The sequence below is a fragment of the Marivita sp. S0852 genome, assembly GCF_046591575.1.
Lineage (GTDB): Bacteria > Pseudomonadota > Alphaproteobacteria > Rhodobacterales > Rhodobacteraceae > Marivita.
The window spans coordinates 57,672-115,342 of record NZ_JBIQWA010000008.1 but is presented as its reverse complement, the minus strand read 5'-3'; the positions used below and the strand labels follow the sequence as shown (position 1 = coordinate 115,342).

Below are 57,671 nucleotides of genomic sequence, written 5' to 3'. Positions count from 1 at the left end.
CCGCGCCACCGGTCGCGAATGGCGCACGCCGCCGCTTTGGGGGATTGGACTGACCAAAACCGTCTCGGGGCACACCTATTTCCTGCATGACGGCCGCGCGCGGTCACTGCTTGAAGCTGTGCTCTGGCATGGAGGCGAGGCCGAGACGCACAAACAAGCCGTTGTCGCCATGCCTGCGCCAGACCGCGCCGCCCTTATTCGTTTTCTGGAAAGTCTCTGATCCATGCGCCTTGCCGTCGCCTTTTGCCTGTTGGCATCCCCTGCCCTGTCTGATGTGTCGAACGCACTGGATAAGCATATCCTTCCTGCATACGGCAAACTGGCAGAGGCGACGCAAATGCTTGCCGATGTGGCGCAAGCCGATTGCACGCCATCCGCCGTGATCCCGGCCTATCACACCGCGTATGATGCGTGGATTGCGGCGTCTCATATTCAGGTTGGTCCGATCGAGGATCAGGGTCTTGCAATCGCCCTGGCCTTTTGGCCCGACCCCAAAGACCGAACAGCCAAGGCGCTGGCGCGTCTGACATCCGCACAGGACCCGGTTGTTGACGATGCTTCGGCCTTTGTCGAAGTGTCCGCTGCGGCCCAAGGGTTCACCGCGCTTGAGCGTGTGCTGTTTGATCCGCAACCAAACCGTGACTACGCCTGTCGCCTGACGCGCGCGATCACGGTTGGGCTGGCAAACAAAGCCGTCGCACTTAACACGGCGTGGCCGGAATTTGCCGCGCTGATGCGCCTGGCCGGGGCGGACGGCAACACACGTTTTCAGTCGCCCGAGGAAACACAACGCACCCTCTACACCGCCCTGTCAACCGGTCTGGAATTCCTGCACGACCAACGTCTCGGGCGGCCATTGGGCAGTTACGACCGCCCGCGCCCCACCCGTGCCGAAGCACGTCGGTCTGACCGATCCTTACGCCACATTCAACTGTCGCTTGCCGCCCTTGAAGACCTCGCTGTGACCATGACTGATGGCGATCTGACGCAAACACGCGCTGCCTTTGCAGAAGCCCGGGCACGCGCGGCAGAACTGAACGATCCCGCACTTGCGGGCGTCGCAAATCCGGCCAAACGCATTCGCGTCGAAGCGCTGCAACGCACAGTCCGGGACATCCAGAACGCAATCAATAGCGAGATTGGCACGCCTTTGGGCATCACTGCCGGGTTCAATTCGCTCGACGGGGACTGACATGGCGACGCGTCGGAAATTTCTTGCGGGTGTGGGCGCTTTGGCAACGGTGCCGTCCATATCATGGAGTGCAGTCGGCCACCCCGTTGCCGTGTCAGGTGCGCGGCTGCCCGATGGCACCGACGCATTGGTCGGGATCGACGCGCATGGTTCGCTCACGTTTCAATTACCGCTGACCGCCCGCGCACATGCAGGGGCCGCGCATCCGACAAAAGCCGAAGCGGTGGTCATCGCGCGCCGCCCCGGTACATTCGCAAAGGTGCTTGACTGCGGAACGGGACAAATCCTTCACTCCTTGACTGCCCCAAAAGACCGCCACTTCTACGGACATGCAGCCTTTTCCAGCGATGGCACGCTTTTGTTCACAACGGAAAACGAAATGGCGACCGGCGCAGGGCGCATCGGGGTTTGGGACAGGTCGTCAGGATATTTGCGCATTGACGAAATCGCATCCGGGGGCATCGGCCCCCACGAAATCCTGCGCCTCCCCTCTGGTGACTTGGCCGTCGCAAACGGCGGAATTCGCACGCATCCGGACAGCGGGCGCGAAAAACTGAATCTCGACACAATGCGCCCCAACCTAACCATCCTGTCACCCAGCGGCACGATCGCGGATCAAGCCGAACCACCGACAGATCAGCATCAAAACTCTCTTCGCCACATCGCGGCAGCACCGGACGGGACAGTGATATGCGGCTTTCAGTGGCAAGGCGACCCGTTTGATGCACCTCCGTTGATTTCTCTTTGGCGCGCAGGTCAAGGTCTGGTCGCGGCATCCATCACCCCCGAAACAAACCGTATGCTCAAAGGCTATATCGGAAGCGTCTCAGCACTCGGTGCGACGGGGTTCGCCGCCTCAGCCCCACGCGGCGCAAGAGTGATCACGTTCGACACCGAAGGTTTGGAGACAAACCGTGACTGTGCTGAGGATGTCTGCGGTCTGGCAATGGGCGCTATCCCGATTGTTTCTGATGGCATGGGCAGAATTCACACATTGCGAAACGCGCGACTTCATACGTTGGCGACGCACCAGTTGGCCTTCGACAACCACTTGGTCCCGATCCTTTAAGTCGCAGTTTGGAAATTATGATCCGGGAACAGGCTACGCCGCACACCCGTCTCAGCAAAGCTAAAGATCAGAAGCCAGCAAATAGCCGGACCCCCGGACGGTTCGCAACAGATCGGTCTTGCTAATGACGCGACCGGCATTGGCGGCAAAGCGGCGAAGCAGCGCGAATTCGGTTGCGGTCAGGTTCAGCTCCAGACCTGACCGCTGCGCAGTTTTCAGCGACAGGTCGATACAGATATCACCGACCACGATTTCGTCACTGGCCGGACGGTTGCCAGCGGCGTGAAGGCGCAGCACATCGAGCCGGGCCAGCAATTCCTCGAAGGCGAACGGTTTGGTCATATAGTCGTCCACACCGGCCCGCAGCCCTTCCAGCTTGTCGTCCAGCGCGTCCGGGGCCACACAACTGCGCCGCTGATCGACCATTGCTCCGATCTGTTCCTGAGCCGTCAACATCATCCTGATTATACGGCGTGATGCGACAGCTTCACCCCAATTGGGCAGATTCAAAGGAAAGGCTGACCTGACCATTCCTTCATGCGGGAGCAGTGACAATCAACCGCGCCCGCGTCTCGGGGACGTCGCCGAGCAAAGAGACCCTGAGATACACTGTCTTGCGCCCGAGATGATGAAACCGAAACTCCGCTGCGGTGTCGGCGGCCGTAGCTGGTGCGCGCATTCCGATTGTTTGCAAAGTATGTGTAAAGTTCTCGACAATGTGCTTCGCCTCTCGCCGTCGCCAATCTGCCTGCCGCACGGACCAGATTTGTAAACGCAAGTTCGATCCGCGCCCGCCGGAAAGATGCAAGCGCGGATCGCCGTTCAGCGCCTTAGCCCTCGGTGCCGGGGATTGCGGCAAAATGTGCAGCCATCGTGTCAGCGGCGCGGGTCACGTTTTCCTCGCCGTCGTAGAAGTCGAACTGACCAACGCCCTCCAGCCATTCCACCGTTGCCTCACCGGCATAACCGCTCAGGAAATCGCGCACGCCTTGGGGGATGGCTGCGGCCTCGGAGTGGACGATGGCAAGGGGCTGTGTCAGGCGCGCGCCATTGTCCGCGGGGTGGTAGGTCAGCCAGCCTTCCCAGCTGGCGTTGTTCCACTGGTTGTCATAGGCAGGGATCGCGCCGCGATCTTCCTCGTAGTAATAGCCGCCCAAGGGCATCAGCACGCCTTCGGCACCCACCGGGCCTGCGGCGGGGATGATCTGACCACCGGCAGCCTCGGCTGCGCGGCCCATATCGATCAGGCCCTGCACGCCCTCTTCGCCGCCATAGACCGCGTTCACCAATGCTTCGTTCTGCAACCACGGCGCCACCAGACCAATGCGGTTCACCCTGTCATTGCCAGCCGTGGCGTCGACCATGTAGCCCGCCGAAGCGCAGATGCCGAGGCCATTAATCTGTGTTGGGTCCACTTCTGGTAGGGTCGCGACAAAATCAAAGGCGGCGCGGATGTCAGAGGTTTTGGCCTCGGGGCTTTCCACAAAGCGGACGTTTTGCGGCAGATCGCCAGACTTACCCCACCCTCGGAAATCAAACGTGAACGCCGCATAGCCGCGCGCGACCATGGCTTCGGCGTAGGTGGCTGGCATCTGCTCTTCCACAGAGGTCCATGCGCCAGTCACAACGATGGTGGGCAGCGCCGCACCGTCATGCCCCTCGGGCAGGTAAAGCGTGCCCGACAGCGTGGCACCCTCGTTCTCAAAGGTGACGGTGCGGGTTTCGACCTGCGCGATTGCAGCGGTGGATGCCATCAAAAATGCAGCTGTCGTCAGGGAAAAAGTTTTCATGTGCGTCTCTCCAGTGTTGATGTCGTGGGCGTCTGCCCGATGACACAAGAGATACGGCGTGCAGCGGCGCGTGAATTGAAGCGGCTTACCCGGTTTTTGAAAGATCTGACTATTTGAAGATCTTTGCTCTTCGACGCTCGGAAGACGGTGCTGATCGTAAGCCACGCCAAAGCAAAAACCGCACCCAGTATCTGGATGCGGCTCTGGACTTGCGGGCGTGCGGGGTCAGTCGGCCAAACGCTCCGGGATCGGACCCAGCTGGTATTGCGCCCAAAAAAAAGTGTTCGCGGCATCCTGATCGGCGGACAAGTTCGTGGCCTCGACGATCCGGCCATTTTCGATCCGGTAGACAAGCGCCCAAGTTGTATCGACGTTGGGCAAGCCATCTGCGTTGGACCACCCCCGGTGGATGTCGATCACATAGTTCTCATCAGCGCCGAAGTAGATCGGATCGGCCTGAAAACCCGCGACACCAAGCTGGTTGAAGAAGGCGATGACCTCATCGCGCCCGTTCTTGGTGCCACTCAGCGGGTGACGGCCCGGAATATGCCATTGCACGTTTTCATCCATGACAGCCGCAATGCCCTCCAGATCGCCCGCGCCGTAAGCAGCAAAAAAATCCTGCACGACCTGAATGTTGTCCTCAGGTGTTTGTGCGGTCGCAATGCTGCTTGCGCTCACCAAGGTTGCAAAGGCGGCGGTTTTCAAAAGAGTTTTCATCGTCGTATCTCCGTTTAGGTTGTGTCGTTGGGCGTCTGCCCGATAACACAAGAGATACGGCGAACAGCGACGTATGAATTGAAGCGTCTTGCGCGGTTTTTGAAAAATCTGGTTTTTTGACGCAATGTGCTTAGCCTGTCTGGGCGGCCCGATAGGCGCGCGGCGTTTGCCCTATGAGCTGTTTGAAGCTGCGCGAGAAATGCGCCTGATCAGCAAAACCACAATCCAGTGCGATATCTCCAAGCGCCAATGCCGGATCGCTCATCATCTTCATCGCCTGCTCAATGCGGTAGGCCATCACGTATTGCATGGGCGAGGACCCCAGCGTGTCCTTGAAGACGCGGCTGAAATGCGACGGGCTCATACTGGCCTCGCTGGCCAGATCGTCCAGAGTGATGGTGCGGTCCAGATTGGCACGGATGAAGGCCAGCACGCGATTGTAATGGGCAGTGGTGAAGCGCGCACTCAGCGCCACCTCTTCGGGGCGGCGTTTGCCGTATTTCTGCAAGAGCTTGACTAGCAGAACGCGGCTCATCGCCTCGAACATGACGCCAGAAGTCATGTCGTCACTCTCCAACGCATCGCGCAGCATGACGCCTGCGGCACACAGATCCGCATCTGAAAAGAGCGGCTCGTTCTGGAATTGCTCAGGGTCCAGCAACAGCCCAAGTTCGGATTGCGCAAAGCGTTCAACCTTGGCCGGATCGAGCGTGACAATGATTACGTCTGACTTGCCAAACCACCGCCAGCCGGACCGCACACCCGCAGGGGTGATGATGCAATCATATTTGCGGATTGTGAAATCGCGCAGTTCGTTATTGCGCCGGTTCTGGACGCGGTGCGGCTCATCGCGCAGGTTCAAGAGCACATGGTGTTCCTGAAATACGTCCTCTGGCATCGTATCAGGATCAGCCTGAAAATATCGGACCGACATCAAGGCTGCTGCAGACACATGACTATGTGCGTCGCTGTTGAGCAAGGGCAGAGACGGATAGATTTCTTCGTAGCGTCGCGGCAAGGGACGTCCTTTGAAAAGAGTTTCCGGTCCGGTGGAATACCCGAGATAATAGAAGGCGTTCTATGTGTTTGGCAAATCTGGTAGGTTAGAGACGCACGGGCTGATTTTCATTCCCTCTCGGCAAATTTGCGTTGCAAATCGCCTGTTCCGCTGCCGCCGCCGATCAAGGCTCCCTTTCCTGCACCATACCCCCACATCCTGTGACTGTCTTGTTACGCCCGGTCCGTTCGGCTGCATTGCCGCCTTCCGTAAGGCTGGCATTTTGACCTAGGTTTTCCATGCGGTTGCAAGGGTGTTGGCGCTTTGGTCGTTGAGAGCTTTGACCGTCTGGTCCTTTTCCGCGGCGGGCGCATGAGGACACTGGGGGTGGCGTTTCACGGCTGTCATCGACGTGTCTTATGCCGCAGCACTATTCCGTCACGGCGCTTTTGGCCAAAATATGGTATGATAAGCGCCGCATCTTATCGTTCGCGACTATGTCCAAGACGTTTGCCTTGCCAGACATAAAATGTGCTCAGTGGCATGTCGAAAAACACCGGGAAATTGACTTCAGATCGAGAGGTCGCGCCCTTGAATGACTACGGCAAAGACACGCAGCAGTTTTGAGCCACCGCGATCGACGTTGCGGCGACTGGTTAGGATGACCTTAACCAATTCGGAACGCCTTTAAGTTTATCGGCCACGTCCGAACATAAAACCTTTCGCGACCGGACGGGAGAAACTTGTTGCCTGTGTATAAGTTGCGTGTCATGAATTCAATTGTCGCAATCTGACGCAAATCGCGCCTTTTAGCGACGAAACACAGATGACCCGCCAAGAGGTCGTGAGAGCAGCATGACATCAAACGCAGAAATAAGCTCTATCGCATCGTCTATAGCGTCGAATGCGGCTCGCCTCTCGGACGCGCTTAACAGCCATATGCGCAACAGCTTCCAGCCCGACAGCCGAAAGGCGCTGCGTAAGTTTCACCCAGCGGAAGTTTCAGAGCTGACCGGCATCAGTATGTCGAACCTTCGAACCCGACATCAAGACGGTGATTTCCCTGATGTAGAGACGGATTCCAGAGGTCGCAGGCTCTACACAGCGCAAGAGATTGACCAAATCCGCCATGTGATGGCGAAAACCGGGCGAAATGGTGAAACCTACCTTCCTGGACGTCGCGAGAACGACGCCCTTCAGGTTATTTCCATCGTCAACTTCAAAGGCGGGTCCAGCAAAACAACCAGTGCGATCCACTTGGCGCAACGCTACGCCTTGCGAGGCTATCGGGTTCTTGCAATCGATATGGACCCGCAAGCCAGTCTGACCACAATGTTCGGATACCGCCCTGAAATCGAGTTCGCTGAAAGCGGCACCGTCTATGACGCATTAAGGTACGAAGACCCGGTGCCGTTAAGCCAGGTTGTCCGGAAGACCTATTTTCACAATCTCGATCTGGTTCCGGCAGGCCTTTTATTGTCAGAGTACGAGACCGAAACGGCCTATGCGCTTCAACACAAGATCGACCCGCCATTTACACAACGTCTTGCGATTGCGTTGGACGAGATCGAAGCGAACTACGACCTGGTTATCATCGATTGCCCCCCGCAACTTGGCTTTACAACAATGACAGCTTTGTTGGCGTCGACGGGCCTCTTGATCACAGTTGTTCCCAGCATGCTGGATGTCGCCTCAATGGCACAATTCCTTGAGATGGCTGGGGAAACTGTCCAAACTCTGGAAGACGCTGCAGGGCCTATAGACTGGAATTTCCTTAAGTTCTTGATCGCTCGATATGAGCCGACAGACGTACCCCAGTCACAAATGGCGGGTTTCTTGCGGTCTATTCTCCTCGATCAAGTTTTGACCACGCCGATGCTCAAATCCACAGCGATCTCAGACGCGGGGATGACACAGCAAACCATTTACGAGCTGGAACCCTCGCAAGTTGTAAAGAAGACACTCGCCCGCGTATTAGAGTCTGTGAACGGCGTCGCTGATGAGTTTGAGAAAACAATCCAACAAAGCTGGGGAAGGGAAACTGACTAATGGCGCGTAGAAACCTGTTCAAGCCCCCTCCCCCACCCAATGTGTCAAGCTCCGCGGCACCGGCCGATGAGCAAAAGGCACGGTTCCCAAATACGGGCGCAATGAGTGGCATGAAATCCACTCTAAAGGATGTCGCAAGCAATGCAGTGAGAGAAATCGCTGTTGATGTCATTGAGGAGAATAGCCCCAAGGACCGTCTTTCTTTCACCGATGCTGACGTCGTGACCCTAACTGAGAGCATTAAGGCCCACGGCCAACAAGTGCCTATCATGGTACGTCCTATCGCGGACAAACCCGGACACTACAAGATCGTCTATGGTCGCCGCAGGTTGCGGGCCTTACGATCGCTTGGCATTCCCGCGAAAGCACTTGTCAGATCTCTTTCTGATAAGCAGGCTATTCTTGCCCAGGGACAAGAAAACACGCAGCGCCTAGATCCCAGCTTCATTGAAAAAGCGCTCTTCGCTGCTGAACTTGCCAAAAATGGCTATGAACAGGCCATTATTCTTGATGCCCTCGCAATCGACAAACCAATGCTATCCCGCATGACCAAAGTCGCTCGTTCCCTTCCAACGCCTGTCATCGCGCAAATCGGTCCCGCGCATGGCATTGGGCGCAGACGTTGGGAAGAACTCGCGGATCAGTCGCGCAGCGATGATGTCGATATTGCAGAGATCATTACAACGCTTCGGTTTGATGAGGTCAAAAGCTCCGATGACCGCTTTAGCATGGTCAGTGATGCCCTGGCGCAAGCGCTGAAGTCTAAAGCCCCTAACAAATCGGCCGAATCCCCTACCCTTTCCATCAAGCTCAACGATGGCACGCCGTTGGCGGAGATCAAAGAAACAGCCCGCGCTTTGACATTTAAGCTATCGAAGTCTGAGGTTCCGGAATTTGCACAGTGGATGCGGGACAATGCAGAAGCTGAGCTTACGCGTCTCTATGAGACGTGGCAATCGAAACAAAAGCCTGAGTGATGTCGGCCGAACAGTACGCTGAGAGAAGAACGTGGCCAACGACCCCAAGAAATTTCGCAAGGTTTGCTTAAGAAAACGCAAACTGTTCTTCAAACTTTCCGAACCTTCCGGCGTCTTTTTCCCAGTTCACAACAATCGAGTCCGCAACCGGGAATTTAGGACCGTTTCCTGATTGTCAGAAATATTGTCCGCGGACAATTTTCCCGCGGCACGGTCGGCTTTGGTAATCTGCCGCCCATTCAAAGACAGCACGAGGCACCATACTTGAAAGGAATGCTACTCAGTGCTACTTTTTGAAATAGGAGACACACCATGAGCGTAAAGTCATCAATTTCTTTGTCTGCACAGCAAGATGCCTTTGCCCGACGGTTGGTGGCTCAAGGCCGGTTTTCAAGCGTCAGTGCCGTGGTACAGAATGGGCTCGATCTGCTGCGGCAGAGAACCGAAGCTGAAGAGGCCGAACTCGCAGCTTTGAAGGCCGTACTGACCGAACGGGCGCAGAGCGATTTTGTGTCCGGGACCGAGATGGAAACACGCGTCACTGCGATGATCACCGCAAAACGGCGCAGCACACGTGTGGACGGTTGAATTTGCCGCCGCCGTAGAGCGTGATTTTGAGTTGATTTTCGACCATCTTCTAAGCTCGTATCAAGACCTGGGCGAAGATTTCGACATCGCGTTTGACCGCGCGGAACAGCGAATTCTTGCCATTCAAACGTCCGCGATGGATTTGGCAAAGGCTCCTCATCAGGGCACCTTGCGACCAGACATACTGAATGATTTGCGATTTGTCCGACGCAATAAAGCTGTCTTCTGGTTTATATCGAACGAGGCCCGAAAGACGGTTCAGATATTGGCGATTTTCTATGGTGGACAGGATCACATACGCCATATGTTGACGCGTCTGTTAAGCGATTAGCGGAGCGGGGCAGGGTAGGGCGCTTTGAGCAATCCATCACCGAAAAAGCGCCCCACAATCTGTGACAAGCCGTCAATACAAGCATCTGTATCCGTTCTGCCCCTCTTTTGTTGCCTCATCATCTCTTTGAACCTATGTCCAGACCGGCAGGTGGTGCCAAATCGTCCCGATTTCGCGTTCAAGCTGTTCTGTGACATCAAGCACGAACCAATCATCATGCATCGGACCGACAAGCTGAACGCCAAGCGGAATGCCGTCTTCCAGATGTGTGGGCAGTGCAACAGATGGCAGGCCCAACAAGTTGATCGCATGCAAGGGCAATTGTGCATCAAGGATGTCCGGAACCCGTTCGGGTGATTTGAAATCCAGATCGTTCTCGAACGGCCGCAAAAGGGATGTCGGCAGCAGGAACAGGTCGATATCGTCGAACATCACTGACCACGCGCGCTGAAGCTGGATTTTGCGGGACATGGCGTCAAACAGGCCGACAATATCCAGAAACGGATACCTGTCAAAATACTGTTGCAACAGGCGGTTCATTTCGGGTGAACCGTGCGCCTCAATGGCGGGACGCATCGTATAATTGACTTCTGTCATCAGCATACGCCCCCAAAGCTGCGCTGTTTCATCGGCAAAGGGCGGTGTGACATCCCGCAACACACAGCCAGCAGCGCGAAGCCCATCCAAGGCGACCCCCATGGCGGTCTCGACCGCAGGATCAATTGGCGCGTCGAATGGATTGATGGCGTATCCGATTGTGACGCTTTTGTCCCGCATCCGGCCGCTATTGGCCGCCTGAACCTGTAAGGGATCACGACTGTCCTGCATCGACATGACCTGAAGCGCCGCGCGTATATCTGCAATTGACCGGGCGATGGGGCCTTGCACCGACATGGTTTGCGTCAGCGGAGGGCGTTCGACAGGCTGGTTTGGGTTCACCGCAGGGACACGCCCAAAGGACGGGCGAATGGTGGCGACTCCGCAGCAATATGCAGGATAGCGCAAGGATCCACCCAGATCGTTTCCATGCGCGATTGCGCCAATACCAACCGCGACCGCCGCAGCGGCGGCTCCGCTGGACCCGCCAGGCGTCACTGTGTTGTCCCACGGGTTAAGAGAAGCACCATGCAATGGGTTGGTTGTGCTCCAGCGCATGGAAAATTCGGGGGTGTTGGTCCGGCCAATGATCACCGCACCTCCGGCTTTCAGATTGGAGACAACCGGCGAATCGTCAGGCCCGGCATTGTTTTTGAACGCAGGAACCCCGTTGGAGTTCGGATACCCGGCCTGATCGACGTTGATCTTTGTGGTTACAGGCACGCCATAAAGCGGTCCCGGAGTGTCTGGCAGCCCAGCCGAGTCAAGAGCCTTTGCAGTGTCGAGCGCTTCGACAACCGGAGTGGTGATAACGTTGAGCGCGGGATTCTGCGCCTCGATCCGTGCTATGTGCGCTTGCGTGACCTCTGTGATCGACACGTCTTTGCATTGAATCTTTCGCGCCGTCTCTGTCGCGGACCAGGATACGATATCGTCCATTTCAGGTGTTCTCCTCGGGGGCGGGCAAAAAGAGTATGGCGCGGCCAATTGCGAAAATCTCGTTATTCAGGCACGGCTTATTTATTTTGACTGGGCCAGATCCAAAAACGACGGAATGGGTCAACACGCCCAGAACGGCCTGCATCATGCGATGAATGGCAATCTGCGGATCGAGGATGCCGCGCTGCTTCAGATCGTCGGCCAGTTCGGTCAGCAAGCGGTATTCAAACGCCCTGCGCAATTCACGAAGCGGGGCCCAGATTGCCGGTTGTGACCTGACGCGTTCTGACATGGAGCGGTAAAATTCGGGATTGTCGCGAAACTGGTCGCATGTGAGGCAAAGCAGCCGCCAGAGCCGTTCGTCAAACGAAAGCCCGACAAGATCCAACTTTTCAAGATCAGTCATCGCCTGATCCGTGAACTCGTCTATCATCCGTGTGATGATACCTTCTTTCGATCCGAAGTGGTGATAAAGACTACCGGTCGACACAGATGATTCTGCCGAGATTTGCGCCAGTTGGACCGCGTCAAAGCCGCCCTCAGCCATCAAAACCCGCGCGGCATCCAGAACCTTTCGGACAGTTTTTTCGCCGCGTTTCTGTTGCTTACGGTCGACGACAGCTTTCTCATTCACGATCCGACACTCCCTTTTCATAAATTACTAGAATTAGAATTCTAATTCAAGTATTGATCCACCAAAGCCCTGGAGGAGGGTGACGATTGGAGGAAACTACTATGACAAAAACACCATTCTTTGCAGCCGCGATTGTGTCCTTGATTGCCACAGGCGTAGCGCAGGCAGACACCTTGAAGGTGTCCACTGCCGCCCCAAACGGAACCCCATGGGTGGTCCATCTTGAAAAGACCGCGGCCAATCTTGCAGAAATCTCTGGCGGCGCCACGACGCTGGAGGTTTTTCCAGCAGGCCAATTGGGTGCGGAAACCGACACGATCAAACAGACGGCCCGGGGGCGTCTGGATGCGGGCATCTTTTCAGTCACGGCAGTGGCCACGGTTGTTCCCGAAATCTCCATGTTGGTGACGCCATTTTTCTGGGACAGCTTTGAACAGGCGGATTGTGCGCTTGACGATCACCTTGTCGACACCTTTGATACGTTGTTCCAGGAACGCGGGCTGCGTCTTGTCCAGTGGCAGGAACTTGGCTGGCAGAACCTGTTTACCAACGAACCCGTCAATGGACCGGCCGATGTCGAGGGGCTCAAAATGCGGGTCGGGCCATCGGATAACCATGATATGTATTGGCGTGCCGCGGGGGTCTCTGGCGTGCCGTTGCCTTTTTCTGATGTCGCGACCGGTGTTCAGACCGGCCTGATCGAAGGCGGAGAGCTTCCGACGATTTCCTATGTCGCTGGTGGTATCGGAGAGATATCTCCGCATCTGACCAACACGCGCCACATCTATCAGCCATCCGTGATGCTCATGTCGAAACGGGTCTGGGACGCGATGTCCGAAGAAGAGCAGGCGCAGTTCAATGAAGCGATGGAACCGGCACAGGCCTTGCGCACAGCAGTCCGAAGCGCAATCGATTTCTTCAGCGCCAAGCACGTTGAATCGGGTGGCACAGTCACCGATCTTGACGACGCACAGCGTGCGGAATGGGCCGCGTTGTGGACCGAGGAAAAGACCCAAGACTTGATTGCGGCGACCGGTGGCGAGTCGCAGCGGGTCTATGATGCGGTTCTGGCCGCCCGCGACGCCTGCACAACCAGCTGATCCCGTCATGAAGCGGTTCCTGTCGGCCTTGTTGACGGTCGAAACGCTGGTTGCAGGGGCGTTCTATGCGATCGCGGCTGCAATCTTGTTTGCCGACGTCATATCGCGAGAATTGTTCGCCTCCCCGATATGGGGGGGTCAACGCATGGCAGTCCTGTTGGCCAATGGGTCTGCCCTGATTGGCATAGCTGTTGCTGTCGCGCTGAACCGGCATATACGCCCATCCGTTCTGGATGGGGTGTTTCCGTCCCGATTTGATCCGGTGATCCTACGGCTGGGCCATATTGTCGGTGCCGCCGTCATGTTTGCCGGTGCCTATTTCGGCGCGATGCTTGTGTTGGAAAACAAGGCGATGGGGTTCACAACACCGCCTCTCAAGCTTGAGATCTGGATAGCACAACTTGCCCTGCCATACGGCTTTGCCTCTGCTGGCCTGCGCTACCTCTTTTTTGCGGTCGATCCCGATTTGCAACCCAAGCACGAGGACCGCATCTGATGACTGCCTCAATTCTTCTCTTGCTGATCGTGGTTGCGTTGCTGGCGCTGCGTCAGAACATTGTGATCATCCTTGCGGTCACGGTCGCCTATCTTCATCTGACATGGGGCGACGGTGATCTGCTTTACATGGTCGAAGATGCGTGGATCGCCATCGATAAAGAAGCCCTTCTGTCGATACCGATGTTCATCCTGGTCGGAGCAGTGATGACGCGCGGATCAATTGCAAGTCGCTTGATCGATGTCGCGATTGCATTCACACAGAGCCTGCGTGGTGGTTTGGGTGCCGCAGCCATCCTAAGCTGTGCCGTCTTTTCCGCAATCTCGGGATCGTCTCCGGTTACATTGCTGGCGGTGGGCGCTGTTCTCTATCCAGCATTGCTTAAGGAAAATTATCCAAAGAAATTCGCGCTGGGTGCGTTAACCTCTGGCGGGACGCTTGGGATCATCATTCCGCCGTCCATTCCGTTGATCATTTATGGCATTGCCACGGAAACCTCGATTGTCGATCTGTTTCTGGCCGGTTTGATACCAGGGTTGCTGCTGACCGCGATCATGGTCACGTATTCGCTATATGTGAACCGCGACGTGCCAAAACCAACGGCCCAGACCCGAAAATCCCTGCGTAAGGCCGTTTTGCGGGGCGGGCCGGCATTGTTCATGCCGATTTTGCTGTTGGGCGGCATCTATTCCGGTTTTTTCACACCAACAGAATCCGCCGCTGTCGCTTTGGTCTATGCACTATTGGTCGAAATGTTCATCCACCGCGAGGTAGGCGCGCGGGATCTTTATGTGATTGTGCAAGATACCGTGGCATTGCTCGGCTCGATCATCCCGATTATCGCCATCGCCATGAGCGTAAACGTCTTCCTTGCAACCGAAGGCGTACCGAACGCATTGGGCGCATGGCTTCAGGCCAATATAAGCAATGTAATCCTGTTTATTCTCATGATGAACCTGCTGTTGCTTGTCGTTGGCATGTTCATGGATACGATCTCGGCGCTGCTGATTTTCGGGCCACTTCTGATGCCTGTCGCGGCTACGTTTGGCATTGATCCGGTACACCTTGGGATCATCATGGTGTTGAATTTGGAAATCGGGCTTTTGACTCCGCCGATGGGGTTGAACCTTTTGGTTGCATCAACCGCCTTCAAGGAAAAATTCAGCCTGGTCACCGTTTCGGTGTTGCCGTTTATTGCCTTGATGCTGGTGATGTTGGGGCTGGTCAGTTTTGTACCCTGGCTGTCTCTTGCATTGCTTTGATCAGCGGGAATTATCACAAAACGGTGCCATGATCAGTCCTGTTCGAAGTTTACCACCAAGGGACTGTCTTTGACCGGCCAACGGCCCGTTTTGGGCCGTGCGGTGCGGTCAAAGACAAGATAGCTTTGTGTCCCATAATACCGCAGCGCGGAAAGCGTTTCGGGCAGCGACTGGACATCATGCGCAGATATAAAGAGCCACAGTCGAGAGGTACGATCCGCCTCAACCCAGACGCGGCTGTGGCCCGATGTGGCCATGTCTGGGATGTTGGTGTCAAAATGCGCTTTGCGTCGGGCCTGTATCTGCTCTGCTGTTCCAACCACGATGATCACGGATGTGTCAGACACGGTCTTCAATGTGTCGGTGATGTTGATGCGTTCGGGATCGCGAAAGACTTGCGTGACCAACTGTTGAGACACCCCGGCCGCGCCATCCGAGGCAACCAGCGCCACCTCATCGGCGCGCAGGACATCCTGAAGGGTTGACGGCAACTCGCCCTCGGACAGCTGCCGCAGGACATGAAAATCCGGGTCTACAGACAGGCGGGTGGGCTGGTCATTCACGGTAAATCTGAACTCTGCCATTGCCTTGTCGAACAGAACGGTACGCTGCGCGCGGCCTGACACGGTTTCCAGCACGATTGGAAGTGAGAGCGCGTAAGGTTTGCTGTCTTGTCGCAAACGCAACGTGACCGCGAACCCATCCTCCGTGTCTATGACGGTGGCGTTCTGCAAAGTGACCTGGGGCAATCCGCGACGGTCTAAAAACTGACTGAAAAATGCATCCAGCGATTGGCCTGACTCTGTCTCAAAAGCAGATTGCAGATCCTGCCATCCCGCCACATTTCCCTCGTGACTCCGCCAAAAATTTCGCAAAGCGGCATCAAAGACGTCACTACCGAGATTTTCGTTCAACCGGTGAAAGACCATGGCGCTTTTGCCATAGCCAACGGATTGATCGCCGTTATGGCCGGAGGATCTGAAGTCTCGAAGCGTATAATCCCGGCCCGCGGGCAAGGCCGTCAAGGACGCCAACCAGTCACGCCGCATGGCTTTTGCGCCCTTTGCGCTGCGATCAGCGGCCAACGCATAATCTGCCTGATATGTGGTCAGACCTTCGGCCCAGTTGCCACTGTTGTAGTCCATTCGAACGCCGGACCCCCACCAATTGTGCAAAATTTCATGGGCGAGCGAGCGACCCAGCATATACGGATGGCCGAGGATGTCCTTGCTGATATAGGTCAGCCCGTCAAACGCATACCCAACAGGAATCGGCGCTGACACAATCGCAAAGCCGGAATTCGGATACGGCCCAATATTCTGCGAATAGCGGGTGATATAGCCCTCGGCCGCGTTCAGGTAGTCCTGGGCAAACCCCTGATCCTCGGGTCTGAAATAGGTGCGCACCCGCACATCCCCAGCGGGCTGTTCAATGATGCGTTCCTGAATGTCGTAAGGACCAAAAAACACGTCCGCGTCCGACCATGTATCATCAAGCTCAAAAGTCGCTGAATACATATCGGGTGCGATGCTTTCGGCAATCAGGGTGCCCGTCACCACACCACGGTAGTGTCCCGGTGTCTGGATCGTTATCCGATCCGATGCTGCGTTTTCCAAGGCGGGCAACCCTGCCAACGCGCGGATCATGTAAGCTCCTGTGCTGCTCGCACCGTAGTTTTGATTTGCGTCGTCTATCCCGGGCAAAACGCCCTGCAGGACAATCGCATTGGCCCCATCCAAAACGCCGCTCTGCGGCGCGGCGACCGTCAACCAATCCGGCAATTGCGCATCTGCCAGATCATTCGCCGAAGCACCGGGCAGGGTGATCAACACACGAGCGCCATCTGGATCAAAGCTCAAGGAGATGACGCGGTCAGACGCCTGCGCACGCGTCATGCTGGTGAGCGTGATAACCGTTGCAGCAATCAGGACAAGTCCCAGAAGAGGGCGATGTATCGGCATCTCAAGCCTTCCTTTTGTGTGGTTTTCGCAGATTTGATCAAAAGCGTTCATACTGCTCAGAGCCTCTTTGCCATGCACCGTACGTAGCGCCCTCGGTGATCAGCACAATGCAAGCCCCCCATGAGGGCCAAGGGGGGCATTCAATTCCGGTTAAACGGGTGCGTAAGGCAATGTGTTTGCGTTCACATTGTCATGTCCGATTAGGCTAAAAAAAGTGTCAAAGGTCATATAAAGATTACATCATATCTTGAGGATCGACCTATGATGATCGGAACGGGGATCATGGCACAAACTGGCTTGAAATATAATCGTATCCTGATCGCTTTGCTGGTTTTGGCCAGTTTGATCTGGATGTTTTTTCAATTGGCAGATGCGGTGCTCGACAATGAAACGCGCAGCTTTGATACCTTGGTTATCCTCGCGTTCCGCACCGCCTCTGATCTGAGCGATCCGCTCGGACCGATCTGGGTTGAAGAGCTTGCGCGGGATGTCACCGCTCTTGGTGGTGTGGGGGTTTTAACCTTCCTCATTCTGGCATCCGCCGGGCTTTTGTGGCTGCATGGCAAGCGGAAACTGACTGGATTCTTGCTGGTCGCGGTGACCAGCGGCATCACGCTCAGCCAAGTGCTCAAACTCGGTTTTGATCGGCAAAGGCCCGATTTGGTTCCCCACGAAGCGGCTGTTTACACCGCAAGCTTTCCAAGTGGGCATTCACTGATGGCGGCCATCGTTTATCTGACGCTTGGCGTCTTGCTTGCCCGGACCTTTGAACGCAGGTCGGTGAAAGCCTATGTCATGTCACTGGCAGCCTTTCTGGTCATCGCCGTCGGCGTGAGCCGGGTCTATTTGGGTGTCCATTGGCCGACTGATGTGTTGGCAGGTTGGATCTTGGGGGCCGCATGGGCACTCATGTGTGGCGTGATCGCAAGCTGGCTCTCTCAACGCGGCAGTTTGGAGAAAGAGGATCAGGCTTTCTCCGAAGGTGCCGACACAACAATCAGCCCATCAGACCCATCGTCATAACGGCACCCAGAAGGTTTTATTGCAGTCCAGATCGGCAGACTGACCCATACTTCGGTCAAGCCCGCTGTTTTACGGGCGACGCGTCCTCATTTTCGCGCAGCAATCGCAGCTCTCTGGCGTGGTACTCCGTCTCTGTCTCGTTCGGATCAGGTCCGCGTGACAGCGTGCGCGCAAGGTCGAAAAAACCCTGTGCCGGCAAATCTTTCCGCCCGCGACTGACGACACGCGCGGCGATAAACGGGCGGCCTGCCGCAGCATCCTCTCGCATCGTTGTCTCCAACGCCCGCGTGACCTTGCCAACAGAACCTGGCATCCAAAGCCCTAACCCACGGGCCAACGTGCCGTAGGTAATGGGTGCATGATCGGACCCCAAGTCCTCTAGGTAAGTTCGGACACGATGCGGCAGGTCAGTTTCCGGTTTCGCATCAATGTCCGTTTGACGGGGCGGGGGTACTTCTCGGGCGGTGCCATCCTCTGCGATTTCCGCAGCCCAGGCGCGCGTGCCACTGCGCAGGACAATCCGCGTTTTGCCAGCATGCGCGCCTTCCACGGTATCGGTTTCTGCAACAACATCGCCATTGCGCAGACCCGCGCGCAGCCTGTCGACCGTAAGGTTCAACCGTGGCGCAAGGTAGTCGGGATCGACCACGATTTGCCCGTCCTCCCATCCGATAACGCTTTCCGGAATCGGTCGGTTCAGAACAGGCGACGCCCGGCCCGAGACATCATCCGCTCGGGCGTAAAAGGGGTCGCTGCCTGCGGCGTGGTCCGTGACATCGACAATTTCTTCTATCTGCGGAAGCGCCGCGCGCAGCATCCGCTCAACGCCTTGGCGCAGCGTGGCCGAGGAGGCCGCACAACCCTGGCAGCCACCCGACATGCGCAGATACACCGTTCCGTCTTTGACCCGGTCCACCGATATATGCCCGCCATGTGCGGCCACTGCGGGGTTGACCTGACGGTCCAGCAAGCCCTCGACTGAATGTCGCAAGGCATCGTCTGGCCCCGCATCCTGCACATCCGCGTCGCGCCCAAGGGGTGTGTCAGTTTCATCAAGGACAGCCCGGATGGCAGCTGCGATACCGGGTTTGAGTATGGCCCAGTCGCCATTTTCGCTTTTCTTTACCCAGATCGTCGGTCCACTGATTTCAACACGCGTCACATACGGAATGGCAAAAAGCGCGCGCGACAAAGGCGTATCACCGGCCTCATCGAACCGGGCCGTGCGCCCCGGCTGGACGTCAGTGTCCAAGGTGAAGCCCATGACGTTTGCATCTCTGACAGATGCCTGCGCCCGGATACGACGGCGGGTGGTTGTATCAGACATCTTCAACCTCCACGCCGACCAATCCACGCAAGGATTTGAAGGTATAAATGCCGGTGTCGTGACCATCGCTGAACGCCATGCCAAGCGCGTAATTTCCGACGCTCCACACCCGTGTCAGGCGCAGGTCAAGCGGCACGTTGCCTGCATCAAGCAAGCGCGCCCCGCTCATCTCGTCGCGACATTGGGCACATTGGCAGGCAAGCCGCAGATCGCGATCGGCAAGGCGTTGTTCGCTGCCGTCCATCCAGCGCAGGATCAAGGCACTGCCATCGTGATCCAGCGACGCGATGCGATCGGACGGACCGTCGGTCCCGTGCCCTGACGATGCGGGCTTGCCTGTGTCATCGGCAAGCGTCCAGGCAAAGGGCGTTGCAAGCCCCAGAGCATTGCCATCGGTCCCAGCAAGGGACGCGGCGATGCTGCGGTACGCGTTCGCGGCCGGGCTGTCAGGTGCCGCGCGAACCAGAGGCTGCCCCTCATCGCCGCAATCAACGACATTCGGGTCCAACGGCACCTTTCCAAGAAAATCTACCTTCAACTCCTGCGCGATCGCCTCTCCGCCACCCTGATGGAAAATATGCGTGACGGTTCCGCAAGATGGACAGGTAAATCCACTCATGTTCTCGATCACACCTAGGATCGGCACATTGACCTGCTCCATCATGCGCAACCCGCGTCGCGCAATTTTAAGGCTGACATCCTGGGGTGTGCTGACCACAACGGCACCCGACAGCGGAAAGGCCTGCGCCAACGTCAGCTGAATATCTCCGGTTCCCGGCGGCAAATCCAGAAGCAGAACATCCAGCGCGCCCCATTCCACCTGGCGCACAAACATTTGCAAATATTTCGTCACCATTGGCCCGCGCAAAATAGCAGGCGCGTCATCATCGGTCAGCATGGCCATGGAAATGACTTTCACACCATGCGCAACGGCGGGAATGACCTTCTTGTCCGGTGACATCGCAGGCTTGTCAGCCGCGATGCCTAACATGCGCGGGATTGACGGGCCGTAAATATCGGCATCAACCACACCGACAGACAGGCCGGCATCGGCCAGTGCTACGGCGATATTGGCTGTGACCGTGGATTTCCCAACGCCACCTTTACCGCTGCTGATAGCGATCATGCGGGGTTCTTTGACAGTTTCAGGATGCGGCATTGCGGGTTTCCTTATCATGTAAGTCAGGCATCGGCGCGTAGCTTGCACAGAGCTTTGAGATATCGGTCTCGGCCAGATCTGCGGCCATGCAGGCGCAATAGGCCGAATCCTGGGTTGACCCAAAATGGCTGCAATCTTGGCAAGTGCCAAAACAGGGCAGGTCACGTCGCGCAGACAGGGCTGATGTCAGCCGGGACAGGGTCCTCAGCAAACGCGCGCCTTCTGCGGCACCAAGGCTGTCGATAACAGCGATCACATCGCGCAGGGGGTCCTGCATCAGCATTTGTTGTCCATGCTCGGTCACATCAAAACACACGCTGCGCCGATCCCGATCAGAGCGCGACCTGCTGACCAGGCCCTGACGCTCTAGCGATTTGACGATCTGCGATGCTGTTCCACGCGTCGTCGCCTGAAAGCTGGCAAAGGCCGAGGGCGTTCGGGTGCTGCCATTGGCGCGTGCAAAGAAGCGTAGACAAGTCCATTGTGCCGCCGTCAGGAATGACCCGGTGTCTTCACTGCGCGCCGCCCGCCCAAGGTGGACAAGCAGTTCTGCTATTTGGTCAGATGTTTGAGGCTCATCGGTCATGCACTATTGATAGCGATTCGAAACTATTTTGACAATCGCCCACCACCAAAGAGGATGTTGATCCGACCCCATCAAACGCGTTGCGGCTGTCCAATGCACAAATGACACCACGATTCCCGGGAATCAAAGCCAAGATGCAGCGTTGTCCCAAGCTCTGAAAGGCCAGTAGCTTTCATCGATCCCGCAATTCACAGAGCATGAAAAAGACATCAATCGTTATTTATCGTTTATTTTCATATACCTATTATACCAGCATCTACAAAATGCGCATTGGTGCTGTGGATAACTTTTGCACTATATCTAGAATCTTCTTGCCGGATGCCTGCGTTCATGGCATTTCCATTCTGACGGCAAAGCGCGTCAGGTGCATATTTGGCCGTCAGAATGATCAAGAGCCTTTGAAAAGGCCACAAGAGGCGGCGGACTATGGATGATCGTAATTCGAGCTTTGCACAAGGTGTAGGTTCGGCCGATATCGGGGCTTTTGCAGATAACCTTGCCGATTCTCTGGATCGGCAAATGAAAATTGCGTTCGAGCCAGAGCATCGTAAATCATTAAGACGCTTCACATCGACCGAGGTTGCGGGCTTGCTTCGTGTGAGCACTTCAAACCTGCGAAATAGACACAAAGACGGCAGCTTTCCGGATGTTCACACCGACAATCGCGGGCATCGGTTTTACAGCGCAGAAGATATAGACACCTTGCGCGATATCCTTGGCCGGACCGGTAAAAACGCCGATGCCTATCGCCCGGGGCGCCGCGAAGGTGATCGGCTCCAGGTGATTTCTGTCGTCAATTTCAAAGGGGGTTCTTCCAAAACCACGGCGACCATCCACCTTGCCCAAAGATACGCATTACGGGGCTATCGGGTGCTGGTTCTGGACCTTGATCCGCAGGCCAGCCTGACCACCTTTTTCGGCTTTCGCCCTGAACTTGAGTTTGCAGATGGCGGCACGATCTACGACGCTTTGCGATACGACAACCAGGTGCCCCTCTCGGAGGTCATTCAGAAAACATATTTTCACAAGCTCGACATGATCCCGGCCGGGTTGATGCTGTCCGAGTACGAGACTGAGACGGCGAATGCGCTGACCCGCCGGTCCCAGCCGATTTTTGCGGAACGGCTTGCTTTGGCTCTTGAGGAGGTCGAGGACGAATATGACATCGTCTTGATTGATTGCCCGCCTCAACTGGGCTTCCTGACATTAACGGCGTTGTCGGCATCGACCGGCCTTCTGGTCACTGTTGTGCCTGGTATGCTTGATATTGCCTCGATGAGCCAATTCCTCAAACTGGCGTCTGAAACGGTAAAGGCAGTCGAAGAAGCCATTGGCCGTCGCGTTACCTGGGATTTTGTCAAATTCCTCGTCACCCGATACGAACCATCCGACGGCCCGCAGACGCAGATGGCGGGATATCTTCGGTCTATTCTTGCAGGCCAAGTCATGACCGAACCTATGTTGAAATCCACCGCAATCTCTGACGCTGGTATGACCCAACAAACAATCTACGAGGTCGACCCAAGCCAGCTTATTCGAAAGACGCTCGACCGTGCTCTAACTAGCGTGAATAGCGTTGCGGATGAGCTGGAGCAAACGATCCAGATGGCATGGGGACGGCGCTGATGGCTCGCAACATTTTCAACCAACCACCAAAAGAAAGCGCCGAAGCTCATGTTTCATCCGCCACCCCGGTAAAAACCACCAGAGTTGCCGGGTCCGTGGGCGGATTGCGGGATTCGTTGCGTGAAATCACCGCAAATTCGATCCGCGATATCGACCCCGACAGAATTGATGTCGACGGCCTTCGCGACAGGCTCATCCTAGAAGACGACAGTATTGATGAACTGGCCGAAAGCATCCGCAAGCACGGTCAACAAGTCCCCATTATGGTGCGTCCGTCAGATCAGCCAGATCGCTATCGTGTGGTATATGGACGCCGCAGGCTAGCCGCCATCCGCAGGGCGGGCGGGACGGTCAAGGCGATTGTGCGCACGCTGGACGACGATGCCTCTTTGATTGCGCAAGGTCAGGAAAACAATCTGCGTCTTGATCCGTCTTTCATAGAAAAGGCGCTGTTTATCAGAGAAATGCAACAGGCTGGGTATAAACCCGCCGTGATTCAAGACGCGTTGGGTCTGACACGACAAGGTGTGTCGAACCATCGCGTGGTGATCGAGCACATCCCGGATGATCTGATCCGTCTTATCGGACCTGCGCATGGAATTGGCCGACGCCAATGGGGCGAACTGGCCGCGTTGACGGACAAGGTGTCACTATTGGACATTGCCCAGAAGGTTCTTGCCGCGCTGCCAGACGAAACGCCAAGCCAAGCCAAATTTCAGGCTGTCTTTGATGCGGCAACAGAAAAGGCGAAAGGTCATGCGCCGCGCAAGGCCCGAAACCAGCCCATTGTGATCAACGATGACAGCGGCAGCCCACTTGCCACGCTTGTCGTCGACAGCCGATCGGTCGCACTCAAGATCGCGAAAAAAGACAACCTGGAATTCGGCCAATGGATCGAAGACAATGCCGAGGCCATGCTTCGTCAGCTCTTTGATCAGTGGCGGAATGAGAGCAGTCCAGACTCCTAACCTGGGCTAGAGACCGAAACACGAGCAGAGGAGAGAGACGAAGGCCAATAAGAAAAGAGCCCCCCAAAGTTTCCCTTGGAGAGCCCTCATCATCAGTTTTGCACCTATGATGTAGCAATCTCCAACAATGTGGTCAAGCGTCACCGATTCGGTGGACGCCTTTTTGTTGCCTTTTCCCAAGTCAAATTGTGGGAAGAGACGGGAAAATTGTGGGCAAGCCGGCCCTCACTCAGAAAAACCAATGTCATTCACAAAATTGACAATCACAGGCAACGACACGCCCCGCGCTGGCGATAATGGTGCGTCCAAACCCGATACAGATATTTGGGCGATCTTCAGAGCGCTCAGAGACGCACATGCGGAATATGGGCTGCGTCCGAACCACATGCAAACATTGCAAGCCATGCTGAGCTTTTTGAAGCCGGGCCAGGGTGAAACCGTATTCGCGTCTAACTTCGAGATTTGCCGTCGCGTTGGTGGCATTGATGAACGTACGCTCCGCAGACATATAAACCGCCTTGTCGAAACCGGCTTTGTCACACGCCACGATAGCCCAAACCGGAAACGGTATCGTGTTCGGTCATCAGAGGGCGCGTGCATCAGCTACGGGCTTTCTCTTACCCCCATGATTGCCCGCGCGGACGAGCTTTTGACAATGGCTCAAAAGGTAGAGAACACGCGCCGGGATTGTGTTTTTGTGCGCAAACAAATTCTGACCAAACTGGCCCAGATTGAAGACGTGTGTCCGACAAATCCATTGCTGCCAGAGATCAAGAAAACGCTTAGACGAAAGTTGTCACTAACCGAATACCGCGCGCTATTGGCTCAAACCGACGCCGAATGTCATGCGTTGTCCACCGCGGTGGACGCACCAGAAACAACGCTTTTGTCCGCCAATACCGGTCAGAATGTCCGGCATCATTCTACGTCTGTAAAAGAAAATAAGGATATACAAACAAACGACGCCACAGATTTAAGAGTTTTGACTTCAGTCTGCGATCAAGCGACGGCCTTTGCTACGGAAGATCTTAGGTCATGGGACGACGTCGATCGTCATGCAGAAACCTTAGCCCCCATGATGGGGATACACCCGACGCTCTTCACGACTGCAAGGAAATCTGTTGGTCATCGAAAAACCGCATGCGCGATTTTCATTATGCTACAACTTGGAAACCGCATTCGAAACTTTGGCGCATACTTCAAATGTATCACACTGGGTAAGCGCAAATCGCAGTTCAATCCGTCGCTGATCCTAAAAAGGATGGCGCGCATGGACGCACACCCAGCATAAGTGTCCACCGCGGTGGACATCACCGGACTACAAGGCAAAACACCCCTCTTCACTGATCCAGCCCCATCAGAGCAAACGACCAACTACCCATAGGTCAGTTGCGTTACACCACGTGATGCAAATGAAAGGACCTACGCCTCAAGAATGCCTACAATCGTTGAAAATTACCCATTGACCTACAGGAATAAAAATTGATTATTGGGAAACTAGAAAACGCGCGTAGGCCAAGGGAGTCGATCCTCAATGTCGTTGGATGATGTAGGAATTTGGAAGTCTGGTCGTGGCAAAGGCCGCCGCACACCGAAAGGCCGTCAATACAGTGACGAGGCTTTGGCCGATGTAAAAGCTCTGCTTGACGATCAGCCACGACGCAGTGACTTGTTGATTGAATTTCTGCATCTCATTCAGGACAAATATGGTCATCTAAGCGCAGCCCACCTGCGGGCCCTGGCCGAAGAGATGCGGATGAGTATGGCCGAGGTTTATGAGGTGGCAACATTCTATGCGCATTTCGATGTCATAAAAGAGGGCGAGACACCTCCGCCCGCGCTTACCATTCGGGTCTGCGATTCCTTGTCATGTGAACTTGCCGGAGCGCAGCAGTTGAAAGCTGCACTGGAAGACGGGCTTGATCCTACCGAAGTCCGTGTGTTGCGCGCACCCTGCATGGGCCGCTGTGACACGGCACCTGTGCTTGAGATCGGGCACAACCACATTGATCACGCCACACCGGAAAAAGTCCAAGCGGCCATCGCCGCGGATGACACTCATGCGCATGTTCCAGACTATCAGGATTTCAACGCCTACCGCGAAACCGGTGGCTACAGTGCGCTGATTGATCTGCGCGCCAACGGCAATTGGGAAGAGGTCCAGGACAAGGTCTTGTCCTCCGGTCTGCGCGGCCTTGGCGGGGCGGGTTTCCCTTCGGGTAAGAAGTGGGGTTTTGTCCGCGCCAACGCAGGTTCACGTTACCTTGCTGTGAACGGTGACGAGGGCGAGCCTGGCACATTCAAGGATCGCTACTATCTTGAGCGCGTTCCGCATCTTTTCCTGGAAGGTATGCTGATCGCGGCGTGGGCTGTCGAAGCGGACACCTGCTTTATCTACATGCGCGACGAATATCCTGCCGTGCTCGAAATCCTGCGGCGTGAAATCGCGGCTCTTGAAGCGGCTAGCCTGGTGGCACCGGGGTATATTGACCTGCGTCGCGGCGCAGGGGCGTATATCTGTGGCGAAGAAAGTGCGATGATCGAAAGCATCGAGGGCAAGCGGGGTCTTCCGCGTCATCGCCCGCCATATGTTGCGCAAGTCGGAATTTTCAACCGCCCCACATTGGTCCATAACGTAGAGACCTTGCATTGGATCACGCGGATTTGCCGCGAAGGTCCGGAATGTCTGAACAGCACGGAAAAGAACGGGCGCAAAGGGCTGCGGTCTTATTCTGTGTCCGGACGAGTTGCGAAACCCGGCGTATATCTTCTTCCGGCGGGCAGCACGATTACCGATATCATAGATGCTGCCGGTGGCATGGCCGAGGGTCATGTTTTCAAAGCCTATCAGCCAGGTGGGCCGTCCTCTGGTCTGCTTCCGGCCAGCATTAACGATGTGCCGCTTGATTTCGATACGCTGCAACCTTTGGGATCGTTTATCGGGTCGGCTGCTGTTGTTGTGTTGTCTGATCAGGACAAGGCGCGGGACGCGGCGCTCAATATGCTACGGTTTTTTGAGGATGAATCCTGTGGCCAATGTACGCCTTGCCGTGTCGGGTGCGAAAAAGCGGTCAAGCTTATGCAGGCCGACAAATGGGATCAGCCGCTGCTTGACGAGCTCTGTACCGCAATGGCCGATGCGTCCATCTGTGGTTTGGGGCAGGCGGCTCCGAACCCGATCCGCTTGACTATGACACATTTTCCAGATGAGGTTTGACCCATGAGTGAGACAGTCACCTTCACGCTTGACGGAAAAGAAGTCACCGCAGAAAAAGGTCTGACCATTTGGGAAGTTGCCAATGGACGCGGCCTGAAAATTCCACATTTGTGTCACAAGCCTGCACCGGGGTATCGTCCGGATGGCAACTGCCGGGCCTGCATGGTCGAGATCGAGGGCGAGCGAGCTCTTGCGGCAAGCTGTATCCGCGAACCGGCCGAAGGAATGGTCGTGCAGACCGAAACATCGCGCGCCAAGAGTGCGCGTAAGATGGTCGTCGAGATGCTTGTGGCGGATCAGCCGGACCGCGATGTGGCGCATGATCAGTCGTCGCATTTGTGGGATATGGCAGATCAGACCGGCGTCGAAACAAGCCGTTTTCCCAAGTTGGAAGAGGGCCGCATCCCGCTTTTGGACGACAGTCACGTTGCAATGTCGGTGAATCTGGATGCCTGCATCCAGTGCGGATTGTGTGTTCGCGCGTGTCGTGAAGTGCAGGTGAATGATGTGATCGGGATGGCAGGTCGCGGGCATGACGCTTATCCGGTCTTTGACTTTGATGATTCCATGGGCGAAAGCACATGTGTGGCATGTGGTGAATGCGTTCAGGCCTGCCCGACAGGTGCCTTGATGCCGAGCACCGTTGTCGATGATCAGCAAGTTGGTGACAGCGCCGATTTCGACTCCGAAACCGAAAGTGTCTGCCCATTTTGTGGGGTGGGCTGTAAGGTGTCGCTCAAGGTCAAGGACGGCAAGGTCAAATATGTCGAAGGCATCAATGGCCCGGCGAATGAGGGTCGTTTGTGCGTTAAGGGGCGGTTTGGCTTTGACTATATCCACCACGAACATCGCCTGACAAAGCCGCTGATCCGCCGCGAAGATGCGCCGCCGAAGGGGCTGAATGTGGACCCCGGAGACCTGATGACGCATTTCCGCGAAGCCAGCTGGGAAGAGGCGATGCAGGCGGCGGCGGGCGGGCTGTCAAAACTGCGTCAGGCGCATGGCGGTCAATCTGTTGCGGGGTTTGGCTCTGCCAAATGTACCAATGAAGAAGCCTACCTGTTTCAGAAACTGATCCGGCAGGGGTTCAAGCACAACAATGTCGACCACTGCACACGTCTGTGTCACGCGTCGTCAGTTGCGGCCCTGATCGAAAACGTTGGGTCAGGTGCTGTCACGGCCACGTTCAACGAGGTCGAAAATGCGGATGTAGCGATCATCATCGGCGCAAACCCGTTGGAAAACCATCCGGTCGCAGCGACATATTTCAAACAATTCGCCAAACGCGGCGGCAAGCTTATTGTGATGGACCCGCGCGGTCAGGGTCTGAAGCGTCATGCGTATCAAATGGTACAGTTCCGCCCGGGTGCCGACGTAAGCCTATTGAACGCGATCATGAATGTGATCGTCGAAGAAGGGCTGTACGATCAGCAATATATCGAGGCGTATACCGAGAACTGGGAAGCCGAGAAATCGCATCTCAAGGATTTCACACCAGAGGCGATGGAGCCAATTTGTGGCATTTCCCCCGAGGTCATCCGCGATGTGGCCCGCACGTTTGCGGGGGCCAAGGCGGGTATGATCTTCTGGGGTATGGGCATCAGTCAGCATATTCATGGCACGGATAACTCTCGGTGCCTGATCTCGTTGGCGTTGATGACCGGTCAGGTTGGTCGTCCGGGCACCGGGCTGCACCCGTTGCGCGGTCAGAACAACGTGCAGGGCGCATCTGATGCGGGTCTAATTCCGATGTTCGTGCCTGATTATCGCTCTGTTGAAGATGATGCCGTGCGCGAAGACATCTTTGGTGTCTGGGGCCGCGATGAAGATTGGTCCAACAAGAAGGGCCTGACCGTCACAGAGATCGTTGATCAGGTATATGCGGGCAACATTAAGGGGATGTATATCCAGGGCGAAAACCCGGCGATGTCAGATCCGGATGTCGAACATGCCCGCGACGCGTTCGCCAAGCTTGAACATCTGGTGGTTCAGGATATTTTCCTGACCGAAACGGCGTGTTTTGCGGATGTGATCCTGCCCGCGTCGGCGCTTTATGAAAAGAACGGCACGGTCAGCAATACCAACCGCCAGGTGCAACGTGTGCGCCCCGCTGTACCGCCTCCCGGCGACGCGCGTGAGGATTGGGCGATCACCGTTGATCTTGCTCAGCGTCTTGGATTGCCGTGGGATTACACGGATGTGAGCCAAGTCTTTGCCGAAATGAAACAGGTGATGCCATCGCTGGACAATATCACTTGGGAACGGCTCAAGACGGAAACAGTGACGTACCCGTCTCTGAGCCCGACTGATCCGGGCCAAGCGGTGGTCTTTGGTGACGGCTTCCCGCGTCCGGATGGGCGTGCCCGATTCACCCCGGCAGCTGTCATTCCGCCTGATGAGGCGCCTGACGATGCCTATCCAATGATCATGACAACCGGGCGTCAGCTTGAACATTGGCACACAGGGTCGATGACCCGCCGCGCCTCTGTTCTGGATGCGGTTGAACCCGAGGCAAACTGTTCGCTGCATCCCAAGACGCTGCGGCGTCTGGGTGTGGAAGCGGGTGACATGATCCAGCTGACCACACGGCGTGGCAGCATCCAGATTATGGCTCGGGCGGACCGTGCTGTATCTGAAGACATGGTATTTGTGCCCTTCGCATATGTCGAAGCGGCCGCGAATATCCTGACCAATCCGGCGATCGACCCCTACGGCAAGATCCCCGAATTCAAGTTCTCGGCTGTTCGGGTCGAGGCGATTACCAAGACGGCGGCTGAATAGCGCGCGCTGCAACCAATAGGGACTACGACATGGCCTACAAAACGGATATCGAGATTGCACGAGAGGCGCAGAAGCGTCCGATCCAGGAGATTGGCGAGAAGATTGGGATCGGATCTGACGATCTTTTGCCGTATGGCCATGATAAGGCCAAGGTAAGTCAGGCATTTATCAATTCGGTCCAGGACCGCCCTGATGGCAAGCTGATCCTTGTGACTGCGATTAACCCGACACCAGCGGGTGAAGGTAAGACCACCACCACCGTGGGTCTGGGCGATGGTCTGAACCACATTGGCAAGAAGGCGATGATCTGTATCCGCGAGGCGTCTCTTGGGCCGAACTTCGGGATGAAGGGCGGGGCTGCCGGGGGTGGCTATGCGCAGGTGGTGCCGATGGAGGACATGAACCTTCACTTTACCGGCGATTTCCATGCGATTACCAGCGCACACAGCTTACTGTCGGCGATGATCGACAACCATATTTACTGGGGCAATGAGGCCGAGATTGACATCCGCCGCGTCCAGTGGAAGCGCGTCGTTGACATGAACGACCGCGCGCTGCGCCAGATCACGGCGTCTTTGGGGGGGGTTGCTAATGGCTTCCCACGCGAAGCGGGTTTTGACATCACCGTCGCATCGGAAGTGATGGCAATCCTGTGTCTGGCCAAAGACCTCAAGGATCTGGAAAAGCGTTTGGGTGACATGATCGTGGCCTATCGCCGGGACCGCAGCCCGGTCTTCTGCCGTGACATCAAGGCCGAAGGCGCGATGACGGTTCTGCTAAAGGACGCGATGCAGCCAAACCTCGTGCAAACGCTTGAAAACAACGCAGCCTTTGTTCATGGCGGACCGTTTGCCAATATTGCGCATGGCTGTAACTCGGTGATCGCAACGACGACAGCATTGAAACTGGCGGATTACGTTGTGACCGAAGCGGGTTTTGGTGCCGATCTGGGCGCTGAAAAGTTCATGAACATCAAATGCCGCAAGGCCGGTATCGCACCGAGCGTGGTTGTCTGTGTGGCGACAGTGCGCGCGATGAAGATGAACGGTGGCGTCGCAAAGGCCGATCTGGGTGACGAGAACGTTGACGCGGTCAAGGCCGGTTGCCCGAACCTGGGCCGTCACATCGAGAACCTCAAATCCTTTGGCGTGCCGGTTGTGGTTGCGATTAACCACTTTGTCACCGACACCGATGCCGAAGTGGAGGCGATCAAGTCCTACGTGTCTGAACATGGTGCCGAAGCGGTGCTGAGCCGTCACTGGGAGCTGGGATCGGAAGGCTCTGCCGATCTGGCCCGCAAGGTGGCAGAAGTGGCCGAAAAGGGCGAGGCGGACTTTGCACCGATCTACCCGGATGACATGCCGCTGGCAGAAAAAGTCCAGACGATTGCCAAGCGCATCTACCGTGCGGATGAGGCGCTGATGGACAAGAAGATCCGCGATCAGCTCAAGCTTTGGGAAGATCAGGGTTACGGCAACCTGCCGGTGTGTATGGCCAAAACGCAATACAGCTTCTCAACCGATCCAAACCTTCGCGGCGCGCCGACAGGGCATTCCGTGCCGGTCCGTGAAGTGCGACTGAGCGCAGGTGCTGGGTTCATCGTTGTGGTGTGTGGTGAGATCATGACAATGCCCGGATTGCCGCGGGTGCCGTCGGCCGAAAATATCCACCTCAATGAAGACGGTCAGATCGAAGGCTTGTTCTAACCGACAACAGACCGGGCGGCATTGATCGCCGCCCGGTGTTTCCTGGGTTTGACCATTGTCGTTGAGCGAACGGATTGCACGGTTGCTTTTCACATTTCGCCACGCATCCACTGTTCCGATCTTTGGACGCGGTTGAACCAGAAGACCTGCGCATATACCGATGACCAGAACGCTTTAATGACAATTCAGCACTTTCGTTTCCGCGCAGACCCGGCTCTCGTGACATAGGCAATATGCGGGTTTGCCGCGACAAACGGTGCATTCTAGGCGCTGGACGCAGCGCATAAAATAAGGGACAGAGCCATGACAGCTCAAATCATAGACGGAAAAGCCTTTGCCGCGAAAGTTCGCGGTCAGGTTGCCGAGCACGTAACGCGATTGAAGACTGAGCACGGGATCACACCGGGATTGGCTGTGGTTCTGGTTGGCGAAGATCCCGCCAGTCAGGTCTATGTGCGTTCCAAGGGGAAGATGACCGTCGAAGTCGGCATGAACTCCTATGAGCACAAGCTGGATGCGAATGTCTCCGAGGTTGATCTTCTGGCTCTGATTGATCGCCTGAATTCCGATCCCGAGGTTCATGGGATTCTGGTCCAGCTGCCGCTGCCCGGGCATCTTGACGAAGACCTGGTGATCAATTCGATTGATCCTGCGAAAGATGTGGATGGCTTTCATATCTCGAATGTCGGTCTATTGGGAACCGGCCAAAAATCGATGGTTCCCTGTACGCCACTCGGATGCCTGATGATGCTGCGCGACCATCACGGAAGCCTGTCCGGTATGGACGCGGTGGTGATTGGACGTTCGAACATTGTGGGCAAGCCGATGGCGCAGCTTTTGCTCAATGACAGCTGCACGGTCACCATTGCACATAGCCGCACCAAAGATCTGCCCGATGTCGTCCGCCGTGCGGACATTGTGGTGGCGGCTGTCGGTCGGCCAGAAATGGTTCCGGGTGACTGGATCAAAGCCGGGGCGACGGTGATTGATGTGGGCATCAACCGTGTTGATGCGCCCGAAAAGGGCGAAGGCAAAACGCGGCTTGTGGGCGATTGTCACTATGACAGCTGCGCTGAAGTGGCCGGTGCGATCACGCCTGTTCCCGGTGGTGTTGGTCCCATGACCATCGCGTGTTTGCTGGCAAACACGGTTACAGCCTGCTGTCGCGCCAATGACGTTGCAGAGCCAGAGGGCTTGACCGCGTGACACCAGACCCGCGTTTGTTGCTTGGCAAACCTGTGCGGGAACGGATTCTCTCGGAGGTTCGTTCCAAAACACAGGCCGCCGGTCGTATTGGAAAGCTGGTATCGATCTCGATCGGGGATGTGCCGGAAGTTGCGGTGTACGTCCGAAATCAGGCGCGTGCCGCTGCCGCGGCTGGTTTGCCGTTCGATCAGGAATTCTGGGGCGGCGACATCACGCAGGAAGAGTGCAAGCAACTTTTGCAGCGGATGAATGATGATCCCGAAGTTCTTGGGGTCATTCTGCAACGTCCGGTGCCAGAACACATAAATGTCCGCTCACTTCAGTCGGCCATCCACCCTTTGAAGGATGTGGAAGGGATGAACCCGGCTTCAATCGGCAATATTGTTTATAACGATGTGGCGATGGCCCCATGCACGGCTGCGGCTGCGGTCGAACTGATCCGCGATACAGGTCTTGATATGAAGGGGCTTGAGGTTGTGATGGTGGGCCACTCCGAAATCGTCGGAAAACCCGCTGCGATGATGCTTATGGCCGAAGGTGCGACGGTGACGGTGTGCCATCACCTTACCAGATCGGTTGCCATGCACTCGCGTCGTGCCGACGTTGTGGTCGTGGCGGTGGGCAAGGCGCATTTGATTGGGGCTGACATGGTCAAACCCGGTGCAGCCGTGATTGATATTGGCATCAATCAGATCGTCGAACCGGATGGCAGTACCCGGATTGTCGGGGATGTCGATACCGATGCTGTCAAAGAGGTTGCGGGCTGGATCACCCCGGTTCCCGGTGGGGTCGGTCCGGTAACGGTGTCCATTCTGATGCGCAATGCGATCCGCGCTTATGAACGCCAACAAGCTGCAGGCTGGCGCAATTGACGCTGAGCGGCGCTGGCTTGCCTGGCGGATGATTATAACGCAAGATATCCGATACCCAAAAACGCCACCACACAGCCAACCCATTGTGCCGACGCCATCCGCTCGTCAAGAAAGATACGCGCGAGCAGGATGGTGAACAAACCGAACATCGAGGCGGCTACGGCGGCAAATTCGGGGCGCGGTAGCGATGCGGCGGAAAAGACAGCCAGAAGGGCAATGCCGTCAAGAATGCCCATTGTGATCAATGGCAAAACCGCCTTGCGACCGATGCGAATGTCCGGGCGGGCTGCAAGCAGGTAGGAGCACAGCAAAACCAACGCGACGATGCGCGCAACCAGGGTGCTTTGCCATTCGCCACCGGTATCACCGGCCAGCTGTCCCAATTTGAAGGTCGTGGCAAAACCGATTGCGGACAGAATTGCAAAGAGAATCGTTGGGCCTTTGGGCGGCACGTCCTCTGCTGTTGTGTCGGACAGGATTGCCACAATGCCAACGGCGGCCACGATCACCAGAACTGCTGTCACCTGATCGACCGCCACAGGGGCACCGGCCATTGCGGCATAGGTCAGCGACAAGATTGGATAGGCCCCGATGATCGGGCTAACAAGTCGAACTGGTCCGCGGGCGAATGCGTAATACAACCCCAGACTCGCAACCAGAAAGGCAACGCCGGCCCCGATCGAATACCACAATGCAGGTCCGGTTGGAAAAAGCGGCGCGCCATTTAGCAGAATCACACCGGTCTGAAACGCCAGTCCGGTCAAAAGAACCACCAGCAAAGCCCCCAAGAGCGGAACCGTTCGGCTTAGATAGCGTACTGCGATATCATGCAGACCCCAGCAAAACGCTGCAATCAAACCGAAAAACAATGTGCTCATATATATTGGTCCTATTGGGTATGACGTGTTGTGTTTGAATCTCTTGCGCCAGTGTCACGCGACGTATATTCTCAAGATTAATAATTTTTTCCGTGAAGGCAAATGCCAGGAGGGTCGATTATGCTTGATACCGGGTATCCCAACGTCGTCCCGGGGCCACCCCGCCCAAGCGGGATTTATGAACCACAGGTTTTCTCGATGCCTGCCGGAACCGAACGATATGTCGTCGAGGGCAGCGGCGCGATCCTGGTCCGCTTGGAAGCGGGAGATCGGCTTGAGATTGAAAATACCGAAGGCGGTCAGCCGTGTGAAATCGTCTGTGCGCGCCCTGATGGTTCTATTGATCCAGGTGTGATCGGGGCCACCGGCCATGCAGAAGCCACCGGACTTCAGGCGCTTCTGACGTCATCGGATACGTCTTTACGCAGCCTGCGTCTGGGAATCGAGGCACGCGGCCTTGATCTGGCAGGCGCGCCTGCTGTTCATCTTTTCGAGTCCACAACACCCGCCCGCACCACTGCAGAGTTCACAGCAACGCAAGATGGTGTTGCCATTATTGCGGCTCCGGGTGGGATTATGGATTTCGAGGCGCAAAACACGTCGACACCCCTGACAGTGTATGTGCGCCGTGCGACGATCAAGCGTCTGCCGAAATTTGAATTGCCGGACCCGTTGGCAGATCCGCTTGCAGACGTTCGGGTGCATTCCGCAACAGCCGAAGCGTATTTCGTGAAAGCGGGGGACTATATCCAGATCCTTGATGTGGATGGTCGTCAGTGTACGGATTTCCAGTGTTTTGATGCACGCAAGCTTGACAAGGGGATCGCGCATCCACTGGATGTGACGACAACGCGGACAATTCAGCACTGCATCTACCCGGTGCCGGGGCTTCACGCCAAATATTATGATCAGGACGAAAAGCCGCTTGTGCGCGTTGTGCAGGATACCTGTGGTCGGCATGATGCCTTTGCGATGGCCTGTGCGGCCAAATATTACGACGACATCGGCTATCCCGGCCACGTGAATTGCACCGACAATTTCAACGCGGCCCTTGCGCCGCATGGCGTTCCCGGTCGCCCTGGATGGATGGCGATCAATTTTTTCTTCAATACGTTCCTGGATGATCATGGTGTGCTCTATTCCGATGAGCCGTGGTCACGCCCCGGGGATTATGTGCTGTTGCAGGCGCTGACCGACATTGTGTGTGTCAGTTCGGCTTGTCCTGATGACACTTCGGCCGCCAATGGCTGGAACCCGACCGATATTCACGTCCGCACCTATAGCGGCGAAGAGAAATTCCAACACGCGGTAGCCTACCGGCCAACGCCCGACTCGGAAGCTAAAATGACCAAGCAGACAGGTTTCCACGATCGCTTCGATCGCTTCACCGACAACTTCATCGAATATAACGGCTACTGGCTTGCCAATTGCATGTCGACGGCTGGCCCGATCGAGGAATACCATGCCTGCCGCGAGAAATGCGTGGTGCTCGACCTGTCGCCCTTGCGCAAGTTCGAGATCACCGGCCCGGACAGCGAAGCATTGTGCCAGTATGTCTTTACGCGCAACATGAAAACGCTGCCTGTTGGCGGCGTGGTCTATACCGCGATGTGTTATCCGCATGGCGGGATGATCGACGATGGCACGGTGTTCCGTCTTGCCAAGGACAATTTCCGCTGGATTGGCGGCTCGGATTACGGCGGAGAGTGGATTCGTGAAAAAGCCGAAGAGCTGGGGCTTAAGGTATTGATCCGGTCTTCGACAGATATGCAGCACAACATCGCTGTGCAGGGGCCCGAAAGCCGCGACCTGATGCGCAAGATCATCTTCAGCTTGCCGCATCACCCGGATCTGGATGATCTGGATTGGTTCCGGTTTACGCCCGCACGTCTGTTCGACGAACATGGCACGCCCATCGTGGTCAGCCGCACGGGCTATACCGGAGAATTGGGCTACGAGATTTTCTGCCATCCCAAACATGCAGGCGAGGTGTTCGACGCCGTTTGGGAGGCCGGGCAAGACCACGGCATCCGGCCCATGGGACTTGAAGCGCTCGACATGGTGCGGATCGAAGCGGGGCTGATCTTTGCGGGATACGATTTCAGCGATCAGACCGATCCATTTGAAGCCGGTGTTGGCTTCACGGTCCCGCTCAAGTCGAAACCCGACGATTTTATTGGCCGCGAGGCATTGATCCGCCGCAAAGAAACACCGGCGCGCAAATTGGTTGGTCTGGACATCGACAGCAATGTCGAAGTGGGACATGGCGATTGTGTGCATGTGGGACGCGCGCAGATCGGTGAGATAACGTCGTCCATGCGGTCTCCGCTGTTAGGCCGTAATATCGCCATGGCGCGCGTTGATGTCGCTCACTCCGAGCCGGGAACGCAGCTGGAAATCGGAAAGCTGGATGGTCACCAGAAACGCTTGCCTGCCACCATTCGCGCCGATCTGGCCGCGTATGATCCGAAGAAGGAAAAGCCAAGATCTTGACCCATATCAAAGCCTTGGGCGGTTGCGCGGATAGGATGCAGACATGGCATGTGCTCTGGATGAAATAGGCGGCGAAGCTGCGTTGCGCGATCTTGTCGAAGGCTTTTACGATCTTATGGAAAGCGACCCGTCGGTCCATGAATTGCATCGGTTGCATTTCAGGGGCCACGGGCTGTCGCATACGCGACAGGCGCAATTTGAATTTATGAGCGGGTTTTTGGGTGGTCGCGCCTATTATCGTGAACGGTTCGGTCATATGAACCTGCGCGAGATTCACGCGCATGTTCCCATCCGTGAAGCCGATGCCGATCTTTGGCTCGACACCTTTGATCGTGCGCTTGAGGACGCAAATATGTCTGGCCCCGCCGTCGACAAAATGCGCGCAACGCTGCGCCGGGCGGCGCATATGCTGGTCAATGATGTGCCCGATTGGCGCAAAGGCGAAGACGCAGAAACCGGCCCCGTGTTACGGGATCATGGCGCTTTGCGTCGCGGATAGGGCAGGGGGTCAGTCCCCTATCAGCAAAATTTGCACGTCTGCCACATTGGTGCCGGTGGCCCCGGTCACCAAAAGATCTCCAGATATCCGCAAGGCGGCATTGCTGTCATTCCGGTCCAGATACGCCATGGGTGACTGGCCGTCTGAGCGGATGCGGGCAAGGGTGTGTTGATCGACAATTGCCCCGGCCGCATCCGTTGGCCCATCGCGTCCGTCGGTTCCTGCGGACAGGAACACCCAAGGCAGATCAACCGGCGCGGCATCCGCCAACGCGGCCACACGCAACGCCAATTCCTGATTGCGCCCGCCCACTCCAGTGCCGCGCACCTGGACAGTTGTTTCTCCGCCCCAAAGAAACGCGCGTGGCCCACCTGTGCGTGGCGCATTTTGCAAGGTTGAGAAAACGGTATTGGCCGCGGCGTTCACATTTCCGGTCAAAGGTTGCGGGTCTGTCTGAACCGCGTATCTGTCTTCCAAATCGGCAGACGCGGCCAGCACACTTTGGGCGTTTGTTCCAATCAGGTGATGGGTGGCTGTCACCGGGGGATGGGGGCGTGCAGAGCGTCGCAAATGGAGTTGGATGCTTTCGGGCAGGCGTTCAAACAATCCCTTATCCTGAAGGCATCGGCGCGCGGTTTCGGCCGTTCCAAGCGGGGCCACCGTCGGCCCGCTGGCAATCGCGCGCAAGTCGTCTCCAATCACGTCAGACAGGATGTAGCTGGTCACTTTCGCAGGTGCGGCCAGCCGGGTCATGCCGCCCCCTTTGAGGTTCGAAACTTGCTGGCGCACCAGGTTCATGGCTTCAATGTCCAGACCGCTTTGCAACAACAGCCGGTTGAGCAGTTGCTTGTCCTCAAGCGAGACGCCCTCTGGCGGGGCGGGCAAAAGCGCCGATCCCCCGCCAGAGATCAGCGCGATTACCACATCACCCGCGACGGCGTCGTTCAGCACCTCTTGCATTCGCTGCGCACCGCTGGCTCCGACCGAGTCCGGAACGGGATGACCAGCGCGAAACATCTCGGCACCGGGCACTTGTTCGCTGTTTTCGCGATGTGTGACACAAATCAGAACACGGCGACCACTGATCCGGCCCAGAACCGCACCCAACATGGCAGGTGCTGCCTTTCCAAAGGCCAGAACAATGGTTTTGCAGCCGTGATCCGGTTGCGGCAACGGGTGCGTTTCAAGGCAATCTCGCATCGCCAAAGCGGGGTCGGCACGTCGCACAGCGGCCCGAAACGCTCGGGCCGCATCAGATTTCAAAGACGCATATTTATCCGTCTGCAATTTGGCGTGCCTTCTCGACCAAAACCTCGGCTTGGCGAATTGACGCGTAATCGATCAACCGTCCGTCCAGAGAGACAGCCCCTTTGCCTGCCGCTTCGGCGTCGGCCATGGCTGACAGGATACGTTTGGCTTTGGTGACTTCCTCTTCAGAGGGACTCATAACTTCGTTGGCCAGGGCGATCTGGCTGGGATGGATCGCCCATTTACCTTCACAGCCCAGAACCGCGGCGCGTTTGGCGGCGGCGCGATACCCGTCTGGGTCCTGAAAATCCCCGAACGGACCATCGATTGGTCGCAGCCCATTGGCGCGCGCGGCGACCACCATCCGGGCCAATGCATAGTGCCACATGTCCCCCCAATGGGTTTCGCGTGATCCGTCATCGCTCGGATCGGTGAGAACCGAATAATCCGGATTGACACCGCCAATGATCGTGGTGCGCGCGCGGGTTGAAGCCGCGTAATCGGCGACACCGAAATGCAGGCTTTCGTTACGCGACGACGCCGCGGCGATCTCTGACACGTTCTGCATACCAAGCGCGGTTTCGATGATATGTTCAAATCCGATGCGCTTTTTGTAGCCTTTCGCATCTTCGATCTGGGTGACCATCATATCAATCGCATAGACATCCGCCGCAGTGCCGACCTTGGGAATCATGATCAGGTCCAGCCGCTCTCCGGCTTGTTCGACGATGTCGACCACGTCGCGATACATGTAATGCGTGTCGAGTCCGTTGATGCGGATCGACATGGCTTTGTTGCCCCAGTCGATATCGTTCAGTGCAGAAATGATGTTCTTGCGGGCCTGCACTTTTTCATCTGGTGCGACCGCATCTTCAAGATCAAGGAAGACAACGTCTACGTCGGATTGTGCCGCCTTTTCAAACATTTGCGGTTGTGAGCCGGGCACTGCAAGTTCGGAACGATTAAGCCGTGCCGGGGCTTGTTCGATGACGTGAAATGACATGGGAATGGACCTTTCTCAAGGGGATACGAGTTCGGTTCCATCATCACAAACGTGAAAAAATATTCCTGTCAATAAAAAAATATGCATACTAGTGTACACCTAACAAGCTGCTATCCGCCGCTTTTGGCCTTGGAGGCATAAAAGTGTGCGATGGCCTGTGCCCGATTTTTGACCGATAATTTATCGAAAATATTCGATAGATGAAATTTCACTGTGTTGATGGAAATCTCCATGCGTGCGGCCAGCTGTTTGTTGGTCAGACCCTCGGCAAGCGCTTCGAGCAGCGCAGTTTCCTTGCGAGACAAAGTCGAAATAGGGTCATTTTTCAGATCGCGAATATCAAGATACGGAAACACCATTTTGCCGTCAGCCACTTCAAGGCAGGTCTGAACCAGCGAATCGATGGATGCGGACCTCGACACAAAGGCGGCCGCGCCGGAGCTCATCGCATGGCGGGGCACTGACGGATCAGCGTCGTGTCCGTAGATCACGATACGCGGTGCGTTTTCCTGCGCGCGCAATACCTCGATCAGTCGTTCTGCCCCAAGCGCGGGGATGTTCCAGTCGATGACACACACTTTCACCGGCACACGCATGACCATGCCAAGAAAGCCTTCGGCAGTTGCACTTGTGGCCACCAGAGAGAATCGGGGGTCACGTTCAAACACTTCGGACATTGCCGAAAGCACCAGAGGATTGCCGTCGCCCAACATGATGTCGATCTGATCCGGCATGACTTCAGGCATCTGATTTCGCATGGCTTTTCCCTATTCCCTACCCATCTGGGCTGGGCATCCTACGGCATGCAATCGAATACAACCTATATAGGTGGTATTTTACCCACCCATTTAGATACCCAAAAGCAGGAGTAAGGGACGTTTTTTCACCTAGCAAGAAAAATTATAACTGCTGTGAAACAAATTCGTCTCTGACAAACTAAATGGAGCGACCATGACTGTGGCACATATTTTCCCGAAGCTCGAGATTCCTGAAACGATCGCTGCGGGCCCGGGGCCTGGCAACACAGATGAACGCGTGCTTGCCGCGTATGCAGGTGCTGGTCTGGCCGATCACATGCACGGCGATGTCCTGCGTGGAATGGTCGAGTGTAAAAAGATGCTTCGCAAGGTCTGGGGCACCGACAACCTTTACACCTTCGGCGTTGCCGGTACGGGTTGGAGCGGTCTTGACGTGATGTTCAGCGGTGTCATGCCTGGCGACAAGGTGGTGATGTTCACCAATGGTACGTTTTCGGGAATTGACGGCCTGACGGTGCGTATGAAGGCTGCCACTTCCGAAGAGCTTGCTAAGAACCCGCTCGACCCAGAGGCGGCATCGGTCGTCATCGTCGATATCCCGCACGGCCAATCCGTCACCGGCGAAATCGTCGAAGCGGCGTTGGCCGAACACAAGCCAAAATGGGCAGCCATGGCGCATTGGGAAACCGGGTCCGGCCGCATCAATGACATTTCCGGTTTTAGTGACGCCTGCGTAAAGCACGACGTGATGGGCCTGGTTGACGCGGTTTCGTCGCTTGGCGTTGAGGATTTCCGCATCGACGATTATCCTGGCGTGCATGGCTGGGCGTCATGCCCGCAAAAAGGCATTTGCTGCCTGCCGCTGACCTATGCGCCAGTGTCTTTCAGTGACCGCTTTATCAAAGCGCTTAGGGAGACCGGAACCCGGACATTTGTTCATCATCCGGTGCTGGAGGCCCGTCACTGGGGTGTCATCGACGGCAAGGATGTTGAAAAGGGCACGTATCACCGGACGCATTCCGCCTACGCTGTCGCGGCGTTCCACGAAGCATTGCGGATCACCCTGCAGGAAGGGATTTCCGCGCGCGCTGGAAAATACGCTCATCACGAATCTGCCTTGCGCCGCGCGGTCGAGGCAATGGGCTGTGAAGTTACGTCCAACATGACCTCTCTTGTCGTGCTCAACCTGCCCGAGTCCTTGGCTGGCCGAGAAATGGAGCTGGTGCAGTCATGTCGCGCGCAAAACTTTGGCATTTGGCCGACGTTGTCGGCTCCGGTTCAGATCCGGATCGGTATTCTGAACCTGCTGAACCGCGCCGCCATCACCGATATCGTCACACGCTTTGCCGACGCCATCCGCGCCATGGGCGGGACGGTTGATATGGAAAAGGTCAATGATGCGTTGGACAGCGTCTACGACCAGGCCATCGCGGCAGAATAGACCCAACCGCACCTGTCTTTCGGAGGAGGAAAGATAATGGACATACATGAATACCAAGCGAAAGAAATCCTTGCCGGATTTGGCGTGGATATTCCGCCCGGCGCGTTGGCGTATAGCCCCGAGCAGGCGGCCTATCGCGCCCGCGAACTTGGCGGCACACGTTGGGTCGTCAAGGCGCAGGTTCACGCCGGAGGACGTGGAAAAGCAGGCGGAGTCACAGTCTGTGACAGTGACTCCGAAATCCACACCGCATGCGAAGGTTTGTTTGGCCGTAAACTGGTCACGCATCAAACTGGCCCGCAAGGTAAGGGGATTTACCGCGTATATGTCGAAAGTGCGGTTCCTATTGAACGGGAAATCTATCTTGGATTTGTTCTGGATCGGGTGTCGCAACGGGTCATGATCGTCGCCTCTGCCGAAGGCGGTATGGAAATCGAGGATATCTCTGCCGAGCGTCCCGACAGCATCGTGCGGGCCACTGTTGAGCCTGCCGTCGGGTTGCAGGAATTCCAGTGTCGTCAGATCGCATTCAAACTGGGGATCGACCCTGGCCTGACGCAACGCATGGTGCGCACCCTTCAGGGATGTTACCGTGCCTTCCGTGACCATGACGCCACGATGGTTGAAATCAACCCGCTGGTGGTCACCGGTGACAATCGCATCCTGGCGCTTGATGCAAAAATGACCTTCGATGACAACGCCTTGTTTCGTCATCCGCAAATCAGCGAGTTGCGGGACAAGAGCCAGGAAGATCCCCGCGAAAGCCGGGCTGCGGATCGTGGCTTGAGCTATGTTGGTCTTGAAGGAAATATCGGCTGCATCGTCAACGGTGCGGGTCTTGCGATGGCCACGATGGATACCATCAAACTGGCCGGCGGTGAACCTGCCAACTTCCTCGATATTGGCGGAGGCGCAACACCCGAACGCGTTGCCAAGGCGTTTCGCTTGGTGATGTCGGATGACAATGTGCAAGCGGTTCTGGTCAACATCTTTGCCGGGATCAACCGCTGCGACTGGGTTGCCGAAGGTGTGGTTCAGGCGCTGAAGGAGGTTCAGGTCGATGTGCCTGTTGTGGTGCGTCTTGCAGGGACAAACGTCGAAGAGGGTCAGAAAATCCTAGCCAAGTCTGGACTGCCCATCATCCGGGCATCCACTTTGATGGAAGCCGCCGAACGTGCGGTTGGAGCATGGAACAAAGACTTGACACATGGTACAAAAATGAGGGCCGTCCAATGAGCATTTTCATCGACAGACAAACCCCCATCATCGTGCAGGGGATCACCGGTAAAATGGCCCGGTTTCACACTGCGGATATGATTGCTTACGGCACCAATGTTGTTGGCGGCGTTGTGCCCGGAAAGGGCGGTCAGACCGTCGAAGGCGTTCCGGTTTTCGACACCGTCGAAGACGCGGTTGCGGCAACCGGGGCCGAAGCCAGCCTTGTTTTCGTGCCACCTCCCTTTGCCGCCGACAGCATCATGGAAGCCGCAGATGCGGGCATCAAGTATTGCGTTTGTATCACCGATGGAATCCCGGCGCAGGATATGATCCGGGTCAAGCGCTATATGTATCGCTATCCGAAAGAACGCCGCATGGTTCTGACCGGCCCCAATTGCGCGGGAACGATCAGTCCGGGAAAAGCGCTTTTGGGCATTATGCCGGGGCACATTTATCTTCCGGGCCATGTCGGGATCATCGGGCGTTCAGGAACTTTGGGATACGAGGCCGCAGCACAGCTCAAGGCACACGGAATCGGCGTGTCCACATCGGTCGGCATTGGCGGAGATCCCATCAACGGGTCATCTTTCAAGGACATCCTGCAACGCTTTGAAGAAGATGATGACACCCATGTCATCTGCATGATCGGAGAAATCGGCGGTCCACAGGAAGCCGAGGCCGCAGCCTATATTCGTGACCATGTGTCAAAGCCTGTTGTGGCATATGTTGCCGGATTGACGGCTCCGAAAGGCAAGACCATGGGCCATGCCGGTGCGATCATCTCTGCCTTTGGCGAAAGCGCCAGTGAAAAGGTCGAGATTCTGAGTGCGGCGGGTGTTACGGTTGCACCAAACCCCGCTGTTATCGGTGACACGATTGCCAAGGTGATGCGCAAGGAGGCTGCATGATGAATGCCCCGGCCCTGCTAAACCATACGCCACGTGTGCTTGTGACACGCCGCTGGCCAGCGGCGGTCGAGGCCGAACTGGCCGAGCGGTTCGACACTGTGTTCAACGTTGAAGACAAACCAATGTCGCGTGCCGAGTTTCGCGAGGCCCTTACGCATTTTGATGCAATCCTTCCCACTGTGACCGATACCCTGGACGCAGAGGCACTTGATCTGGATACGGCTCGCACCGGAATTCTTGCGAATTACGGTGTAGGCTACAGCCATATTGACACAGCAGCGGCGAAGACGCTGGGGATCACGGTAACCAACACTCCGGATGTCCTGTCCGAATGCACGGCTGATCTGGCAATGACGCTAATGCTCATGGGGGCACGTCGTGCCGGAGAGGGAGAGCGCGAACTCAGGGCTGGCGCATGGACGGGGTGGCGTCCGACACATCTGGTCGGGTCCAAGGTGTCCGGTAAGACATTAGGCATCGTTGGATTTGGCCGGATCGGTCTGGCTATGGCGCAACGCGCGCATCACGGGTTTGGCATGAAGATCATTGTCTACAACCGGTCAAGTGTGTCGCAAGACGTCCTTGACCGTTACGGTGCCAAGCAGGTCGAGACCCTTGATGATCTTTTACCACTATGTGATTTCGTGTCATTGCACTGCCCCGGCGGGCCGGAAAACCGCCATCTGATCGGATCGCGACGCCTTGATCTGATGAAGCCCGACGCCTTTCTCATTAATACCGCACGCGGAGAGGTGGTTGACGAACATGCGCTTGCTCAGGCGTTGATGTTTGATTGTATCGGCGGGGCGGCCTTGGACGTGTTCGATGGCGAGCCAAATATCGCACCGGTCCTCATGGATTGCGACAACCTTGTCATGCTGCCCCATCTCGGCAGTGCCACCCAAGAAACGCGTACTGCGATGGGGCGTCGCGTACTGGACAATCTGGTGGATTTCTTTGACGGCCGTGAACCCGGCGATCGGGTTGCGTGATGGGATCGGCAATTGGATCTTCAGAGCGTTCGGATCAAGAACGCTACGAGCAAATGCTTTATCGCTACGTCCGGGAGGCCTGGATAAAGGTTCTGCGGCGACGCGCGCCTTTGGTGGCCGAAGCTGTGTCAGAGGATGTGCCGCATTGGGCAGACGCAAATTTTTCTGATCATTTGCAAGCCAGCACGATCTGGTTTCATCTGCAGCAAATTCTGGAAGAAAACCTGGCAATCCGAACCGCGCGATTGGCCGAGCAGGATGGCCGTCCTGCCAAAGGCAGTTTTGCTGAATCTCTTACCGCGTGCCCTGATGAAAATCGCGAACGGATGGGGCAGTTGTTGGAGACCGGTCTTCTGTCCGTAGGCCCCACAATTACGGCGCATCCGACAGAGGCAAAGCGCGTCTCGGTGATGGAAATTCATCGCCGTATCTATCACATTTTGACCCAGTTCGAAACGCCGAACCAGACATCGCGTCAAACCACGTGTCTTGAACAAAGTCTGGAAATGGAGATTGACCTTCTCTGGATGACAGGCGAGCTGCGGATGGAGCGGCCCAGTCTTGATTCAGAAATTGATTGGGGCCTTCAATTCTATCGCAACAGTCTCATTGAGGCTGTCCCGCGCGTGTTTGAACGGTATCATGACGCGGTGACAGAAACCTTCGGGACGCAGGACCGTGACCATTGTTGTCTTCGCTTCCACTCATGGATCGGCGGAGATCGTGATGGAAACCCTAATGTGACGACTTCCGTTACGCGATCTGCTTTGCAGCGATCACGCGATATGATTGTTCAGGTCTATTCCGACACGCTTGCCCAGATCATACCGCATCTGAGCATTTCCGAGAAAATCGTGAATGTTCCAGCCGTACACAAAGATGCGCTTGCACAAATTGTCGCCAATCGCAGCGATGATCCGGCTGCCTGTATCGCGCGCAATCCAAATGAAGTCTTCCGTCAGGCCTGCGCTGCGATTCAGCAGGGTCTGAACTCTGACAACTACCGGACAGTGGCCGCCTTTATTGACGACATAAAAACAATTGAAACCGCGCTTGATGCCATTGGTGCCACATTGCTGGGGCAAAGTCTTTTGCGGCCTCTGCGGTGGCAGGCCAGTGTCTTTGGGTTCCGCGCACATACGCTTGACATTCGGCAAAACTCTGATGTCACAACCCGCGCAGTGCATGCGATTTGGGCGTCCCTTGGAAACGCTCCGGACCCGTTTAGCTCCGAATGGTCCTCACGTCTGAGACGCGAGGTGTCTTCCGACGATCTGCCTGAATTGGACATGCGTCAGCTCGATGACGAAGCTGCTGAGGTGATCGCTCTTTTGCAGTTGATCCGCGATGTTCACGAAGGCCCGGACCCGGATGCGATTGGCCCCTTTATTCTGTCCATGACGCGGTCAGCGGATGATCTTTTGGGCGTGTTGCTTCTGGCCCGCTATGCTGGGTTTGATGCGGAAAACCGCTCGCTTCGCGTGGTTCCGTTATTCGAAACAATCGAGGATCTGCGCGCGGCCCCCGCCATTTTGAGCGATATTCTACGCGTGCCATCCGCAGCCCGCAGCATGAGAGACAGCGCAGGTCGTCTGGAAATCATGCTTGGGTATTCTGACAGCAACAAGGACGGGGGATTCCTGTGCTCCAGCTGGTCGCTTGACCAGGCGCAGCGCGCGATCACTCGGGCGATCGCCGGACATGGTGTCCGTCCGGTGTTTTTCCATGGCCGAGGCGGATCGGTCAGTCGCGGAGGGGCACCCACAGACCGCGCCATCGCAGCGCAACCGCGTGGCACATTAAGTGGCACCTTGCGCCTGACCGAACAGGGCGAAGTTGTTACAGCAAAATACGCCAACACCGGAACAGCGGCATCACAATTGGAAGTCTTGGCCTCATCGGTTCTTAGACACAGCGCACAACCCGTGTTCGAAACAGTCGATCCGGAAGCGCAAGACGTTATGGAAACCCTGTCGAGCCTAAGTCAAACGACCTACCAGACGTTGCTGCAGCACCCATCCTTTCTGTGCTATTTCAACGAAGCCAGCCCGGTGAACGAGCTGGCTTTCCTGAAAATCGGATCGCGCCCGGCCCGCCGGTTCGGGGCGTCTTCATTGTCAGATTTGCGGGCAATCCCATGGGTGTTTGCATGGAGCCAAAACCGGCATATGATCAGCAGCTGGTTCGGCTTCGGGCAGGCGGTTCAGGATTTCAGTGCCGTTCGTGGAAGCGGCGGCGATGCCGCTTTGCGGCGGGTTATGAAAGAACTGCCCTTATTTCAACTGTGCATCGACGAGATCGAAAAATCTCTTTTGATGGCACGGCTGGATATTGCGGAGCTTTATGCCGGGCTGGTGGCGGACCGATCTGCGTCCGAGCAGATCTTTCATCTAATCAGTGCCGAACATGCCCGCTGTGTCGCAGCGGTAGAAGAGCTGACCGGCAAAGAACTGGGCGCGCGCTTTCCAAATGCTCTGGCCCGGCTTCAACGACACGAAACAACATTGCGCTGCGCACATGAAGCGCAAGTCCATCTTTTGGCGCTGGTTCGTCAATCTGACGACACACGTCACCGTATTCAACTTATGCAAAGTATGAATTGTATCTCCGCTGGCCTTGGCTGGACTGGATAATCAAAACTCAAAGGAGCCTGGCATGAACGCGCCTCACCGAGACACTGGTTTTTTCACGAAATCCCTTTCTGACAGCGATCCGGAGCTGTTTGGGTCGATCACCGATGAGCTGGGCCGCCAGCGGGACGAGATTGAGCTGATCGCATCCGAGAACATCGTCAGCCGCGCGGTGATGGAGGCGCAGGGGTCGGTGATGACCAATAAATACGCCGAAGGCTATCCAGGTCGCCGCTATTATGGCGGGTGCCAGTTTGTGGATGTGGCCGAGAAACTGGCGATCGAGCGGGCGTGCCGGCTTTTTGAATGCGACTTTGCAAATGTGCAGCCAAATTCAGGCAGTCAGGCCAATCAGGGCGTGTTCACCGCTCTGCTGCAGCCGGGGGATACGATCCTGGGCATGAGCCTTGATGCCGGGGGGCACCTGACGCATGGGGCGAAGCCGAACCAGTCGGGCAAGTGGTTCAACGCCATTCAGTACGGTGTGCGCCGCGAGGACAACCTGCTGGATTACGATCAGGTGCAGGCGCTTGCCACGGAACATCAGCCAAAGCTGATCATTGCCGGTGGCTCTGCCATCCCGCGCCAGATCGACTTTGCCCGCATGCGCGAGATTGCCGACAGTGTCGGTGCCTATCTGCATGTGGACATGGCGCATTTCGCCGGGCTGGTGGCGGCGGGCGAACACCCCAGCCCGTTCCCGCATGCGCATGTTGCGACGACGACGACGCACAAGACGCTGCGTGGGCCGCGCGGCGGGATGATCCTGACCAATGACGAGGCGCTGGCCAAGAAGTTCAACTCTGCCATTTTCCCCGGCATTCAGGGCGGGCCGCTGATGCATGTGATCGCGGCCAAGGCGGTGGCCTTTGGCGAGGCGTTGCGCCCGGATTTCAAGGTTTACCAACAGAACGTCATCCGCAACGCTCAGGCGCTGTCGGATCAGCTGATCAAAGGCGGTCTGGACACCGTGACCCACGGCACCGACACGCATGTGGTGCTGGTGGATCTGCGCCCGAAGGGCGTGAAGGGCAATGCCACGGAAAAGGCGCTGGGACGGGCGCATATCACCTGTAACAAGAACGGAGTGCCGTTTGATCCGGAAAAGCCGATGGTCACGTCTGGCATTCGCCTTGGCACACCCGCAGGAACAACCCGAGGTTTCGGCGAGGCGGAATTCCGTCAGATCGCCGATTGGATTATCGAGGTGACAGAGGGTCTGTCTGCCAATGGCGAAGACGGGAATGCGGCGGTTGAGGACGCGGTCCGAGGTAAAGTTGCCGAGCTTTGCGCCCGGTTTCCGATCTACCCCTACCTCTAGAATTTACTGCCCCGGTCAAAGATTCTTCGTACGAAGAATCTTGCCAACCAACAGTAAATAATTGGTCTAAGAAGGTGGTATATCACCGCTAAAACTCATGGAAAATCAATCGCCATTGGCTTGTTTTTCAAAACTTGTCTATCAGACAGGGATCAAGCCCAATGAAACCATGCAAATGGCCGCTGCAACGCGCAGCGGCCATTTTTAATATCACTCGACATTATGAATATCAGATATCCAGTGTGTTCTCACGTTCCCATTCAGTGAAATGGGTCGCGTAGTCGCGCCATTCAGCATGCTTTTTCTTCAGGAAAGCCGTGGTGAATTCTGCGCCCATTGCGTCGGTCAGCACGGTATCTTCTTCGTAGCGGCGTAAACCATCAAGCATGTTATGCGGCAACGGCGGGGCATTTTTGACCTTATGTCCTTCGGCATACATATCAATTTCCTGCGCTTCGCCGGGGTCCGATTTATTGCGGATGCCGTTTAGCCCGGCTGCCATGATGACCGCTGGCATGAGATAAGGGTTTGCCGCGCCATCTGGCAGACGCAACTCCATGCGGCCGCCGCCAGGGACGCGCACTAGATGCGTGCGGTTGTCGCCAGCCCAGGTGATCGATGTTGGTGCCCAGCTTGATCCCGACGCTGTCGCCGGAGCGCCGATGCGCTTGTAACTGTTGACCGATGGGCAGCAGATCACTGTCAGACCACTGCCATGATCAAGAAGACCACCTAGGAAGTGCTTACCGGTTTCTGAGAGCCCATATCGCCCGGTTGGTGTGTCATCGTTGCCGGCAAACAGGTTTGTCTTAGCGTCGTCGCCCATCGCATCCCAGGCCGAGATATGTGCGTGCAAGCCGTTGCCTGTGAGTTCTGGCAAGGGTTTGGGCATAAAGCTGGCGCGCATGCCATGTTTTTCGGCGACGTATTTAACCATGAATTTGAAGAAGCTGAGTTGATCTGCCATTTTCAGCACATCATCGAAATCCCAGTTCATTTCCCACTGACCATTGGCGTCTTCGTGGTCGTTTTGGTAATTGCCCCAGCCCAATTCCAGCATGTACTCGCTGATTTCGCGAATGATATGGTAATTGCGCATCATGGATTGTTGATCGTAGCAGGGCTTCGGCTTCGTATCGAGTTCATCCGCGAGCGACCGTCCATCCGGCGACAAAAGGGAGAATTCCGGCTCCACGCCGATCTTGAAGTGAAGACCCAATTCAGCCGCGTCGGCAACTTGCTTGCGCAGCACGTTGCGCGGTGCCTGAGCAGAATATTCGCCGTTCATAACCGGGTTTCCGGGCACCCAGGCGATGTCGGGCTGCCAAGGAATTTGAATTGCCATGTCGGCATCAGGCATGACCAACAAGTCGGGATGCGCGGGTGTGTAATCCAGACCACCGGCAAACCCGGCGAAACCGGCACCGCCTTCCTGCATCTTCGCGATGCCGCGCAATGGGACCAGCTTGGTACGCTGAGCGCCGAGCAAGTCCGTGAAATTGACCATAAAATACTTGACGCCGCGGTCTTTGCCCCAGCTTTCAAGATCGATCTGCGATTGCTGAACCAGTTGGTCTTTTGCCATTGAAAACTCTCTCTCCCTGATGTGGTCTTAGGGCCGGGTATAAAGGCCCGTAGTTAAACAAAACGCGCAGTCCCTGCTGGGTCTGCGCGTTGATTTGTGTTCAGAAGCCTGGCTTGCCGGGGTACCAGTCGGTTCCTGCCAATGGCACCTTTGCCATGGCGGCCGCTTCCATTGTGAGCGCGACCAGATCTTCCGGTTCAAGGTTGTGCAGGTGATTGTGTCCGCAGGCACGTGCAATGGTTTGCGCTTCCAGTGTCAGCACCTTGAGATAATTGCGCAAGTGACGGCCACCTTCGACCGGGTCAAAACGCGCCATCAAATCGGGGTCCTGAGTGGTGATGCCCGCAGGGTCTTGTCCTTCGTGCCAGTCGTCATAAGCACCTGCGGTGGTGCCCAGCTTCTGGTACTCGCCCTCCCACTTGGGATCGTTGTCACCAATGGCAACCATCGCGGCTGTACCGATCGCGACCGCGTCGGCTCCAAGCGCCAGCGCCTTCGCAACGTCTGCGCCTGTGCGGATGCCACCCGAGACAACCAACTGCACTTCGCGGTGCAGGCCCTGATCCTGAAGCGCCTGAACGGCGGGGCGGATACAGGCTAGAATTGGCTGGCCAACATGTTCAATGAACACGTCCTGAGTTGCCGCCGTGCCGCCCTGCATGCCGTCCAGAACAACAACATCGGCGCCGGCTTTGATTGCCAGTGTTGTATCAAAATATGGGCGCGTTCCGCCAATTTTGACATAGATCGGCTTTTCCCAGCCGGTGATTTCCCGCAATTCCAGGATCTTGATTTCCAGATCGTCTGGACCTGTCCAGTCGGGGTGACGACATGCTGACCGCTGGTCGATACCTTTGGGAAGGTTGCGCATCTCTGCCACGCGGTCGGAGATCTTTTGACCAAGCAGCATACCGCCGCCGCCGGGCTTGGCCCCTTGGCCGACGACGACTTCAATGGCGTCTGCGCGGCGCAGGTCGTCAGGGTTCATTCCGTAGCGCGAAGGCAGGACCTGATAAACCAGTTTGTCGGAATGGCCACGCTCTTCTTCGGTCATGCCACCATCCCCGGTGGTGGTGGAGGTGCCCGCCGCAGACGCGCCACGTCCCAGCGCTTCTTTTGCGGGGCCGGACAGAGCACCAAAAGACATGCCCGCAATCGTCACCGGAATGTCCAGTTCGATTGGTTTTTTTGCAAAGCGGGTCCCGAGCGTTACGCGCGTGTCACATTTTTCGCGATACCCTTCCAAAGCGTAGCGCGAGATGGAGGCCCCGAGAAACAGCAGATCATCGAAATGTGGTACACGACGTTTTGCACCACCGCCTCGGATATCATAAATGCCCGTCTCTGCCGCACGGCGGATTTCGGCATTAATCGGATTGCTGAATGTCGCCGACTGGATTGGTACAGTTTTCGACACGTATTTGCTTTGTTCGTCTTTCATGTCCATATCCTCAATAAGCGCCGGCGTTGTCGACATCGAAATTGTAAAGCTGACGGGCCGACCCGTAACGCTTGAACTCTTCCGGCTTTGCGTCGCAGCCGCCTTTTTCAAGCAGGTCGCGCAGAATTTCGATGTGCTCGGGGCGCATTTCTTTCTCGATGCAATCCGCACCAAGAGATTTTACCGACCCGCGCACGAAAAGACGCGCCTCATACAGGCTGTCGCCCATCGCTTCGCCAGCATCACCGCAAACTACCAGATTGCCGGATTGTGCCATAAAGGCGGACATGTGGCCGATGTTGCCATGTACGACGATGTCGATGCCCTTCATCGAAATGCCACAACGCGACGATGCGTTGCCTTTGATGACCAGCAGGCCTCCGCGACCGGTCGCACCGGCATATTGGCTGGCGTCACCTTCGATAATCACAGTGCCGGACATCATATTTTCCGCGACACCCGGGCCGGCAGAGCCGTGAACATGCACAGTTGCCTGCTTGTTCATCCCGGCTGTGTAATACCCGGTTGAGCCCTTTACAGCGACTTCGATAGGCGCATCAAGACCGACCGCGACAGCATGGCTGCCGCGTGGGTTGACGATTTCCCAGCTGGTCTGGTTGGTGTCATTAGACTGGGCATGCAGCGCCGCGTTCAGGTCGCGCAGGCCGTTGGCTTCAAGATCGTAGGTCTGCATTTATGCTGCCTTTTTGCTCGGGGTTGGGGCTTGATCGTGGCTCCAGAAATAGACTGTCGCGGGCTCGGGTTCCCAAATGCGGGCGGTATCAATGCCCGGCAGGTTCACCAGCGCGCGGTATTCAGAACCAAACGCCACGTAGTCGTCGGTCTCGGCCATCACTGCGGGTTTGCAGGCGATTGGATCACGCACCACACCGAAGCCGTCTTTTGTACCGACAACAAAGTTGAAGAAACCATCAAGATCGTCAAGCGATGCTTCCAGCGCTTCGCCCAAAGTGGCACCGTTCTGCATTTTCCAGGTCAGATACGCGGCCCCGACTTCTGTGTCGTTCATCGTCTCGATATGGATACCTTCGCGTTGCAGCTTGCGGCGCAGCGAATTGTGGTTGGAGAGAGATCCATTATGCACGAGGCACTGATCCGATCCGGTGTTGAACGGGTGCGCACCCAATGTTGTCACAGCAGATTCCGTTGCCATGCGGGTGTGTCCGATGCCATGTGTGCCGGTCATGGATGAAATGTCAAACCGGGCGGCAACATCTTTTGGCAGGCCGACTTCTTTATAGATTTCAAGCGTGTCGCCAAAGGACATAACCCGTACTTCCGGAGCAACCGACCGCAGAACCTCACGGGCGCGGGCTGCTTCGCCTGTAGGAACATGAAGCACGGCATGCGTATCACGGCGCGCCAATGACACATCACCACCAAGCGCCTTGCCCAGTTCATCGGCCAAGCCGTCAAAGGCCGCGTCAGGGTTGTCTGCCTGGACCGTCAGCTTTGACCGGGCCGCGTCTTCGGCACCGTAAATGGCGATGCCTGCACTGTCAGGTCCACGATCTGTCATCGTGACCAGCATATCAGTCAGCAAAGCGCCAAGCTGCGGCTCAAGCGATTTGTTCTTCAGGAACAGTCCAACAATTCCACACATATCGCCAAAACTCCATTGTGTTGATTCTCCCATCTGGGATCAAATCGACGTTAGCATCGGAAAATCGTTCTCGCAACTGCGATGAATATTTTTTTCCTATCAGTCAATCATGCCAAGTTTTCAAGGGGTGGTTCGGCACAATATTCGTCAAAACGGAACCAATTTTCATTCTGAAAAACATAGGCTTGCATCATGTGTCTGTGAACGTGGCGCATGGTCGGGCAGGCTGCGCGCGCCGCTGAGCCGATGGCATTTTTAGGCGGCGAACACTCCGGTTCGTCTAGATCGAAACGCCTGTTCAAGCGGGATGTGCAAGGTTCAGCGCAATTTGTTGTCTTGAACGTCGATTTGGCAAGGAACCAGTTGGAAAATCCCGAACCAATTTTTTATTTTTCCATAAATCACTGTCAAAAAATAGAAATATTGGTTTGCAAACGCATGTTGCAGCCAAATTTTCATTCGGAATCGCTCACCAAAAAGCAAAAAAGTTTCACTGGAATGAATCTTTTGTTTGAAAAGTGCCAATTTTTGATGATCATACCGAAATCAACCATCGGGCCGAAAGCGGTCTGAATTGGTCTAAGATGTGCTGGTGTTGATCCGTGATGCCAGTTCAAAAAGCCGGGGGTGAACACCCGGCATATCAGTGAGAACCAAGAGGGAAAATGAATGTCACTTGATATCAGTACGATATACGCCGAACAGGTCAGCCTGAATTCATTGGTGCAAAACGTGCTTTACGCGTCTGGAACCGTGGGTGCCATCCTGGTGGTCGTCGGGCTATTGCTCATCGACGCCGGTACGGCGCGGCGGAAAAACCTATTTAACTCTACAATCGAAAAAACCCTTGGCTTCTTTTTGGGGTTTGCAACTTACTATTTTATCGGCTTCGGCATCTGGGCGGCGCAATACTACATCATGGTTGATGCGACGATGACAGATTCCATCAAGGATTGGTGGCTGGGTGGCGGTATGACCAACAGTCTGGCCCATCAGGTTGATCCGGCCATTTTCCCAGGCCTCAACACGTTCCAGGTGTTTGTGTTCTTCCTGGCTGTATTTGCCGGTATCATCAACATTCTGCTGCATTTTGCCGTGTCAGAGCGGATGCGCCCCTCTGCCTATTACATCACATGTATCGTTGCGACGTTGGTATCGTCGGTGCTCAGCTGGGCAACCTGGGGGTCGGTCGGACCGCTCACAAATGCCGGGTTCCACGATTTCTTTGGCGTGGGCTTCGTGTATCTGTTCCCGGCCGGTATGGCGCTTGTCTTTACACCGTTGCTGGGCGCGCGCCCCGGTATGATGGAGCCGCATGAACGCGTGTCGGCTTATCTTGCGCCAAGCATCGGCCTTGCGGCACCCGGATTGATGATGGTCTTTGCCGGCCTGCCGATGGTCATCCTGTCTTGCCTGTTCTTCTTTGATCCAGAAGCATTGGCCGTCAGCGTGACAATGGCCGAAACCAGCGTGGGTGTGGCCCTTAACAACTATGCGCTTGTCTGGGCCGGCGGTGCGATCACCGGGATGCTCATCGCGTATAAAACCGGCAACTATGCATACACCCTGCTTGGCCCGCTTGCCGGGTACGTGGCAGGGGCGTCTGGCTTTGATGTCTATCTGCCCTGGGAGGCGTTTGTTCTTGGCTTGATGGCACCGATCGCATCCTATCTGGTGTACGAATTCACCCTCAAGCGCGGGATTGACGAACATAAACTGTTCCCGCTGTTCATCGGTGCCGGTACCTTCGGTCTGCTTATGACGGGTATTTTCAAGGCTGGGACACCGCGTGGTGGATATCTTGGAATCGAAGAAGGGGCCTATGCGTTCCAGCACGGCGAGATTTCCTTGGTCATGCAGGTGTTGGGTGTCGTTACCTGCGTCGGGGCAGGGGCCGCAACCGCGTTGGTTCTGGCGTTCGTTCTGGACAAAACCGTTGGCTTGCGGACGGATGTCGATGATCAGATCGACGGGCTTGATAAGGCCTATTGGGATCTCGACCCCGATGTTGAAACCCATGCTGACAATATCCCGCGTTCTGTCGACGCTGCGTAAATATTCTGTAAGGCCCCGGTTCACATCCGGGGCCTTCTGCCATGTGCATGACTTGTAGCGGGTTGATGCTATGTCTTAATGCTGATCATGGGTGACCTGATTGCTGGTATTGGATGGGCAACTGCATGACACAGACACGGAATGTCGATCTTTCGATAGAGCACAGCATTGGCGAAACGGTCCGGATCATCGTGGACAAGCTACTGGTGCGTATCCAGTCCGGGGCCTATCCGCCCGATTCGCGTCTTCCCAGCGAACGCGCACTTGCGGCAGAGCTGGGTGTGTCGCGCAACACTGTGCGCGAGGCTTTGGATGTCTTGGAAGCCCGCGATATGGTGCGCCGCAGACAGGGCAGTGGCAGTTTCGTCACTTTCCAATCGCACCGATCCGAGGCACCAGTGCCGGGGTCAGTGGGGGAACGAACAAGCCCACTGGATCATCTGATCGTGCGGTCGATCATCGAGCCCGAAATGATCCGTATGGCTGTAATGAACATCAGCCCCAAAGATCTGGATGATCTTGCAAAAGTTGTTGCGCAGATCGAAGCGGTTCGCACGGATTTGAATGATTTCATTCACCTTGAGGAAGAATTCTACCGGTCAATCGCCCGCGCGACACGCAATCCGCTTCTTGAGGCGTGTTACGAACTGACAATCGAGGTTTGTCGACAAAGCTTCAGAACCGCCCTCATGCGCAAGCATCTCACACCGGGGCGTATTCAAAGCTACCAGTCGCGGTTCAATTCCTTGTTTAACGCCATCGCCACCCGAGACGTGGAAGCCGCGGTCGAGATCACCAAGCTGCATCTTGTAGAAGAACAGAAGCTGTTCCTGCACGATGACTAGGCGCGCCTAATCGGCCATGCTGCGTGCCGTCAGCCCTGTTTGCTGATGTCCGGTTTCGATCCTTTGTTGCCATAGCTGTCCGACCTCATGCATGTGATCGCGCAGCGCGTCTTCATGTTTGGCCAACCAGTCTGGCACAGATCCAAACTCGGCAATGCGGGCTTTGCCGTTGACCAAACGAACAACCGGCCAATCACCAATCAGGGCATTGTCGATGCCAAAAATGCTTTCTCCCCACCACCGCGCAGGCCCAAAGGCGTGCAACACGGGGTGCATTTGCTTCATGGATGTCAGCACCGACACCGGGTTGACCGAAGCCACTTTTTCAACCGCGGCGTGCCAGATTTCCAGGATAGCGACATATTCCCAGCTGACCGCACTCCAGCTGTCGGGGTAGCGCGTGTTGTATTCCTTGAAGAAATCGCTTGGACGATTGAAAAAAAACGCCTTGCGGGCAAGTTTCGGATCGTCGAAATCCGGGAATTGGAACACTGTCCCCTCAAGAAACTCGGCCGAGGTGCGTGCGACGCAGCGTTGATAATTGTCAAAGGTACAGGACATGATGCGCCCGGCAAAATCCTGTTGGTGAGCGTATTCGGTCATTGCGTGGACCATCGGTGTATAGCTGGTACACCAGCATAAGACGTCCGGTTCTGCGTCCAGCATGGGTTGGACGATTTCGGCGACATCGGTTGTGTCGGGGTCATATTGAATGTCTTTGACCACCGGCAACCCCGCGGCCTGAAAGGCGGCGCGATAGGTTGCGGTTGATGGCAGGCCAAGCGCGTCTTTCTGGCTGCACATCGCAACACGCGTCAGATGCGGTTCGTTGCGGGCCAACCAATCGACGCCTGTCACATTATACACTGGATGCACCTCGGACGGGGCAATCAGGTATCGTGTGTCGGGTGACAGGTCGCTGGGCAAAAGGGTCGATGTCAGAACGCGGTGTTCGTTCAAAAAGTCTTTCAGCGGGGTAAAGGTGTCGCCGCCCAGCATCATCAGCAGTTTGACCTGTTCGGTCAGGACCAGCTGTCGGGCCCCTTCAATGGCCTGGCCCGCATCGTACCCGCAATCATAGGGGATGATCCGCAACGGGTAGCGTCGCCCTCCGATCAACAGACCGCCGGCGCGGTTCAGCCAATCTGCCCAAAGCTGACAGCCGTTCAACCCAGGCAGTCCCCAAGAACTGACCGGCCCGGTGAGCGGTGCCAGAAACCCGATCTTGATTGGCTCGGTCATGCCAACCTCGGTGTTCGGGAACAGGGATGAGAAAGCGATGCGGTGGGCGAAACTGGACTTGATCATACCAATTGCTACCACCAATTTTCGCTTTGGCTAAACAGAAATTTCCTTAACTCACGGGTAAATTTGTTTTCTGGTGTGAATAGGTGTTGACAATATACCTGTTCAAAGGTGACTTTTGGTTCAACCAAAAAGAACCAATTGATGCCTGTCATTAGGGAGAAGGACATGACACAAAAACGAGTGGCGATTATCGGTGCGGGACCATCCGGGCTTGCACAGCTGCGCGCGTTCCAATCTGCTGCCGAAAAGGG

Annotated in this window: 50 protein-coding genes (2 of these 50 cut by a window edge); 31 read left to right on the top strand and 19 right to left on the bottom strand. The window is 56.2% G+C overall.

What is annotated here, in order from left to right; translation table 11 throughout:
• The 3 genes in view from ACG74X_RS16340 to ACG74X_RS16330 are tightly spaced (at most 3 nt apart) and all read left to right on the top strand, a layout consistent with a single transcriptional unit that may run on beyond the window.
• A protein-coding gene (locus tag ACG74X_RS16340) for a di-heme oxidoredictase family protein (protein WP_411236229.1) crosses the window boundary here: on the top strand, nt 1-220 show its 3' end. The gene continues 1,304 nt to the left of window position 1, outside the view; only the last 220 of its 1,524 coding nucleotides appear in the window; its start codon lies off the left edge, out of view; the stop codon is at nt 218-220.
• A 3-nt stretch (nt 221-223) separates the two neighbouring features.
• A complete protein-coding gene (locus ACG74X_RS16335; protein WP_411236228.1) occupies nt 224-1,192 on the top strand; it encodes an imelysin family protein in 969 nt (322 codons plus the stop codon).
• 1 nt (nt 1,193) lies between these two features.
• Nucleotides 1,194-2,261, top strand: a complete 1,068-nt coding sequence (locus ACG74X_RS16330) for a DUF1513 domain-containing protein (RefSeq protein ID WP_411236227.1) — start codon at nt 1,194-1,196, stop codon at nt 2,259-2,261.
• A 60-nt stretch (nt 2,262-2,321) separates the two neighbouring features.
• Here the strand turns inward: ACG74X_RS16330 and ACG74X_RS16325 are convergent, their stop codons facing one another.
• The 4 genes from ACG74X_RS16325 to ACG74X_RS16310 form a co-directional block, all read right to left on the bottom strand.
• Nucleotides 2,322-2,720 (bottom strand): response regulator transcription factor, encoded by a 399-nt coding sequence (locus tag ACG74X_RS16325; protein WP_411236226.1) that lies wholly within the window; start codon nt 2,718-2,720, stop codon nt 2,322-2,324.
• 371 nt (nt 2,721-3,091) lie between these two features.
• Entirely contained in the window at nt 3,092-4,051 is a 960-nt protein-coding gene (locus ACG74X_RS16320) for an alpha/beta hydrolase (RefSeq protein WP_411236224.1), read from the bottom strand.
• A 225-nt stretch (nt 4,052-4,276) separates the two neighbouring features.
• Nucleotides 4,277-4,771 carry a nuclear transport factor 2 family protein gene (locus tag ACG74X_RS16315; protein ID WP_411236223.1) on the bottom strand — a complete coding sequence of 165 codons (495 nt, stop codon included), beginning with the start codon at nt 4,769-4,771 and terminating at the stop codon, nt 4,277-4,279.
• 130 nt (nt 4,772-4,901) lie between these two features.
• Nucleotides 4,902-5,789, bottom strand: a complete 888-nt coding sequence (locus tag ACG74X_RS16310; protein ID WP_411236221.1) for a helix-turn-helix transcriptional regulator — start codon at nt 5,787-5,789, stop codon at nt 4,902-4,904.
• A gap of 834 nt (nt 5,790-6,623) precedes the next feature.
• Here ACG74X_RS16310 and repA (ACG74X_RS16305) point away from each other — a divergent pair.
• From repA (ACG74X_RS16305) to ACG74X_RS16290, 4 genes are all read left to right on the top strand, one after another.
• Nucleotides 6,624-7,817, top strand: coding sequence for a plasmid partitioning protein RepA (gene repA, locus ACG74X_RS16305; protein WP_411236219.1), 1,194 nt, complete (start codon nt 6,624-6,626; stop codon nt 7,815-7,817).
• Nucleotides 7,817-8,794, top strand: a complete 978-nt coding sequence (repB, locus tag ACG74X_RS16300) for a plasmid partitioning protein RepB (RefSeq protein WP_411236218.1) — start codon at nt 7,817-7,819, stop codon at nt 8,792-8,794. Before repA (ACG74X_RS16305) ends, repB (ACG74X_RS16300) begins: the two co-directional genes overlap by 1 nt.
• 312 nt (nt 8,795-9,106) lie before the next feature.
• A complete protein-coding gene (locus ACG74X_RS16295) occupies nt 9,107-9,382 on the top strand; it encodes a type II toxin-antitoxin system ParD family antitoxin (RefSeq protein ID WP_411236216.1) in 276 nt (91 codons plus the stop codon).
• Complete coding sequence (locus ACG74X_RS16290; protein WP_411236214.1) at nt 9,369-9,713, top strand: type II toxin-antitoxin system RelE/ParE family toxin; 345 nt, start codon at nt 9,369-9,371, stop codon at nt 9,711-9,713. The genes ACG74X_RS16295 and ACG74X_RS16290 overlap by 14 nt, the downstream gene beginning before the upstream one ends.
• 132 nt (nt 9,714-9,845) lie before the next feature.
• Here the strand turns inward: ACG74X_RS16290 and ACG74X_RS16285 are convergent, their stop codons facing one another.
• Together ACG74X_RS16285 and ACG74X_RS16280 are read right to left on the bottom strand one after the other, a co-directional pair.
• Nucleotides 9,846-11,249, bottom strand: coding sequence for an amidase (locus ACG74X_RS16285; protein WP_411236212.1), 1,404 nt, complete (start codon nt 11,247-11,249; stop codon nt 9,846-9,848).
• A 1-nt stretch (nt 11,250) separates the two neighbouring features.
• Nucleotides 11,251-11,883, bottom strand: a complete 633-nt coding sequence (locus ACG74X_RS16280) for a TetR/AcrR family transcriptional regulator (RefSeq protein WP_411236211.1) — start codon at nt 11,881-11,883, stop codon at nt 11,251-11,253.
• Nucleotides 11,884-11,984: 101 nt separating this feature from the next.
• On the opposite strand from ACG74X_RS16280, the gene dctP reads away from it, so the two are divergent.
• The 3 genes from dctP to ACG74X_RS16265 are packed head-to-tail and all read left to right on the top strand — an operon-like array spanning nt 11,985 to nt 14,741.
• A complete protein-coding gene (gene dctP, locus ACG74X_RS16275; protein WP_411236209.1) occupies nt 11,985-12,983 on the top strand; it encodes a TRAP transporter substrate-binding protein DctP in 999 nt (332 codons plus the stop codon).
• Nucleotides 12,984-12,990: 7 nt separating this feature from the next.
• Nucleotides 12,991-13,479: a TRAP transporter small permease gene (locus ACG74X_RS16270; protein ID WP_411236207.1), complete on the top strand. Its 489-nt coding sequence runs from the start codon at nt 12,991-12,993 to the stop codon at nt 13,477-13,479.
• Nucleotides 13,479-14,741, top strand: coding sequence for a TRAP transporter large permease (locus tag ACG74X_RS16265; RefSeq protein WP_411236206.1), 1,263 nt, complete (start codon nt 13,479-13,481; stop codon nt 14,739-14,741). Before ACG74X_RS16270 ends, ACG74X_RS16265 begins: the two co-directional genes overlap by 1 nt.
• A gap of 32 nt (nt 14,742-14,773) precedes the next feature.
• Here ACG74X_RS16265 and ACG74X_RS16260 read toward each other — a convergent pair whose 3' ends face one another.
• Nucleotides 14,774-16,702 carry a M1 family metallopeptidase gene (locus ACG74X_RS16260; protein WP_411236204.1) on the bottom strand — a complete coding sequence of 643 codons (1,929 nt, stop codon included), beginning with the start codon at nt 16,700-16,702 and terminating at the stop codon, nt 14,774-14,776.
• 282 nt (nt 16,703-16,984) lie between these two features.
• On the opposite strand from ACG74X_RS16260, the gene ACG74X_RS16255 reads away from it, so the two are divergent.
• Nucleotides 16,985-17,725, top strand: coding sequence for a phosphatase PAP2 family protein (locus ACG74X_RS16255; RefSeq protein ID WP_411236202.1), 741 nt, complete (start codon nt 16,985-16,987; stop codon nt 17,723-17,725).
• Nucleotides 17,726-17,780: 55 nt separating this feature from the next.
• Here ACG74X_RS16255 and ACG74X_RS16250 read toward each other — a convergent pair whose 3' ends face one another.
• From ACG74X_RS16250 to ACG74X_RS16240, 3 genes are read right to left on the bottom strand one after another with little or no spacing between them, the layout of a single operon-like run.
• Complete coding sequence (locus ACG74X_RS16250; RefSeq protein ID WP_411236201.1) at nt 17,781-19,052, bottom strand: DUF6522 family protein; 1,272 nt, start codon at nt 19,050-19,052, stop codon at nt 17,781-17,783.
• The gene (locus ACG74X_RS16245; RefSeq protein ID WP_411236200.1) at nt 19,045-20,211 is read right to left on the bottom strand and encodes a P-loop NTPase; all 1,167 of its coding nucleotides are present in this window, start codon (nt 20,209-20,211) and stop codon (nt 19,045-19,047) included. The genes ACG74X_RS16250 and ACG74X_RS16245 overlap by 8 nt, the downstream gene beginning before the upstream one ends.
• Nucleotides 20,198-20,797, bottom strand: a complete 600-nt coding sequence (locus tag ACG74X_RS16240; protein ID WP_411236198.1) for a MarR family winged helix-turn-helix transcriptional regulator — start codon at nt 20,795-20,797, stop codon at nt 20,198-20,200. The genes ACG74X_RS16245 and ACG74X_RS16240 overlap by 14 nt, the downstream gene beginning before the upstream one ends.
• A 426-nt stretch (nt 20,798-21,223) precedes the next feature.
• Here ACG74X_RS16240 and repA (ACG74X_RS16235) point away from each other — a divergent pair, with 426 nt between their 5' ends.
• The 8 genes from repA (ACG74X_RS16235) to ACG74X_RS16200 all read left to right on the top strand — a co-directional run bounded on the left by repA (ACG74X_RS16235) (nt 21,224) and on the right by ACG74X_RS16200 (nt 33,173).
• Nucleotides 21,224-22,423, top strand: a complete 1,200-nt coding sequence (gene repA / locus ACG74X_RS16235; RefSeq protein ID WP_411236196.1) for a plasmid partitioning protein RepA — start codon at nt 21,224-21,226, stop codon at nt 22,421-22,423.
• The gene (repB, locus tag ACG74X_RS16230) at nt 22,423-23,391 is read left to right on the top strand and encodes a plasmid partitioning protein RepB (RefSeq protein ID WP_411236195.1); all 969 of its coding nucleotides are present in this window, start codon (nt 22,423-22,425) and stop codon (nt 23,389-23,391) included. Before repA (ACG74X_RS16235) ends, repB (ACG74X_RS16230) begins: the two co-directional genes overlap by 1 nt.
• Before the next feature lie 241 nt (nt 23,392-23,632).
• Nucleotides 23,633-24,682, top strand: a complete 1,050-nt coding sequence (gene repC / locus ACG74X_RS16225) for a plasmid replication protein RepC (RefSeq protein ID WP_411236194.1) — start codon at nt 23,633-23,635, stop codon at nt 24,680-24,682.
• A 243-nt stretch (nt 24,683-24,925) separates the two neighbouring features.
• Nucleotides 24,926-26,608 (top strand): NAD(P)H-dependent oxidoreductase subunit E, encoded by a 1,683-nt coding sequence (locus ACG74X_RS16220; protein WP_411236192.1) that lies wholly within the window; start codon nt 24,926-24,928, stop codon nt 26,606-26,608.
• 3 nt (nt 26,609-26,611) lie between these two features.
• A complete protein-coding gene (gene fdhF / locus ACG74X_RS16215) occupies nt 26,612-29,389 on the top strand; it encodes a formate dehydrogenase subunit alpha (protein ID WP_411236191.1) in 2,778 nt (925 codons plus the stop codon).
• 29 nt (nt 29,390-29,418) lie between these two features.
• Complete coding sequence (locus ACG74X_RS16210) at nt 29,419-31,095, top strand: formate--tetrahydrofolate ligase (protein ID WP_411236189.1); 1,677 nt, start codon at nt 29,419-29,421, stop codon at nt 31,093-31,095.
• A 303-nt stretch (nt 31,096-31,398) separates the two neighbouring features.
• Entirely contained in the window at nt 31,399-32,301 is a 903-nt protein-coding gene (gene folD / locus ACG74X_RS16205) for a bifunctional methylenetetrahydrofolate dehydrogenase/methenyltetrahydrofolate cyclohydrolase FolD (protein ID WP_411236188.1), read from the top strand.
• A complete protein-coding gene (locus ACG74X_RS16200) occupies nt 32,298-33,173 on the top strand; it encodes a bifunctional 5,10-methylenetetrahydrofolate dehydrogenase/5,10-methenyltetrahydrofolate cyclohydrolase (protein ID WP_411236186.1) in 876 nt (291 codons plus the stop codon). The genes folD and ACG74X_RS16200 overlap by 4 nt, the downstream gene beginning before the upstream one ends.
• A gap of 32 nt (nt 33,174-33,205) precedes the next feature.
• Here ACG74X_RS16200 and ACG74X_RS16195 read toward each other — a convergent pair whose 3' ends face one another.
• Nucleotides 33,206-34,051: an EamA family transporter gene (locus ACG74X_RS16195; protein WP_411236185.1), complete on the bottom strand. Its 846-nt coding sequence runs from the start codon at nt 34,049-34,051 to the stop codon at nt 33,206-33,208.
• Between the two features lie 120 nt (nt 34,052-34,171).
• Between ACG74X_RS16195 and tdm the strand changes: the two genes are divergently transcribed.
• Nucleotides 34,172-36,544 (top strand): trimethylamine-oxide aldolase Tdm, encoded by a 2,373-nt coding sequence (tdm, locus tag ACG74X_RS16190; RefSeq protein WP_411236183.1) that lies wholly within the window; start codon nt 34,172-34,174, stop codon nt 36,542-36,544.
• A 43-nt stretch (nt 36,545-36,587) separates the two neighbouring features.
• Nucleotides 36,588-37,043, top strand: a complete 456-nt coding sequence (locus ACG74X_RS16185) for a group II truncated hemoglobin (RefSeq protein ID WP_411236181.1) — start codon at nt 36,588-36,590, stop codon at nt 37,041-37,043.
• A 9-nt stretch (nt 37,044-37,052) separates the two neighbouring features.
• On the opposite strand, the gene ACG74X_RS16180 is transcribed toward ACG74X_RS16185, so the two are convergent.
• The 3 genes from ACG74X_RS16180 to ACG74X_RS16170 all read right to left on the bottom strand — a co-directional run bounded on the left by ACG74X_RS16180 (nt 37,053) and on the right by ACG74X_RS16170 (nt 40,052).
• A complete protein-coding gene (locus ACG74X_RS16180; RefSeq protein ID WP_411236180.1) occupies nt 37,053-38,330 on the bottom strand; it encodes a glycerate kinase in 1,278 nt (425 codons plus the stop codon).
• Nucleotides 38,317-39,294 carry an HpcH/HpaI aldolase/citrate lyase family protein gene (locus tag ACG74X_RS16175; RefSeq protein WP_411236178.1) on the bottom strand — a complete coding sequence of 326 codons (978 nt, stop codon included), beginning with the start codon at nt 39,292-39,294 and terminating at the stop codon, nt 38,317-38,319. The genes ACG74X_RS16180 and ACG74X_RS16175 overlap by 14 nt, the downstream gene beginning before the upstream one ends.
• 110 nt (nt 39,295-39,404) lie before the next feature.
• Nucleotides 39,405-40,052 carry a LuxR C-terminal-related transcriptional regulator gene (locus ACG74X_RS16170; protein WP_411236176.1) on the bottom strand — a complete coding sequence of 216 codons (648 nt, stop codon included), beginning with the start codon at nt 40,050-40,052 and terminating at the stop codon, nt 39,405-39,407.
• A gap of 193 nt (nt 40,053-40,245) precedes the next feature.
• On the opposite strand from ACG74X_RS16170, the gene ACG74X_RS16165 reads away from it, so the two are divergent.
• From ACG74X_RS16165 to glyA, 6 genes are read left to right on the top strand one after another with little or no spacing between them, the layout of a single operon-like run.
• The gene (locus ACG74X_RS16165) at nt 40,246-41,493 is read left to right on the top strand and encodes an aminotransferase (protein ID WP_411236174.1); all 1,248 of its coding nucleotides are present in this window, start codon (nt 40,246-40,248) and stop codon (nt 41,491-41,493) included.
• A gap of 36 nt (nt 41,494-41,529) precedes the next feature.
• The gene (locus ACG74X_RS16160) at nt 41,530-42,729 is read left to right on the top strand and encodes a malate--CoA ligase subunit beta (RefSeq protein ID WP_411236172.1); all 1,200 of its coding nucleotides are present in this window, start codon (nt 41,530-41,532) and stop codon (nt 42,727-42,729) included.
• Nucleotides 42,726-43,619 carry a succinate--CoA ligase subunit alpha gene (sucD, locus tag ACG74X_RS16155; protein ID WP_411236171.1) on the top strand — a complete coding sequence of 298 codons (894 nt, stop codon included), beginning with the start codon at nt 42,726-42,728 and terminating at the stop codon, nt 43,617-43,619. The genes ACG74X_RS16160 and sucD overlap by 4 nt, the downstream gene beginning before the upstream one ends.
• Nucleotides 43,619-44,611, top strand: a complete 993-nt coding sequence (locus ACG74X_RS16150) for a 2-hydroxyacid dehydrogenase (RefSeq protein ID WP_411236359.1) — start codon at nt 43,619-43,621, stop codon at nt 44,609-44,611. Before sucD ends, ACG74X_RS16150 begins: the two co-directional genes overlap by 1 nt.
• Complete coding sequence (locus ACG74X_RS16145; RefSeq protein WP_411236169.1) at nt 44,611-47,244, top strand: phosphoenolpyruvate carboxylase; 2,634 nt, start codon at nt 44,611-44,613, stop codon at nt 47,242-47,244. Before ACG74X_RS16150 ends, ACG74X_RS16145 begins: the two co-directional genes overlap by 1 nt.
• Before the next feature lie 22 nt (nt 47,245-47,266).
• Nucleotides 47,267-48,562: a serine hydroxymethyltransferase gene (gene glyA / locus ACG74X_RS16140; protein WP_411236167.1), complete on the top strand. Its 1,296-nt coding sequence runs from the start codon at nt 47,267-47,269 to the stop codon at nt 48,560-48,562.
• Between the two features lie 229 nt (nt 48,563-48,791).
• Here the strand turns inward: glyA and glnT are convergent, their stop codons facing one another.
• The 4 genes from glnT to ACG74X_RS16120 form a co-directional block, all read right to left on the bottom strand.
• On the bottom strand, nt 48,792-50,147 hold the full coding sequence (gene glnT, locus ACG74X_RS16135) for a type III glutamate--ammonia ligase (protein ID WP_411236166.1): 1,356 nt from the start codon (nt 50,145-50,147) through the stop codon (nt 48,792-48,794).
• Nucleotides 50,148-50,247: 100 nt separating this feature from the next.
• A complete protein-coding gene (locus ACG74X_RS16130; protein WP_411236165.1) occupies nt 50,248-51,588 on the bottom strand; it encodes an FMN-binding glutamate synthase family protein in 1,341 nt (446 codons plus the stop codon).
• Between the two features lie 10 nt (nt 51,589-51,598).
• Nucleotides 51,599-52,282, bottom strand: coding sequence for a protein GlxC (locus tag ACG74X_RS16125; protein WP_411236163.1), 684 nt, complete (start codon nt 52,280-52,282; stop codon nt 51,599-51,601).
• Entirely contained in the window at nt 52,283-53,212 is a 930-nt protein-coding gene (locus tag ACG74X_RS16120; RefSeq protein WP_411236358.1) for a class II glutamine amidotransferase, read from the bottom strand.
• 213 nt (nt 53,213-53,425) lie between these two features.
• Here ACG74X_RS16120 and ACG74X_RS16115 point away from each other — a divergent pair, with 213 nt between their 5' ends.
• From ACG74X_RS16115 to ACG74X_RS16105, 3 genes are all read left to right on the top strand, one after another.
• Entirely contained in the window at nt 53,426-53,785 is a 360-nt protein-coding gene (locus ACG74X_RS16115; protein WP_411236161.1) for a hypothetical protein, read from the top strand.
• A 96-nt stretch (nt 53,786-53,881) separates the two neighbouring features.
• A complete protein-coding gene (locus ACG74X_RS16110; RefSeq protein ID WP_411236160.1) occupies nt 53,882-55,267 on the top strand; it encodes an ammonium transporter in 1,386 nt (461 codons plus the stop codon).
• A 125-nt stretch (nt 55,268-55,392) separates the two neighbouring features.
• Nucleotides 55,393-56,112, top strand: coding sequence for a FadR/GntR family transcriptional regulator (locus ACG74X_RS16105; RefSeq protein ID WP_411236158.1), 720 nt, complete (start codon nt 55,393-55,395; stop codon nt 56,110-56,112).
• Between the two features lie 6 nt (nt 56,113-56,118).
• Here ACG74X_RS16105 and ACG74X_RS16100 read toward each other — a convergent pair whose 3' ends face one another.
• A complete protein-coding gene (locus tag ACG74X_RS16100; protein WP_411236156.1) occupies nt 56,119-57,420 on the bottom strand; it encodes an ABC transporter substrate-binding protein in 1,302 nt (433 codons plus the stop codon).
• A 165-nt stretch (nt 57,421-57,585) separates the two neighbouring features.
• Between ACG74X_RS16100 and ACG74X_RS16095 the strand changes: the two genes are divergently transcribed.
• Nucleotides 57,586-57,671: the 5' end (the start) of a flavin-containing monooxygenase gene (locus tag ACG74X_RS16095; protein ID WP_411236154.1), read on the top strand. 1,264 nt of this gene lie beyond the right edge of the window; 86 of the gene's 1,350 nt are visible here — the first part of the coding sequence; the start codon lies at nt 57,586-57,588; its stop codon lies beyond the right edge, outside the window.

What these genes read in the sequence shown, in the direction of transcription:
- ACG74X_RS16165 (WP_411236174.1), top strand. Translation starts at nt 40,246, where the DNA reads ATGACTGTGGCACATATTTTCCCGAAGCTCGAGATTCCTGAAACGATC.
- ACG74X_RS16115 (WP_411236161.1), top strand. Translation starts at nt 53,426, where the DNA reads ATGGTCGGGCAGGCTGCGCGCGCCGCTGAGCCGATGGCATTTTTAGGC.
- ACG74X_RS16295 (WP_411236216.1), top strand. Translation starts at nt 9,107, where the DNA reads ATGAGCGTAAAGTCATCAATTTCTTTGTCTGCACAGCAAGATGCCTTT.
- ACG74X_RS16330 (WP_411236227.1), top strand. Translation starts at nt 1,194, where the DNA reads ATGGCGACGCGTCGGAAATTTCTTGCGGGTGTGGGCGCTTTGGCAACG.
- ACG74X_RS16210 (WP_411236189.1), top strand. Translation starts at nt 29,419, where the DNA reads ATGGCCTACAAAACGGATATCGAGATTGCACGAGAGGCGCAGAAGCGT.
- ACG74X_RS16315 (WP_411236223.1), bottom strand. Translation starts at nt 4,771, where the DNA reads ATGAAAACTCTTTTGAAAACCGCCGCCTTTGCAACCTTGGTGAGCGCA.
- ACG74X_RS16270 (WP_411236207.1), top strand. Translation starts at nt 12,991, where the DNA reads ATGAAGCGGTTCCTGTCGGCCTTGTTGACGGTCGAAACGCTGGTTGCA.
- fdhF (WP_411236191.1), top strand. Translation starts at nt 26,612, where the DNA reads ATGAGTGAGACAGTCACCTTCACGCTTGACGGAAAAGAAGTCACCGCA.
- ACG74X_RS16100 (WP_411236156.1), bottom strand. Translation starts at nt 57,420, where the DNA reads ATGATCAAGTCCAGTTTCGCCCACCGCATCGCTTTCTCATCCCTGTTC.
- tdm (WP_411236183.1), top strand. Translation starts at nt 34,172, where the DNA reads ATGCTTGATACCGGGTATCCCAACGTCGTCCCGGGGCCACCCCGCCCA.
- repA (WP_411236196.1), top strand. Translation starts at nt 21,224, where the DNA reads ATGGATGATCGTAATTCGAGCTTTGCACAAGGTGTAGGTTCGGCCGAT.
- ACG74X_RS16250 (WP_411236201.1), bottom strand. Translation starts at nt 19,052, where the DNA reads ATGTCTGATACAACCACCCGCCGTCGTATCCGGGCGCAGGCATCTGTC.
- ACG74X_RS16120 (WP_411236358.1), bottom strand. Translation starts at nt 53,212, where the DNA reads ATGTGTGGAATTGTTGGACTGTTCCTGAAGAACAAATCGCTTGAGCCG.
- ACG74X_RS16240 (WP_411236198.1), bottom strand. Translation starts at nt 20,797, where the DNA reads ATGACCGATGAGCCTCAAACATCTGACCAAATAGCAGAACTGCTTGTC.
- repB (WP_411236195.1), top strand. Translation starts at nt 22,423, where the DNA reads ATGGCTCGCAACATTTTCAACCAACCACCAAAAGAAAGCGCCGAAGCT.
- ACG74X_RS16285 (WP_411236212.1), bottom strand. Translation starts at nt 11,249, where the DNA reads ATGGACGATATCGTATCCTGGTCCGCGACAGAGACGGCGCGAAAGATT.
- repB (WP_411236218.1), top strand. Translation starts at nt 7,817, where the DNA reads ATGGCGCGTAGAAACCTGTTCAAGCCCCCTCCCCCACCCAATGTGTCA.
- glyA (WP_411236167.1), top strand. Translation starts at nt 47,267, where the DNA reads ATGAACGCGCCTCACCGAGACACTGGTTTTTTCACGAAATCCCTTTCT.
- folD (WP_411236188.1), top strand. Translation starts at nt 31,399, where the DNA reads ATGACAGCTCAAATCATAGACGGAAAAGCCTTTGCCGCGAAAGTTCGC.
- ACG74X_RS16145 (WP_411236169.1), top strand. Translation starts at nt 44,611, where the DNA reads ATGGGATCGGCAATTGGATCTTCAGAGCGTTCGGATCAAGAACGCTAC.
- ACG74X_RS16110 (WP_411236160.1), top strand. Translation starts at nt 53,882, where the DNA reads ATGTCACTTGATATCAGTACGATATACGCCGAACAGGTCAGCCTGAAT.
- ACG74X_RS16185 (WP_411236181.1), top strand. Translation starts at nt 36,588, where the DNA reads ATGGCATGTGCTCTGGATGAAATAGGCGGCGAAGCTGCGTTGCGCGAT.
- sucD (WP_411236171.1), top strand. Translation starts at nt 42,726, where the DNA reads ATGAGCATTTTCATCGACAGACAAACCCCCATCATCGTGCAGGGGATC.
- ACG74X_RS16130 (WP_411236165.1), bottom strand. Translation starts at nt 51,588, where the DNA reads ATGAAAGACGAACAAAGCAAATACGTGTCGAAAACTGTACCAATCCAG.
- ACG74X_RS16260 (WP_411236204.1), bottom strand. Translation starts at nt 16,702, where the DNA reads ATGCCGATACATCGCCCTCTTCTGGGACTTGTCCTGATTGCTGCAACG.
- ACG74X_RS16255 (WP_411236202.1), top strand. Translation starts at nt 16,985, where the DNA reads ATGGCACAAACTGGCTTGAAATATAATCGTATCCTGATCGCTTTGCTG.
- repC (WP_411236194.1), top strand. Translation starts at nt 23,633, where the DNA reads ATGTCATTCACAAAATTGACAATCACAGGCAACGACACGCCCCGCGCT.
- ACG74X_RS16175 (WP_411236178.1), bottom strand. Translation starts at nt 39,294, where the DNA reads ATGTCATTTCACGTCATCGAACAAGCCCCGGCACGGCTTAATCGTTCC.
- repA (WP_411236219.1), top strand. Translation starts at nt 6,624, where the DNA reads ATGACATCAAACGCAGAAATAAGCTCTATCGCATCGTCTATAGCGTCG.
- ACG74X_RS16265 (WP_411236206.1), top strand. Translation starts at nt 13,479, where the DNA reads ATGACTGCCTCAATTCTTCTCTTGCTGATCGTGGTTGCGTTGCTGGCG.
- dctP (WP_411236209.1), top strand. Translation starts at nt 11,985, where the DNA reads ATGACAAAAACACCATTCTTTGCAGCCGCGATTGTGTCCTTGATTGCC.
- glnT (WP_411236166.1), bottom strand. Translation starts at nt 50,147, where the DNA reads ATGGCAAAAGACCAACTGGTTCAGCAATCGCAGATCGATCTTGAAAGC.
- ACG74X_RS16150 (WP_411236359.1), top strand. Translation starts at nt 43,619, where the DNA reads ATGAATGCCCCGGCCCTGCTAAACCATACGCCACGTGTGCTTGTGACA.
- ACG74X_RS16170 (WP_411236176.1), bottom strand. Translation starts at nt 40,052, where the DNA reads ATGCGAAATCAGATGCCTGAAGTCATGCCGGATCAGATCGACATCATG.
- ACG74X_RS16325 (WP_411236226.1), bottom strand. Translation starts at nt 2,720, where the DNA reads ATGATGTTGACGGCTCAGGAACAGATCGGAGCAATGGTCGATCAGCGG.
- ACG74X_RS16320 (WP_411236224.1), bottom strand. Translation starts at nt 4,051, where the DNA reads ATGAAAACTTTTTCCCTGACGACAGCTGCATTTTTGATGGCATCCACC.
- ACG74X_RS16245 (WP_411236200.1), bottom strand. Translation starts at nt 20,211, where the DNA reads ATGCCGCATCCTGAAACTGTCAAAGAACCCCGCATGATCGCTATCAGC.
- ACG74X_RS16160 (WP_411236172.1), top strand. Translation starts at nt 41,530, where the DNA reads ATGGACATACATGAATACCAAGCGAAAGAAATCCTTGCCGGATTTGGC.
- ACG74X_RS16335 (WP_411236228.1), top strand. Translation starts at nt 224, where the DNA reads ATGCGCCTTGCCGTCGCCTTTTGCCTGTTGGCATCCCCTGCCCTGTCT.
- ACG74X_RS16220 (WP_411236192.1), top strand. Translation starts at nt 24,926, where the DNA reads ATGTCGTTGGATGATGTAGGAATTTGGAAGTCTGGTCGTGGCAAAGGC.
- ACG74X_RS16195 (WP_411236185.1), bottom strand. Translation starts at nt 34,051, where the DNA reads ATGAGCACATTGTTTTTCGGTTTGATTGCAGCGTTTTGCTGGGGTCTG.
- ACG74X_RS16125 (WP_411236163.1), bottom strand. Translation starts at nt 52,282, where the DNA reads ATGCAGACCTACGATCTTGAAGCCAACGGCCTGCGCGACCTGAACGCG.
- ACG74X_RS16105 (WP_411236158.1), top strand. Translation starts at nt 55,393, where the DNA reads ATGACACAGACACGGAATGTCGATCTTTCGATAGAGCACAGCATTGGC.